Below are 57,671 nucleotides of genomic sequence, written 5' to 3' on the forward strand. Positions count from 1 at the left end.
AGATAGGCAAAAGAAAGCGGCTCAAACCGCTAGTTCTTAAGCGGGTCCCCCGCGCAGTTGCGGTAGTGGTGCATCTGGAATCGGTGTTCCTGCACATTCGGTGTGAGTGACAAGGCAGTCATACTTCCGGCGGCGCTGCGCGCGCCGTAGCGGTTCTTCATCAAACCCCTCTCCCTCTCCGCTCGCTCGATCGGCAGACGCCTCGAACGCCTTGGTGGTGCTATCCTGCCGCCGGCTACGGCTACGGCTACGGCTACGGCTACGGCTACGGCTACGGCTACGGCTACGGCTACGGCTACGGCTACGGCTACGGCTACGGCTACGGCTACCAGTACCGCTCTTCGCTTCCGCTCTCCGCTGGCACCTCTTGGGTGCCGACTTGTTTCGTTGTCTCGATGCTTTTTGGCGCTAGTTGCGCTGTACTCGCATGCCCATGTGCTTTGCCCACGCCGTCGTTGCGGCGGCATGGAAGCTATCTAGCGTCGTGTGTTCCTCTACGCCCATCTCGAGTCCCAAGTGCCTAGCGGCTGCGCCCAGCGTCTCAAGCGGTTTGTCATTGTCGAGCGCGGTCGCACCGTTTTGCTTGCTGAGCTTTTCGCCCTGATCGTTTGTGACCACCGGTACGTGCAAATACGCCGGCGTCGGTACGTCCAGGCAACGCTGCAGGTAGATCTGGCGGGCCGTTGAATCCATCAGGTCCGCGCCTCGCACGATGTGCGTAATGTTCGCGTCCGCATCGTCGACCACCACCGCCAGCTGGTACGCCCACTGGTCGTCGGCGCGCTTCAGGACGAAGTCGCCGACCTCGGTGGCGAGATTTTGTGTCTGCTTGCCCTGCCAGCGGTCTTCGAATGTGATCACCGCCGTATCGCCGTCGGGTACGCGTAGGCGCCATGCGCGCGCCGGTTTACCGTGCAGCCCGTTGCGGCAGGTGCCGGGATAGGCAAGCGTGGTGTTGCGCGCGTGCGTATGCAGCAGCGAGTCGGCAATCTCCTTGCGCGTGCAGCCGCATGGATAAATCAAGCCGGTGGCCTTCAATTGTTCGAGCGCTTCCTGATAGCGCGCAATACGGTGGCTTTGCCAGAGGGGCGGCTCGTCAGCGTGCATGCCGAAATGGTCGAGGGTCGACAGAATCTCCTCGGCCGCGCCAGGGACGGTGCGAGGTCCGTCGATGTCTTCGATGCGCACAAGCCATGCACCGCCATGCGCGCGCGCGTCCAGCCAGCTCGCGAGCGCGCTCACCAATGAGCCGAAATGCAACGGCCCGGTAGGCGACGGCGCGAAGCGTCCACGATAGGTCATGGGTGGGATGGATTGGCGCGAAAAAAAGGGGGCTTCTTGCCTGCCTGCGGAGTGCGACGCGCGGAGTGTGCCCAGCGTGCCTCGCCGCGATCGCGCGAAGGCGCGCTTGCGTTTATCACGCCGCGTGCGCCGCCTTGCTGTTCGGATGGCATTCCGGACACGTCTTGCCTGCCACGTACATTGGCGATTGCTGCGCTTCGGGCGTCACCACCGCGCGGCAGCCGAAGCATTGCACGGTCGCGGTCGGCTCCAGTTGCGGATTGAGCGCGGTGCGGTAGTCGAACACGAAGCAATCGCCGTGATAGTGCGCGCCGCCGACTTCCTCGAAATACTTCAGGATGCCGCCTTCGAGCTGGTACACGTTCTCGATGCCGACTTCCTTCATGTGGATCGCAGCTTTCTCGCAGCGAATCCCACCCGTGCAGAACGAGACCACCGTTTTGCCTTCCAGATCGGCACGGTTCTGCTCGATCACCTCGGGAAACTCGCTGAATTTCGTAATGCGGTAGTCGAGCGCGTCGTCGAACGTGCCGACGTCCACTTCGAACGCATTGCGTGTGTCCAGCATCACGACAGGGCGGCCTTCGTCGTCATGGCCGCGGTCGAGCCAGCTTTTCAGCGTGGGGGCGTCGACGAACGGCGCGCGGCCCAGCTCTGGCCGGATGGCCGGCTTTTTCATTGTGATGATCTCGCGCTTGAGCTTGACCAGCATACGGGTGAACGGCTGCTTGTCCGACAGGCTTTCCTTGAATTGCAGATTCGCGAACTTGCCTTCGAACAGCGCGTCGTGACGGATGTAGTCGATGAACGCGTCCGCGGCTTCGCGCGAGCCCGCGACGAACAGGTTGATGCCTTCAGGCGCCAGCAGGACGGTGCCGCGCAAGCCGAGCGTGTTGCAGCGCTCGGTGACGAGCGGGCGCCATGCGGCGGTGTCTTCGATAGTCGCGAAATGATACGCGGCGAGATTGACGATACTCATGTGTGTCCAGCGGTAAGAAGTGCCCGGCGGCGCGGAAAACGGGGCGCATTGAGACGCCCGCATCTAGACTCCATGCGGCGCGGCCACGTCGAATAGGCGAAACCCGTATTATCCCTCAAGCTGGCGCTTTGGCCGACTCGGCCGGATGGCCAACCCCTTGCGGCAGCGCAAACCGCTAGCAAACTCACATGGCGCTCGCTTCCGCGCTTGCACCGGGGCTTGCGCCGGGCCACGTGCTCTGGCGAGTGACAATACCGCCGAATTTTCTCCGGCAGCTTCGTTCGAGCACATGAAGCGCCTCGTTCGCGCCCGACCAACGAAACCGTCCGCTGCGTGCACAGCGCCGGTGTAAGGTGTTCTCGCGTTTCCGTCCCAGGCCGAACGGCTAACGCGCCGTTTTGGCCTGAAAACTCCGGGAGGGTGGAGTTACAATGTCGCCCATGTCAGATCCCCGCTTCGTTCATCTCCGCGTCCACTCCGAATTCTCGATTGCCGATGGCATCGTGCGTCTTGACGACGTCGTCAAGGCTGCTGCCAAAGACGGTCAAGGTGCGCTCGCCCTTACCGACCTCGGCAACGCGTTCGGCCTCGTCCGTTTCTACAAGGAAGCCCGCGGCAAAGGGGTCAAACCCATTGCCGGCTGCGACGTCTGGATCACCAATCCGGACGACCGTGAGAAGCCCTCGCGTTTGCTGCTGCTGGTCAAAGACCGGCGCGGCTATCTGAATCTGTGCGAACTGCTCAGCAAGGCATCGCTCACCAACCAGTATCGCGGTCGCGCGGAAGTCGAAGCCGGGTGGCTCGAATCCGGTCTGGGTGAAGGCCTGCTCGCGTTGTCTGGTGCGCAACACGGCGACATTGGCCTCGCGCTTGCCGCCGGTAACGAAGAAGCGGCCAAACGCAATGCGTTGCATTGGGCGAAGGTGTTCCCCGGCGGCTTCTATATTGAACTGCAACGGTGCGGTCAGCCGGGCGGTGAGCAATACGTGCAGCAGGCGGTTGCGCTCGCGGCGTCGCTGAAATTGCCGGTGGTGGCCACCCATCCCATGCAGTTCATGACGCCGGACGATTTCACCGCGCACGAAGCGCGCGTGTGTATTTCCGAAGGCGACATTCTGGCGAACCCGCGCCGCTCCAAGCGCTTTACGTCCGAGCAGTATTTCCGCACGCAGGAAGAGATGGTTGGGCTGTTCGCGGATATTCCGTCGGCGCTCGCCAATAGTGTCGAAATCGCCAAGCGTTGCAATTTGACGCTCGAACTCGGCAAGCCGAAGCTGCCGCTCTTCCCAACGCCCGACGGCATGTCGCTCGACGACTACCTCGTGCAACTGTCGAAAGAAGGTCTCGAAAAGCGTCTCGAACAGCTGTATCCGGTTGAGGCCGAGCGCGAGGCGCAGCGCGAAACGTATTACCAGCGTCTCGAATTCGAGTGCGGCACGATCATCAAGATGGGCTTCCCGGGCTACTTCCTGATCGTTGCGGACTTTATCAACTGGGCCAAGAACAATGGCGTGCCGGTCGGGCCAGGCCGGGGTTCGGGTGCGGGTTCGCTGGTGGCGTATGCGCTCGGCGTGACCGACCTCGATCCGCTGCGCTACAACCTGCTGTTCGAACGTTTCCTGAATCCGGAACGGGTCTCGATGCCCGACTTCGACATCGACTTCTGTCAGCACGGCCGCGACCGTGTGATTCAGTACGTGAAGGAGAAGTACGGCGCGGACGCCGTGTCGCAGATCGCCACCTTCGGCACCATGGCGGCGAAAGCGGCGGTGCGCGACATTGGCCGCGTGCTCGATCTCGGCTACATGTTCACTGATGGCATCGCCAAGCTGATTCCGTTCAAGCCCGGCAAGCACGTCACCATTGCCGACGCGATGAAGGAAGAGCCGCTCTTGCAGGAGCGCTTCGACAACGAAGACGAAGTGCACCAGTTGATCGAACTTGCGCAGCGGGTCGAGGGCTTGACGCGTAACGTCGGTATGCACGCCGGTGGCGTGCTGATCGCGCCCGGCAAGCTGACCGATTTCTGCCCGCTCTATACGCAGGGCGACGAAAGCGGCGTTGTGAGCCAGTACGACAAGGACGACGTCGAAGCCGTCGGCCTCGTGAAGTTCGACTTTTTGGGTCTCACCACGCTGACGATTCTCGACTGGGCCGAGCGCTATATCCGCCGTCTCGATCCGTCGAAGCAAGACTGGTCGCTCGCGCAGGTGCCGCTCGACGATGCGGCGTCGTTCTCGATCCTGAAGAAAGCGAACACGGTTGCCGTGTTCCAGCTGGAAAGCCGCGGCATGCAAGGCATGCTGAAAGACGCGCAGCCTGACCGCTTCGAGGACATCATCGCGCTGGTCGCGTTGTACCGTCCGGGGCCAATGGACCTGATCCCGAGCTTCTGTGCACGTAAGCACGGTCGCGAAGTGGTGGAGTATCCGGATCCGCGCGTCGAATCTGTTCTGAAAGAGACCTACGGCATCATGGTCTACCAGGAGCAGGTGATGCAGATGGCGCAGATCATCGGCGGCTACTCGCTCGGCGGCGCCGACTTGCTGCGCCGTGCGATGGGTAAGAAGAAGGCCGAGGAAATGGCCGAGCACCGCGAGTTGTTCCGCCAGGGCGCCGCGAAGAACGGGCTGACCGGCGACAAAGCGGACGAAATCTTCGACTTGATGGAGAAGTTCGCGGGCTACGGCTTCAACAAGTCGCACGCGGCGGCGTATGCACTGCTTGCGTACTACACCGCGTGGCTGAAGGCGCATCATCCGGCCGAATTCATGGCGGCGAATATGTCGCTCGCCATGGACGACACGGACAAGGTCAAAATCCTGTTCGAGGACTGCCTCACGAACAAGATGGCCGTGTTGCCGCCGGACGTCAATCTGTCTGCTTACCGCTTCGAGCCGGTTGCGGAAGCGGACGGCAAGCGTGCCAAAACGATTCGCTACGGCCTCGGTGCGATTAAGGGCAGCGGCCAGAACGCGATTGAAGAAATCATCCGCGCACGCGAAGAAGGTCCGTTCATCGACATTTTCGACTTCTGCAACCGGGTCGATCGCCGGATCGTCAATCGCCGCACGGTGGAAGCTTTGATCCGTGCCGGTGCGTTCGATACGCTGCACGCGAACCGCGCGCAGTTGATCGCCTCGGTCTCGCTGGCGATGGAAGCCGCCGAGCAGGCAAGCGCCAACGCCATGCAGGCGGGGCTGTTCGACATGGGTGACGCGCCGTCGCAAGGTCACGAACTGGTCGACGAGCCGGAATGGCCGGAAAAAAAGAAGCTGCAGGAAGAGAAAGCTGCGCTCGGCTTCTATCTGTCGGGCCATCTGTTCGATGCCTATAAGAACGAAGTGCGCCGTTTCGTGCGTCAGAAGATCGGCGAACTGAAGGAAGGGCGCGACAAGCTGGTTGCGGGCGTGATCGCGTCGCTGCGCACGCAGATGACGCAGCGCGGCAAGATGCTGATCGCGCTGCTTGACGACGGCACCGGCCAATGCGAAGTGACCGTCTTCAATGAGACCTTCGAAGCGCACAAAACGCTGTTCAAGGAAGACGAACTGCTGGTGGTGCAGGGTCAGGCGCGCAACGATGCATTCACGGGCGGCATCCGCTTCACGGTGGATACGGTGATGGATCTCGGCCGCGCGCGCTGTCGTTATGCGGAAGCCGTGAAGGTGCAGATGAACGGCAATGCTGATCCTTTGGCGTTGCGGCGCGTGCTCGAAGCGCATAGCGCGGGTAAGGACGAGCCACAAGCTGCGGCGGCTCCAGCGGCGTCATCGCGTGGTGGCAATGGAGGCGGTGGCGGTGGTGGGCGCAACGGCGGCGGTTATGGCGGCGGTGGCCAGCGCCAGGTGGTGCAGATTCCGAACGGCCTCGCCGTGCAGGTGGTTTATCGTAGCGAAAACGCGCAAGGTGAAATGCGTCTGGGCGACGCGTGGCGCGTAAAGCCGACTGATGAACTGCTCGCGGCATTGCGCGGCGAATTTGCCGGAAGCTCGATCGAAATCGTCTATTGAGGTCTGGTTTGCCCGCGCGGACAGCCTGGGTCGCGCGGGGAAAGCCGATCGACTTTCGTGGTTTCGGCGCTATGGTCGCTCATGCCGCGTCTCCTCCCCCAACCGCGCCAGCTTCAAAAACCGGTAGTACACCGTTTCCGCGTTGAACACTGCGATCATGAAACCCGCGCGGCCGTCGAGAAATCCACGCCGCAGCACGTAGGTCCGCACGAAGGCCCAGGCGCCGCGCCCAAGCGCCTTACCGAAGCTGCCGCGCTTGCCGGCAGCATGACGTTGCTGTGCGCCCGCTGTCGAATACGCGTCGAGCTTGCGCAGTACGCTTTCGAAGTCCTCGTAGGAGTAGTGCATCAGCTTGCCGGTCAGGCGCTGCGACGGCGCGTCGAACACCAGGCGCTCGTGCACCAGGTCGTCGGAGAAACGCGCGGCGCCACGTTTGAACAGGCGCGGAATCCAGTCCGGATACCAGCCGCTGTGGTGAATCCAGTGGCCGCAGAAGCTCGATAGCCTGTCCACCGCGTAGACGTCGGCGGTGGGAGCGGCCAGCGCCGCGCGGATCGCCGCGGCCAGTTCCGGCGAAACGATCTCGTCGGCGTCGATCGAGAGAATCCAACTTGTGCTGAGCGCGTCCACGGCACGGTTTTTTTGCGGGCCGAAGCCCGGCCAGTCGGTTTGCTCGAGCACGCGCGCGCCGTGGGCCCGAGCGATATCAGCGGTACCGTCGGTGCTGCCGCCGTCGATCACGACGATCTGATCGGCGAAGGCCACGGCCTGCAGGCATTCGGCCAGTCGCGCCGCCGCGTTTCTGGTGATGATGGCGACGCCGAGAGTGGTTTCTTGCATACCTGAATTGCGTGGGGGGCCAGATGACGGAACGGGTCGCGCAAGTATACACAGCGTAAGCGGTGGACTGCGTTCCAGCACCGCCGTGACCGGGCAATCGGGCCCTTCCTTAACCGTCGGCCGTTGTCGCCAACCGTTTACAATGCTGTTTTTGATATGCCGCGCGGCAGGCATTCCGCCCGAAGCGTGGCTGCCGTCCCGCATTCCTAGAGGATTCCTTGAGCGCGAAGCCAACGTTAAGCAAACCCATCGGTTCAGGTGAGGCGTCGTCGCCTGCCGTCGTCATGCGGCGCCTGTGGCCGTATATCAAGCCGCTCATGTGGGTGTTGATCGGCGCGATCGTTGCAATGGCCGTGAGCGCGGGCACCGACGCGGCGATCCCCGCCTTGCTCAAACCGCTTCTGGACAAGGGCTTCGGCGTGCATGCCAGCGACAACGCCAAGTGGTTCGTGCCAGGTGCCGTGATCGGTCTCGCGTTGATCCGCGGGGTGTCGCAATACGCGTCCGGCTATCTGCTTGCATACGTGTCGAACCGGATCCTGCTCGAACTGCGCCTGAAGATGTTCGACCGAATGATCCACTCGAGCGTGGCGTTTTTCCAGCGTGAAACCGCGAGCACTGTGATCAACGCGATCGTCTTCGAGGTGAACCAGATTCTCAACGTGCTGTTGAGCGTGCTGGTCACGCTGGTGCGCGATTCGCTGACGGTCCTCTTCCTGCTTGGCTATCTGTTCTATCTGAACTGGCGTCTGACGCTGATCGTCGCGGTGTTGCTGCCGGGGATCGGCTGGCTGGTCAGCAAGATCAATCGCCGCCTGCGACGCCTGAATCGCGAGCATCAGTTGCTGACCAACGAGCTGTCGTACATCGTCGAAGAAACCGTGGGCGGCTACAAGGTCGTCAAGGTGAACAACGGCGAGCAGTACGAGATGAGCCGCTTCACGGCGATGAGCCGGCGCCTGCGCGGCTACGCGATGCGCATGACCGTCTCTGGCGGCCTCGCGCAACCGCTGACGCAGTTCCTCGCGTCGATCGCGCTCGCCGTGGTGATCACGATCGCGGTAGTGCAGTCGTCGTCGGATCAAACCACGGTCGGCGGCTTTGTCGCATTCGTCACGTCGATGTTGCTGATCATCTCGCCGCTTAAGCACCTGATGGACGTGAATCAGCCGCTGCAACGCGGCATGACGGCGTGCGAACTGATTTTCGGCCTGATCGACGAGCCGTCCGAACCGGAGGGCGGCGGCAAGCCGCTCGATCGCGCGTCGGGCGAGGTCGAGTTCCGCGACGTGTCGTTCACGTACGGCGCCAACGCCACGCACAACCGCCACACGCTCGACCATGTGTCGTTCAAGGTGGCGCCGGGCGAAATGGTCGCGCTCGCAGGCCCCTCGGGCAGCGGCAAGACCACGCTGGTGAATCTGCTGCCGCGCTTTTTCGATCCGACCGGCGGCGAGATTCTGGTCGACGGCGTCGCGCTGTCGGAATACGGCCTGCCCGCGTTGCGCAGCCAGATCGCGATGGTCAGCCAGGACGTCGTGCTGTTCAACGACACGGTGGCGAACAACGTCGCCTACGGCAAGACAGCCGACCCGGAGAAGGTCAAGGCGGCGCTACACGCGGCCAATCTGTGGGATACCGTCGAGGCAATGCCGAACGGTATCGAAACGCTGGTCGGCGACAACGGCATGATGTTGTCGGGCGGCCAGCGGCAGCGCCTGGCGATCGCGCGCGCGATCTACAAGGACGCGCCGATCCTGATCCTCGACGAAGCCACCTCGGCGCTGGATTCGGAATCCGAACGCCATGTGCAGGCCGCGCTGGAAACGCTAATGAAGGGCCGCACGACGCTCGTCATCGCGCACCGCCTGTCGACGATCGAGCGCGCCAACCGGATTCTGGTGATGGAAGCAGGGCGTATTGTCGAGAGCGGCAGTCATCGTGAACTGCTCGCGCAAGATGGTCTGTACGCGCATTTGCACCGCATCCAGTTCCAGCAGAGCGCGGCGTGAAGCGCGGCAAGACCTTCAAGGTGTTCTCGCATCTGTCCGTGCCGCGCTGCGGACGGACAGGACCGCAGCGCGCGTGACCTGGTTGTGCCGGTCCGCTTTCCTTATACGTTTGACCGGGCGCTCGCGCGCTGCCGTCTGAATGATGAAAATTGGACTCTCCAGCAATGCGTTGAAACATAGCGGCGGTCTTGAGCGCTATGCGATGGATCTCGTGCGCGGCTTCGCCGCGATGGGCATCGAACCGGCATTTTTTGCGCGTCGCTTCGATATGTCGATGCCGGAAAGCCGCATGGTCGAGCCGCATCGCATCAACGTCTCGCTACTGCCTGGCAAGCTTCGCGACAGCTGGTTTTCATGGCGTTTGCGCCGGGCGCGCCGGGAGGCGCAAGTCGACGTGCTGATCGGTTGCAACCGGGTCGATTCGTCCGAAATCGCGATTTGTGGCGGCACACACCTCGGATTTTTGCGTGCCACGGGGCGAGCGCAACGGCGTTCGGACCGCTGGCAGATCGCGCTCGAGCGCCGTCAGTACGAGCGGGCGAGCATTATCGTCGCGCACTCGAAGCTCATGCATGACGAACTGCGCGAACTGTATGGCGTTGATGAGGCGAAGATTCGCGTGCTTTATCCGCCGGTTGACGGCGCACGTTTCACGCCGGTGGACAGCGCACAGCGCGCTGAGCTGCGGCGCAAGTTCGGCTTCGCCGATCAAGAGATCGTGCTGCTGTTTCCGTCGAGCAGTCACGCGCGCAAGGGATTGCCGCTGATCGAAGCGGCCCTGCGCGATACGGTGCTGCCGGTGGTTCTTGCAGTTGCAGGGCGGCCGCCGGAGCGCACCTCCGAGCGGATCCGTTATGTCGGCTATATAAAGGAAATCGAGGACGCCTATCGTGCCGCCGATTTCACGATTCTCGCTTCGAAGTATGAGCCGTTCGGGCTGGTCGGCGTCGAATCGGTGATGTGCGGCACGCCGGTGATCTTGCCGTCGAGTATCGGTTGCTGTGACGCAATCGCAGAGCACGCGAAGTTCGTGTTCGCGCCGGACGAAGTCGCCGACTTGCAGACGGCTCTCGAACGCGCGGTGCGACAGCGGCTAGCCAACCCGGCGTCACTGTCGTCCGAGTTGGCGCGCGACGCCGTTCTCTACGATGCGCGAGTGGCCGGTCACGTCGATGCGCTGCTGGCGCTGGCAAAGCGCATTTTCGCCAGCAAATGAGGTCGAGCCCGGGTTGCTGCTTGACGGCGGCCTGTGCCGTTTTGCCTGGCTGCGATGGCAGTGACCGGCAAATTGACCGCCACCCGCCCGGAGTGGAAGTTTGTCAGTAAGATATTCTTGGTTTCGAGGGTCCCGTCTTACGCGCTGCGTGTCGGGTCTGGCGTCTGGCTATCGAAGGTACCGTTTTGTTTTGTATCCTTGGGGCGATCCAGCACGTCATCAATGGCCGCTCGCACTTCGTCAATCGAAGCCGGACGTCCCTCGTCACCAACTGACGTTGACAGCCCTGGCACGTCGATGCCGAAGTGCTGCCGCGAGGTCGCAGTGAAAATCATGACGGTGGGCTTTTGCAGAGCGCTCGCGAGATGGACGAACCCCGTGTCCGTGCCAACAATCAGCGCCGCCATGTCGATGTGCTGCGCGACCGCTTCCACGCTCAGACGGGGCAGCACAATTGCGCCAGGAATACCTGCCGCAATCGCGATAGCGTCCTTATGCTCCGACTCCGAACCCCACGGCAGCAAAGGCGTGATACCCAGATTTGTAAGGGACCGGCCGATACTGTGCCAGTGGCCGACAGGCCACTTCTTTTCGTCACTGGATGTGGCGTGGAATAACAGGGCAAACGGCGCGTGCTTCGCTGCCTCGGGCATAACGGCCGGCGTTGGAATGTTCAGGCCGAAACGCGGCGCGTCGTCGATCGAATATCCGAAGATCTGGCTGACAGTGTTTCGCAGTCCGTCCCATACATTGAGATCGCCTTTTGGTGCGAAGCGTTTGTTATAAGCGAACGCAGCTCCGGTCTCGCCGAGATCGGCCTTGGTATAGCCGTAGCGGCGGCGCGAGCGCGCGAGAAAAGCGATGATCGCGCTCTTATAGACTCCGTGTAAGTCGAGAACGGCGTCATATTTTTCTTGCCGCAACTCGCCGATCGATGCCGCAATGGCCTTCAGGCTATCGACGCTACGCTGCTTCTTGAATTTTCGCAGCGGGGCACAGAGGACACGGTCGATACCGGGATTCCAGCGAAGAATGTCTGCGAACGCTGCATCCGCAGCCCAGTCCACTTTGATTCCGGGAAAGGCTCGATGAAGGTCTGATACGACTGGTTGACCGTGAACGATGTCACCTAGCGAAGTGACCTTAACAATTAGGATTCTGTTCATCAGCGCAGTTGTAGGGCATTTCGGCGGAGGCCTGTCCGGTCGGGACATGTGCCAGCCGTTTCGCCGCATCTCGGATAAGACGCTTCGGGGCGGCGTGGGTCGGCATAGGTTGACGCGTCACGACGCGCATTCAGACGATCGGCTTCGAGAGAGAATCAGCGGAACTCGTGCGGACAAAAGTTCGGTCGAAGCGATCTGTTAACGGCGCGATTATACCGGACCCATATTGAGCGATGTATTTCAGCGCGCCGCGCCGCTGGGAGCCCTTGGTCCAGGAACTGCGTGCCCACTCCCGGTGCATCAACGGCTGACTGTAGCGCGTGCCGACCGGACGCTGTCGACGCACGGGAGCGCGTCGTCGAGTAAGGCTGTCGAGATAAGCGGCTGGCTCGCCGCCGAGGGGGCCTGCGTGTCGTACTTTGCGATCAGCCTTTTCGCTTTAACCGCTTGATCCAAAGGGCGGGCGCGTAGAACGCGGGGAAGGTGGTGTAGAGAAACATACGGATCCGCAGTCCCAGCTTCACATTGCGTCTGCCCGTGAGGAGCGCCAGGCGTTCCCCGATGCCGCGCGCGTTGAACATTGAGTGAATGAACTGCTCACGCGCGAGTTTCGGCTCGAGCGCTGCGCGCATCCGGTCTCCGAGGCCGGCAATGTCGGCATCGCGCTGTATCTGTTCAGTTTCCACGAGCGCGAAGCCATTGCCTTGGCGCATGCGCGCAACCAGTTCAGCCGTTGTCCGATACCGGCGCTTGCCCGAAAGACCGCCGCGCCGGTACCGCACGAGTGGCTCGCGCAGGCTCAGCGCGCCGCCCGAGATAATGGCGCGAAACGTCATGACCTGATCTTCGGCCGCTGAGCCGGGCATCATCGGGCCGAAGCGCTCGAACAGCCGGCGCGACCACGTATGCGCTGCGCCGACCAGCCACGGCCGCCTGGCAAGCCAATCGTCGAAATCCCGATAGTTGCCAAGTTCGCTCGGCTCCATGCGCTCATGCACATTGCCGGCTTCGTCCATGTCGGCGAGGTCGGTCGCGATCAGATCGGGGTGCCGATCATGCGCAAGCCAGTACTCGACGACCCGCTCGCAGCGATTCGGTGCCGACATGTCGTCGCCGGCGGCGACGAACAGCAATTCGCCAAGTGCCATGGATGCAAGACGCGACAGATGTGCGCTGATACCTTCGTTGGCCGTATTGCAGCGCGTGGTCACGTGATGTGGGCCGCTGTAATCGCGTACGGCTGCCTCGATCGCGGCGTAGGTGCCGTCTTTGGACGCGTCGTCGGAAATGATGATTTCGAGTGGCGTATACGTTTGCGCGAGTACGCTGTGTACCGCGTCGGCGATGACCTTTTCCTGGTTGTAAGCGATCAGGAGCACCGAAACCAACGGCTTGGCTTGTGCAGGGGAGGAGCTGTTCGGAGCGCTGTTGTTCATGGGGCGGGCGGGATGGCGATGCGGCTAGCAGCCGGCCGAGCTCGACAACTCGCGTTTGCGCGAGTCGATGATCGCTAGAAACGTGGCACTCAGCAGAGCGAGCAAGGCCGTCACCATCACGGGCACCAGCACGTCAATCGTGAGTCCGAAGACGACGGTGCTGAACGACACGGCTAGCCCGGAGTAAGCCGCGGCGCGGATCGCCGGATCGTTTGCGTGGCGATGACGCCAGAAATAAACCGAAAGGCTGAAGTAGAGCAGTATCAGGCACAGCGTGCCGAGTACGCCGGTTTCGGCGATCGTCGAGAAGAAATCGCTGTGCGCGCGCTCGTTGACGATCTCATCTTTTGCTTCGCCGTGTTTCGCCAGGTCGCCGAGCGCGTTGACAAGCTTCCCTTTGCCGACGCCATAGACGGGATGTTCAGTGAATAGCCGCCAGGACGCTTGCCACAACTGAAGACGCAGGCCGACAGACGTGTTGTCGTCGCCGTGCCGCAGCAGCGCGAAGTCAGCTGTTGCCGCTTCAACCCGCGTCGCGACGCGTTCAGTCGAAAGCAATGCTGCGCTGCAAACTACGATCGCAAGTGCGGCTATCAGCAGGCGCTTCTTGTGCGCGAACCAGTGGAACTGACAGCCGAGCAGGATCACGAAGACAGGGATCGCGAGCCAACCGCCACGTGTGCCGGACAGGTACGACGCGTAGCCGCCGCTGAACAGCGCCAGCAGCTTGAGCGTCAGCACCCGCCAGTCACGCGGGCCGTCCCAACCGAGCGTAAAGATCGCCAGAAACGCCAATAGCAGCGCGGTGTCGCCGAACGGAATCGCGTTCGTATAGTAGTTGTTAAGACGGCTCACATCGGTCCAGCCGCCTCGCAGTTGATCGACCAATGCCCAGATGCCGGCGCCGACGGCGCCCGCTGCGCAACCCCAGCCGATCGTGCGAAGGTTGCGTGACGGGAACTGGCGCAGCAGCAAAAACAACGGCAGCGCGAACACGAAGCGCGACAATGGGTCGAATTGGCGGGGCATCCAGTAGCCCAGCAGCAGTTGCTGCAAGACAAGGGCGAGAACAAACGCAAGCATCCCGGCTGTATACCAGGGATAGGCCCGCAGCGCACTGAAATAGCCGGGCGTGCGCCGGTTGGCGGCGGCGGCGCCGAGCGCCAGTGCGACGAGCAAAAAGAAACAGTAGCCAGTGCCGCCACGCCACACGAGGTTCACAGCGGGGGCGAGAAATAGCAGGGCTGTGCTTAACCAGATCAGGCTGGGAGCAAAAATCATAGGCCGAAATTTCGTGTGAACATTACCGTTCCGGCCTGCCGATGCAATGGCCGGAGGTTCAGTGCACTTCTTTCAAGATAGGAGGGCGACCGCGATTATAACCGTGTGACAACTTCGATTGAGCCAATCGGGTGTCCGCGCAGCGCGGCGGTGGAGAATAGGCTTAGGCGGGGGCCTTGCGGCGCGGACGTCACGATAGATCGGTCGGGAACCACGCGGATCTCCCTAGACGCCGCCCGTGACCAGCGGCAGCACCGTCAAATCCGGGTGTGTGCCGTCAACAATACTGCGCCCCACATGTACACCTTCGTAGAACGCTTCATCCTTGCCGACGAAGCTCTCTTCGCCGTCCGCGTGAAACGACACCGCATGCCCGGGAATGGCCGGATCGGCGCCCGGGTGGCAGACGTAACCGACATACGTGTAACGGTTATCAGGCAAGGCTGACGGGTGTGCGTCGCCGGGCGGGGTTTTGGGAAACGGCGCCACGTGAATTTCGAAACCCTCGTACTCCACCATCTGCCAGGGTGCGGTTTCATCGGCCATGGCCGCCTCCGTCTATGTCGCGCGCGTCTTAAAAAGTCTAGGTGATTTGAACGTAAAGCGCGCCCCAAGACTGATGCGGCTAAACCACTATGGTTTGATCGCGCCGAGTTGTTTGAGCAACGTCAGATTGTCTTCGAGGTGCCAGTTTTCGACGATGCGGCCGTCCTTCGCGCGATAGAGATCGAAAGCCTGGAAGTCGACGGTCTGGCCATTGCCTTTGAGGTTCTGGAACTGTCCGGTGAAGTGCCCATAGAAATGCAGATGAACCGAGGCGCGGTCGCCGGCCACCACCAGGTCGTCGATTTCGGCGTGCAGGTCGGGCACGCCGCGCGGAATCCTTTCGATGCCTGCAGCGGGCCGTCGGACCCTTGCGGCCGCCCGTCAGGTAAGGTGCGGTCGACAAACTCCAGCGACAGGGCGAGCTTCGCGTAGGCCTTGTCGCCGCTGTTCCAGAATGCGGCGTAGCGACGCGCGGTCCGCACGATCACAGCGCTCTTTGCCGAAGAGGAGTCGACGGCGACGTGGCGGGGCACCGGTAACGCATCGTCGCTTGCTGCGTGTGTGCTCACGGCGCCTGCAAGGCCGGCTGCTAGCAGCACGTGACCAGCAAGTCTGGAAAAGAAGGTTGGAGACATGACACGTTCCAGAGAAGTTGACCTTGTTGACGCGCATTCTCTGGCTAAAGATTACGTTTGATAATCGGTCTTTCGCTTAAAGGATTTTCTAGTTTTATTTGAAAGTGCTTCGGACGGTGCGACCGCTTCGGCGAAGTGCGTGCGAGTACGTGCCTGACCGTGCCATCTTCGTCATGTCAGATAGAATGACGCGTTTTGCCCGTACAAGACCCTGCCCATGTGGTTCAAAAACCTTCAGTTGCACCGTCTTCCCGCTCCGTGGTCCGTCACCCCTGAACAAATGGAGAAATGGCTCGCGCCGCACGCGTTCGCGCCCGGCAACAGCGTCGAGATGCAAAGCCACGGCTGGGCGTCGCCACGCGATAACGACTCACTGGTGTATTCGCTTAACGGTCAGATGCTGCTGGTGTTTCGCGCCGAAAAGAAGCTGCTGCCGGCTTCGGTCGTCACGCAAGTGACCAAGGCTCGCGCGCTCGAACTCGAAGAGCAGCAGGGTTTCAAACCCGGCCGCAAACAGATGCGCGAACTCAAGGAGCAGGTGACCGACGAACTGCTGCCGCGTGCCTTCAGCATTCGCCGCGACACGCGCGTGTGGATCGACACCAAAAACGGCTGGCTCGTAATCGATGCGGGTTCGCAAGCGGTCGCCGACGAAGTGCGCGGCCTGCTGGTGAAGTCGATCGATCAATTGCCGCTCGGCACCGTGCGCATCACGCAATCGCCGGTTGCAGCGATGACCGAATGGCTGCTTTCCGGAGAGGGTCCCGCCGGCTTTACGCTCGACCAGGACACCGAGTTGCGCTCGCCGACGGAAGGCAACGCGACGGTGCGCTACGTCGGACATACTTTGGATGCCGAAGATATGCGTCGTCATATCGAAGCTGGTAAGCAATGCATGCGTCTCGCGATGACGTGGAACGATCGCGTGTCGTTCGTGCTGACGCCAACGCTCACGATCAAGCGCATCGCGCCGCTCGATGTCCTCAAGGAAGCGAGCGACCCCACCGCGCAGAACGACGACGAGCGCTTCGATTCCGATGTCACGCTGATGACCGCCGAACTCGACCGCATGCTGTGCGATCTGCTCGACGTGTTGGGTGGCGAGCAGGGCGAGGCGATGCCGCAAGCCGCGGCAGCCTGATTCTCGCCTTATCCGCTGTGGGCCGGCGCGTTTGAGAAGCGGCGCTGCATAAAAGCGCCGCAACTCTCGCTTCGCGCGCGGACCGTCGGCGCACACACCGCTGCGCGGCCACACGGCACCTGACACACGGACACACGCCACGCCAGACCACTCCGCTCCGGCACCCCAAATATGGTTAAGATTACGACCGTGTATCAATCACGGAGGACTTGCGATGGTTCGACTGGTCATGATCCTGCTGGGTGTCGATTACCTGCGCACGCGTTGGCGCTCGTTGCAGTTGATCGGCTGGGTGAGCCTGATTCTGGGCATGGTAGTGTTCATCGACGCACTCGATAGCGCACTCTATTTTCCGATCACGCCGTTTGCGTTATTGCTGCTGCTCGAAGGGCTCGCCACACTAGCCGTCGCCTGGACCGGCATGGGCGGGCAACGCACGCTGCGCTATGTGAAGGGCCTCGCATTCTGCCTTGCGGCGGCGCTGATTCTCGTCGGCCATCATCACGGCAACTTCATTCTGTCGATGATCTTCGGCACGCTGTTTCTGGCCGACGGTCTGCTGCAGATCGTTTCCGCGAAGGTCGTCCGCTATCGCACCTGGCGGCTCGCGATGATCGGCGGCAGCATTGAAATCGCGCTGGCGGTTTTCTTCTATCAGCCTTACCCGACGCACTATGTGGGCACCGTGCCGTACTGTCTCGGGCTCGGTCTGATGTTCGGCGGCTGGAACATGATTTTGCTGAGTACGCGCGTGCGGCGTCTCGCGTCGAATCCCGCGGTTGCTTCGGACGATGTAACTGCTGATGCCGCTAACTCCGCCGCGAGTGCGGTGGCTCCCGGCCGGTTGGGCGCGGTGGAATGGGACGGCCCGCCCACTGCCGATGAAGACGCGTTGACTGTCCACGTGTGGACGCCAGTTGGTTCGGCCAAGGGCGAGGCGCGGCGGCAATTGATCGTGGATCGCTATATCGCGGCGGTGGATCGTAACGGCGTGATATCAACCGGACATGCCGCGCTCGAATCGCCTGAGGGCATCTATATCAGCCTGTATCCGGGCGTCGAGATCGATCGTTCGCCCGACGATTTCGCGCGGCTCCTGCGCGCGACGCGCGAGAACGACGTGCCCGGTTTGTTCCAGCCCGATTACCCGACCGAATCGAAGGCGTGGTGTCCGTCGACGGTTCAGGTGCGCATACGCAATTACGACCCGGCGCGCCTGCGCCGCTTCTGGGACGCCTATCGTCAGGAGACGACCTACAACCTGACGCACCGAAATTGCTCGAGCAGCGTATCGCATGCGCTGGAAGCGGCGATCGAAGGCGCGTCGGCGCGCGTGTGGGGCGGCCTCGGCGGCTGGCGGCCGTTTTTGCGGGTGATTGCGACGCCGGAGTTGTGGGTGGCCGCGCAACTTCGCAAACGCGCCGCGACGATGGCGTGGACGCCGGGTCTCACGCTCGACTATGCGCGCGCGCTCAGCATGCTCGCCGATCCACGGCCGTCGGGCTGGGTCAAGATGGCGCGCTTCGCCGTGCGCAGAATGGTGCGTTCGCGGCAGCAATGGCGCGCAGAAGAGCGCGCCGCGCCAGCCACCCGCGAGGCCGGGCAAGGCCAGGCTACGGGCGCGGCGCGCGAATGATACGTACTCGACGCGCGACTCAAGCCGGCGGCTGGCGCGAGAGATTCGCGCCCTGGCCGCAACGCAGGAGCAACTGACGTACAACTCGGCTAGGCTTGGCCCAAGCACAGCACAGCACAGCACAGCACAGCACAGCACAGCACAGCACAGCACAGCACAGCACAGCACAGCACAGGCGCATGGTGCTCTCTGCCCAACTTCGACGTAGCAGTAAAAACAGCAGACGTATCAAGCGCTTGCAGATTTTGCCGGATAGTTATGCACAGATTTGCAAACAGATTCTGTTGATAACTTCCACGTGCGCCGCGCGATGGTCAAATGAGTGATTTCAACCAATATGGCGGGTGTATGCTCAAAGCGAAAGCTGCTCGTTGAGCGCACTCGACCACGCCGAACCTCGGCCGTGGCTCATTCAGGATCAAACCGTGCCGGGCGCCGAGCGCCTGCTGCGGCAGCGGGTTTTACCAGCGTGAACGTGATGCTCAGGACGAACCCAGTTGTATCCATCGGCCTGTCAGATGAATGAGCCGCAGCGTTTCACGGTGCGTCACATCAGCGTCTACCGCTACTCGGAACCCGTGCGGTTCGGCGAACACCGGATGATGTTCCGCCCGCGCGCCAGTCACGATTTGCGTCTCGTCACGAACCAGTTGCTGATAACGCCGACGCCGTCGCGGCTGCACTGGCTGCACGATGTGTTCGACAACTCGGTGGCGGTCGCGAGTTTCGCGGGCAAGGCGAGCGAATTGCGCTTCGATAGCGAAGTGACGCTCGAACACGTCGAAACGCCCCTGCCCGACTACGCGCTTGAGCCGTACGCGGTGAACTGGCCGTTCGCGTACACCAACGAGGAAGCATCCGATCTCGTGAACGCGCGCAGCCGCCAGTATCCGGACAGCGACGTGGACGAATGGGCGCGCCGCTTCGTTCCTGGGCAGGGCAGCGGCGGCGCGCGCGGCAAGAACGGCACTGGCGGCACGATGGCGCTGCTGCGCGCCATGACACTCGACATCAAAAGCACGTTTTTTTATGTACGCCGCACGGAGAAAGGCGTGCACCGTCCCGGCGACACCTTGCGCAACCGCAGCGGCAGTTGCCGCGATTTCGCCGTGTTGATGATGGATGCTGTGCGCTCGCTCGGTCTCGCGGCGCGTTTTGTGAGTGGTTATCTGTTCGTGCCCGAGCACGACACGGCGCAAGGCGGCGGCGCGACCCATGCGTGGCTGCAGATCTATTTGCCGGGCGCCGGCTGGGTCGATTTCGATCCGACCAATAGCATTGTCGGCAATCGCCATCTGATTCGGGTGGCGGTGGCATGGAACTACTACCAGGCGTTGCCGTTGTGGGGCACATGGCATGGCGCGCCGCATTCGTTTCGCGGTCTGCAGGTCGATGTGAGCGTGACCGAAGGTAAGTAAGGAAGTAGGCCAGGTGAGTTGGGCCTGTACAAATCGAACGTGTTAGCTGGGAGCGTGAACGCTGGTTGCTCACCGGGCGCGTCAACTGAATGTTTTAACTGGAAGAGGGCGCCGTAATGAAATTGCGCGTTGGCTACGAGCTGGTCTACGAGTGCGTGCAACCGACGCCGATGATGCTGATGTTGAACACGCACTTTTCGCACGCGAAAGAAGTGCTGAGTGCGGATTTGCTGGCGGTCGACCCGCCGGTGCCGATCAGCCAGTATCGCGACGGCTTCGGCAATCTGTGCAGCCGGATCGTGGCGCCGCAGGGACTGATTGCGTTGTCGACGAGCGCCGTGCTCGAAGTGTCGTCCGAGCCGGAGAGCCGGCCGCCGCTGACCGAGCAGCATTCCGTGGAGGCATTGCCTGACGATACGCTGGTGTTTCTGCTGGGTAGCCGTTATTGCGAAACTGATTTGTTATCCGAATTTGCGTGGCAGACGTTCGACAAGTTGCCGCTTGGGCGCGGACGGGTGGATGCGATTTGCAATTATGTGCACGAGCACATTGTGTTTGGCTACGACTTTGCACGGCCGACCAAGACCGCGTGGCAGGCCTGGCAGGAGCGAAAGGGTGTATGCCGCGATTTTGCGCATCTGGCCGTGACGTTATGCCGGGCGATGAATATCCCGGCGCGGTATTGCACGGGCTATATCAGCGACGTCGGCACACGGCCGCCATACGCGACAATGGATTTTGCCGCGTGGTTCGAAGCGTATGTTGGAGGCTGTTGGCAGACATTCGATCCGCGCAATAATGTACCCCGCACGGGCCGGATTTTGATGGCGCGTGGCAGAGATGCTGCCGACGTTGCGATCAGCAATGCGTTTGGGGCGACGCAGTTAATGAAGTTTGATGTTGTCTGTAAGGCGATCTAGGTTTTTGCGCCGATAAAGACCTAAAGTTTCTTGCGTGAAATGCCGAAAAGATCGGAATCTATACTCTTGCCGCGAGCCGATTCCGGACCACCATGATGTCCCGCAACGTAGCCGCCACGGTAGTGGCAATCCTGCTGGCAGCGCCAGCCTCAAAAGCATTCCCGACGGGGTTGGCCTCGATCCCGGTCAGCCTGACTGTGCAGGAAACCTGCGTTATCCAGTCGGTGGACGCGGCGATTACCGTTGCGAATCAACCGGCGGTTGCCTGCCTGCACGGGGCGCCGTTCCAGGTTTCCCAGGCCGCATTCGATCCCATCGCGCCGGGTGAAACAGGCCGGAGTCAGGCGCAGCCGGTGGAGTTCATCACCGCCCACGACGCCCAGCAAACGGTCTGGATCGTCAATTTCTAGAAATCGCCCCTTACCCGCGCGACACTGCGGCCGCCAGGCGAAAAGCCCAAAGATCAATAACTGATCGTCGCGGTAATCGTGTCGCTGTAGCTGCCGGGCATCGGCGTCGTCTGCGCGGGCACCCGGCCGTACACCGTGATCGACACCGCATTGCCGCTGCCTGTGCCGGTGGCCATGCTCGTGCCCGCCGTTCCGTCACCCCATGCGATCGTGTGGGCGGTATCCGTATAAAGCTGATAGTTCACCGCGCCGCCGCCGCCCGAGCGCTGCATCTGGCGTGCCGCGACATTGCCGCTCGACCCGCTGCTGAGCGCGATCTCGAACGCGTCGCCGTTTGTGCAGCGGGCCGTGATCGCGCCGGTCGCGTTCAATGCCGAACTCAGCACGCCTGTCGAAGTGAACGCTACGTTCGTTGCGCTGATCAGGCAATTGTTCACCACCGTGGCGCTGGCCGTGAAGCCGAAGCTGCCGCCGCTCGTCGTCAGTGCGGCGCAGCCCGGCGCGAGCAGCAGAAAAAAACCGTAGTTAAGCGAAGTCTGGCTCAAGGTCTGCGAATACACGGTGTTGGCATTGCCGGAAGTCGGCACAGTCGGCTGGCTAGCAGTGATCTGGCCGTAGAAATTCACCGATGTTGTCGCGGTATTGCCGGTCAATGGTTTGTTGAGCGTCACCGAGATCGGCGTGGTGCCGAGCGCAGTCGAGCCCCACGCGAGCGAGTGCGCGGCGTCCTGATACAGGTTGTATTGCAACTGGTTGGAGCCGATCGCCAGATAGCGCGGCGTCGTGCCACCCATGTTCAGGCACACCTGCACGCTCGGTGTCAGCGTAACCGCGGGCCACGTGCACGAAATGCTGATAGTGCCGGTCGCGGCCACCGCGCTCAAGCCGATCGGGCTGACGTTGCCGAAGCTCAGCGCCGACGGACTCGCCGAACAGGTTTGCGCACTCGCTCGCTGCGGCAACACGCCGAGCAGCGCGCATAGCATCAGGAGCAGAAGGAGTCGCTTCATCGTGCCGCTCCTGCAGCCGGGACCGTTGGGGCCAGCGCGCTGCTGCCGCAGGTCAACGGTCCGAGCGTCGGCAACGAGCCGTCGGTCGGTCGCTGGTAGGTGAATTCGACGCTGCAATGCAGGGCGCCGTTGTCGACCTCGAGATGGTTGTCGTGCTGGAGGTTCTCGATGAAGGTCAGACCGTCGTAGCCGACGATCGTATCGCCGCCGCCTTCGACGTGATGCACGCGCGTGCCCGGCGGCAGCAGCTTGCCGTCGGCGCCGCGCAGAATCACCGAAGCGGCGCTGTAGCGCGACACGCGGAAGTTCGCCAGCACGCCTGCGCGCGACTCCGGCACGAGATCCATCGAGGTCGTGGCGATACGCGCATCCGCGGGCAGATTCATGCTGTTGATCGCGACCTGGTTGTGCTGGTACGCGTTCAGATCGGGTATCAGCAAATGGCCGTTGCGGTCGGTCGTGCCGATCACGCGGTTTTCGTGCAGTACCGGCACACCCGCGACGCCGTCGGTGGACACCAGCGCGAAGCCGTCGTCGATACGCCGCGCTGGCTGGATGCTGTTGTCCATCAGCACGATCGCGCCGGTCACATCGAGTGAGGCGTTCGCATGCCGGTCGATGTCCTGCGCGAGTGCCGTCACCTCGCCGTCATTGCCGAGATATTGCGCCTGTGCCTGGCGATACGGCACCGCGCCCGAGCTGCCCGCCTGCACCCCCCAACCCCAGCCGCCTGCATAATCGGGCGGCCGCTGCGCATTGAGGTTGTAGGTGGACTGGCCGTTCTGACGGCCGACACTCGCGTTGATCGCGGTGTTGTTGCCGAGGCCGAAGCTCGCGGTCAGAAACACCCCTTGCGAGTTGTGCTGCAGAAAGTCCTTGTATGTGCTGAGCGTGAACGAGGCCAGATTGCCGAAGTTCAGCGTGTACGACAGCGAACCGATCCGTGAGGCGGGAATGCCGGGAAAGCGATAGCCGATGTAACTCAGTGACACGGTCTGGCGGCTGAAGAAGGGTAGCGCCAGCGTCACGCGGTCGGTGGCGGTGGGCACCGGCGTGCCGTCGCGCGCGGCGAGGTCGCCATAGTTGCCGTAGGCGCGCAGCGTCTGCGCGTCGATCGAGAAGTTCGGTTCGATCAGCTGATAGCCAAGACCGACCTGCGTGCCGTTCAGCTTGCCCGCGCTCGCGGACAATGAGCCGTTGATCACGCCCGCCATGCCCATGCGCACGAGTGCACCGGCACCCGCATTGACGAGGCCGCCGGTGGCTTCCGCATGTCCTTCGAGTGTCAGCGTGTCGCTCATGCCGCGCCGCGCGGTGGCGCTGACCGCGGGACGCGGATCGTAGGAAAACGAATCGATGCCATACGCGCGGCGCAGAAAACCCGCTTCGAACGAATAGCTCGACAGGCCCGCCGCCAGCATGCGCGTATCGACGTAGAGCGGCAGCGTAGTCGAGATGGTGCGGCCGAGCGCGTCATGCGTGATCACGGTCGCTTCGCCCGCGCCGGTGATGCCCGGCACGTTGTTGACGATGAATGGCCCGCTCGGCACGTTGCCGCTGAACTGGCGCACGTTGTTGATATAGAGATCCACCGCCGAAGGCACGACCGCGGAGCCCGCGAATGCCTGCACGGGGAACGTTACAAGGTCGGGCCGCAGTGCGAAGTTGCTGCGCCACTGGAAGCCGCCGATGCGGATCGAACGGCTCCAGTCGAGCGATGATGAAATGGTGTCGCCGAACTGCGTGGTACTGAGCGTGGCCGGGTTCGACGTACTCCACGAGGTGTCGTAGCGCACATAGCGATGCAGGTCGCGGTATAGATAGGCAATGCCGGTATTGCTCAATACGCCGGCCGGGTCGAAGTAGCGCTCTTCGCTCCAGAGTGCGAACTGCGCGTTGGTGTCGGTTTGCGCGAACGCGTCGTAGTTGATCAGAAAGCCGCGCGACGCAGCGGCATTCGGCGTTCGCGTCAGGTCCCGCGTGTCGAACGTGTACGGCTTGCGGATAGCGTTGGGCACCTGCAGGTCGATGGTCTGGCGCGAGGCGTCGTATTGGTAGTGCAGGCCTGGGATCTGGTCGAGTTCGATCGAAGCGGTGTCCGCGGCGCCGAGCTTGTCGGTAGCGATGCCAACTTCGCTCAGGTCCTTCCCTGTGGCGCTGAGGCGCCCATCGGCTTCGCGAAAGTGCGCGATCAACGAAGTGCGCTGGCCGTTGAGCATGACTTCCAGATATAGATCACGGCCTGCTGTGGTGTCCGGCGCGGGCTTCGCCGCCGCGCGTTGGCTGGACTCCGGCGCGGCGCTCGAACCGGTGCCCGAATCTGCACCCATGTTGACGCCTGGGCTGACACTCTTGTCGGCGGGCGCATCGGCAGGCGCATCGGCAGGCGCACGCGTATCGACGCCCGTATCGGCGAACCGCAGCGGCGCCTGCGCGCCGGCCTGAGTCACGCTCTGCATGGCCAGCGTTGCCGCGAGCGCAATGATCTGCGGCCTCCATCCATGACGTTTTCGCCGTCGTGTCATTCTCATCGATTGCTTGGCGGTCCATCGTGTTCGTTCCCATTGACCCCGGCGCGATCACGGCTGGCCTTGCGTGCCAAAGGTCTGCACGTGTGTTGGCCCTTGTGCCCTCGTATGTTCAATCGACATTCACGGTGGCTTCGGCCGGCAGTGAATTGATCGCGGCGCGCACCTTCAGCGGGCCGTTCTGGGCGGCGTTGGCCGGCAACGTCACCGGCCACTGCCGTTCGCGCCCGGCCAACGCGTAGCCAAGTAGCCCTTTGTTGACCTCGTAGGCGTTGCCTGCGTTGTCGATCAATTGCACAGCCGCAATTTGCGCGCGCTTTTTGCCCGCGTTGTCGACGCGCAGCAGCCAGCTTTGCGGGCCGCGTGACAGATGCCAGGACAGTTTCGGCTGGCCGATGTCGACGGGCGGCTCGACGAACACCGGCACCGAGTAGCGCAGACGGATTGTCACCCCGCTAGTCGGCGCGGCGTCGGGCTCGGGCAACTCGTCGATCAGCACGCGATAGCCCTGCTCGGCGGCCGACGGCTGCGCAATCGTGCGCACCAGCCGCACCAGCTGATCGGCATGCGCGGCGATCTGGATCAGCGGCGGGCTTGCCACCAGATCCTGAGTGGGCGTGAGCGTGTCTTCGCCGTTTGCCTGATCCCAGCGGAACACACGCACCTGGCCGAATAGCGGCTTCTCGCCAGGGTTCTTCAGCGTGATGCCGGTCGCATTGGCGTCCGCGGACATATCGACCATCACCGGCGAAATTTGCAGCGTCGCGGCTTGCGCGAGCGGCGCCGTTAGACACCATGCAAATACGGTTGCCGTCAGTAGCCGGCGAGGCGTGCCGATGGCGCTCACGCCGCGCGTGATGGCAGACCGTGCGCTTGCACGCCGCGTCCTTGCGGACCCTCTCAAAAGTAGACCGTGGCGGTGACGGTGGTCTGATAGGTATCAGGTTTCGGGGTAGTCTGCGCCGGCACCTGGCCGTACACGACAATCGATTGCGCCGAGCCGGTACCCGTGCCGCTGGCCGTGTTGGTGCCCTGCGTGTTGCCCCACGGAGTAGCGTGGCCGGCGTCCTGATACAGCTGGAATCCGACTGTGGTGGCGGTATTGCCGGTGGCCGTGCCGGCCATCAAGCGGCTCGTCACGGTGGAGCCGGTGACCGTGCCGGCGTCGAGCCCGACGTTGTACGGTGTGGTGTTGGTGCAGGTTACGGCGACCGTGGTCTGCTGGTTGATGGCCGTGGCCAGCACGCCGTTGCTGCCGAAGTTCAGCGGGGTCGCGCTGATTGAGCAGTTGGCGTTCAGCGTAAGCGTGACGGTGAACGTGGTGGTGGCAGTGCCGTTCGAATAGGTGGCAGCGCTCGCGAGCTGTAGAGGCAAGCCGAACATCAAGGCGACGATGAGGCTGGACGACAGCAGTTTTTGTTTCATCATGAGACCTCGCAAGCCGACGGGACGCGGATTTTTCAATTGCGTAGGCAGTTTGAAATTGTACCGGCCAGATCGTGAATCAATTCACTGGATATTCCAGGGCGGCGTGATTACGTTATGTAAAGGCGTTCGCAATTGATGAAATTTAGTCTACACCACACTTTCTTCGTAATACAAATTCTTGCGTTGAGAAATTTATTTGGAATAAGTGGCGCAGGCGGTATGACATGGTGCGAGAAAACGGAGAGATTAGGAAATTATTTCAATCCATGGATTCGGGAAAGTACCTAATTCAGGTAGTTTTTTCTAATAAAGATGATTATTTTTTTATTTTTATTGAAATGTGACGTGTGCATGATTATGCATGCCAGCTAATTGAAAAATGCCAGTTGGTCTGTTTGAAATCCGCGTGTTTGAGTGTCAGGCCAATGCGGCTGTTGCAACCGCGCAATGCTAATCACGGCTCGCCGGCGGGGGGCGAAGCGTCATTCCCCAAGCGCAAACGGGCGCTTGCGCCGCAACAGCGCCGAGCCGAGCGACACCGCTGCGCCGATGCAGCCCATCGCCAGCGAGAGAACCACGATCAGCAAGCCGGTTTGTGTTCGTGCCGAAAACACGCCGACCAGCAACCCAGCGAGTGGTTGCGTCATGTTGTTCAACAGGATCACCACGCCGGTCGTCTTGCCGTAGTCCTCGGGCGGGATGATTTTCTGCCGAGCACTGCGGATGTAGACATTGAACATCTTGTCGAAGCCCACAATCAGCAGAAAGCCGACCGCATAGCTCCAGGGCGCCGCGCTCACACCCGCGATCACGCCCCCGGCACAGATCGAGATGAACGCGGCCCGGCCGAGTGTCTGCGCAGGCCAGGCGTTGCGTGCGATCGTCAAAAGAATCAGCACCGTGGCCACGGCGCCGGCAGTCTGGAGGCCCGCGTAGTACCGGTCCGATTGCGCGTGGAAGCCGGTCACCATCGCAGCGGATGTCGCAAGGGTCACGCCGATCACGAGATTTTCGGCGGCGGCGAGCAGTACGACTTTTTTCAGGCCGGGTAGCACCAGCACATGGCGCAGCGCGATACGCAGGGGCATTGTCCAGTGACCTGGCGCAGCGGGCGGTGGATCGCCAGCGCGAAAGCCGCTGGTGCGTTGCCACAGCAGCAGCGCTGCATCGGCAAGCAGAAACAGCGCGCCGGTTGCGCCGACCACCCACTCCCAGCGCCACACGCCGAGCAGCAGTGCGGCCAGCATTGGGCCCAGCACGAAGCCCAACTGGTCGGCCAACTGAGAGTAGGCGAGCACACGCTGGAACTGCTGCGTGCTGAAGATCTGCGGCAGCATCACTTCGCGCGCGACCAGGCCCTGGCTCGTGAGCACACCGCACAATGCCGATAGCGCGATGAGCCAGCCGATGCCGCCGAACAGCGCATACGCCAAAACGCCGCCGAAACACACGAGTGCCCGCACAGCCTGGCTCACCCGCATCAGCCTGAGCGGCGAGATGCGGTCGCACAAGGCGCCGAAGAAAGGAAAGGCCAGGTAGCGTGGCAGCGTTTCGATAAAGAACGCGAGACCTGACCACGATACCTGGTGTGTCGTCTGAAACACCACGAGCGGCACGAGGAACAGCAGGATCTGATCGGCGAGACGCGCGACAAACAGCGAGCAGAAGAAAGCCTGATGGTTGACGCGCACCGTTCATGTCCCGCCGTTTATGGGTCGAGACCGATCCTATCAAAGATTGCGTTAGCCGCCCCGATAGGCCTGTTCGAGCAACGCGATATCGAGCTTGACCATTTTTATCATCATGGCTTGCATCACGCGGCTTATTTCTGGCCGCACTCCGCACCTTGCATCCCTTGCATTCCTTGTTGAATCTCTTCAGGGCTCAGGTCGCGCTTGTGCGTGGCGAGCGACCAGCTGTGGCCGAACGGGTCCTTCAACTGGCCGTAGCGGTCGCCCCAGAACATGTCGGCAAGCGGCATGACGACGGTCGCGCCGGCCTCGACAGCCTGCTTGAAACTGGCGTCGACGTCTTCCACGTAGTGGTGAATCGTGACCGGTGTGCCTTTCAGCGCGTTCGGGCCCAGCGCGTTGTGATCCGGCCATTCGTCGGTCAGCATCAGCATGGAGTCGCCAATCTTCAGGCAAGCGTGCATCACTTTCCCCCCGGGGCCGGGCATGCGGAATTGCTCAACGGCGTTGAAAGCCCTGGCGTAGAACGTGATGGCGTCTGCGGCGTTGGCGCAAATCAGATACGGGGTCAGCGAGTGCATCCCGTCCGGGATCGGTTTGACAGCGGGGCTGGACATGACGGCGACTCCTTGAAGTAACAGGTTCGTGAGTTAAAAGACCCACTGCGTGAGCCAGGCCTTCAACGTTACGACGAGTGCAGCGCCTTTGAATCGACACTCCGGAAAAAATATTTTTAAGCACGGCCGTGCGGCGCGGTGCGAGTTCGAGCAGGCGCAGGCATGTGTGTGGCGCGTTCTCGCCGCGCGGATTCAACCGGGCGGGTGGTCTTCTTTCGCCGGTATGTCAACCGGCCGGATTGTCGTCGTCCGGTGGCGTGGAGGGTGCCGATGGCGGGGAAGGCCTCGCCGCGTCACCGCCCGGTGCACCGAGGATGCTGATCTGGAAAGTCGGGGTCGCCGCGAGCGACTGCAACGTCGCGTCTTCCGGAATGTGTTCGAACAGTGGCAGGATCACCGAGCCGCCGATCACCGCGCGCCGGCTATTGTCGGCCGGCCGCAACCCCCACACGTCCTGGTAGACCACCGGCACCGCGATGCCGTTGCGGGTCGTGTTGCCGATGTACAGCATCACATGACCGCCGATGTAGATCAGCGTGCGTAACGGTTCACCATGCTGGGCGAGGTAGTCGAGCCGTTGCGCCGGCGTCGACGCGGACAGATCGATCATGCGTCCCGCGCTCATCTGCGTCGACGAATGGCGCGGCAGCCACACGCCGAATGCCGCGAAGATGCTTTGCAGTTCCGACGAACAGTCGTTGTAGAGGCCGCTATTACCCCAGCCGTACGGCCGGCCGATCAGCGTCTTCATCAGCATTGCCAGATGCCGCGGGGTAGCCGCGAGCGGCATCGGGGCGATCTGCGTATCGCTCAGTTGCGCGCTGCGAATGAGCGCCCGGCCATCCACATCGCGGGCCGGGACGAAGAGTTTGCGCGAGGCGGGTGTATCCGCTTCGGCAGTGCCACTTGCTTCGCGTGCTGTTCTGTTTGCTCGTGTTGCGGGCCGCGTGGCGTTGTCCGGGGCGAGCGGCAATAGCGTGCCGGCGGGCGCGTCGAAGCGGAACACGCCGCGGCTGTCGCGCACGGGCGCCGAGGCCACCGTCACCGCGCCCAGCGACTTCGCGGTGGCCGCGCGCCATGTGTCGACGAAGGTGTCGTCAGTCAGGCCGACGCCATCGCTGCGCACCCAGCCTTGTACGTCGGGCGTCTGCACGTAGCGCCACGCGCCATCGACGCTGCTGCCCAGCACATACAGCGGCGTGCCAGGGCGCACGGCTGAAATCTGCAGGTTGTCGAACGGATAGCCTTCGCCGGCCAGGTGGTGATCGTAGAACGACGGGTCCGTGGTCGGCAGTTCGCGCACCATCAGATTGCTGGTGGCGATCGCGCGACGTTCGGGCTGGTAGACGGCCTCCTGCGTGAACTGGCCGACGTCCATGTTTTGCGCGATGGCGTCGATCCACGCCTTGTCGTGCGGCCGGAAATTCTCGCCGTAACCGACCGCCGAGCCGCTCTTGCCGGTGTTATCAAATTTGCCGATGCGGCGCTGCTGCAGCGCGACAATGTCCGCGCCTTGCTGGCGATAGACGCGCATCGTCACGTAAGCGGAATTCCACGGCGACGGCGCGGCCGTGCCGGTGCCGAAATAGCGTGCGTAGAGGGCGCTGAAGTGCGCCTGCTGATCCGCAGGGCTCAGGAACGGCTGATCGTAGGCGGGGCTGTCCGGTTCGAGCCAGTGATCGACGTTCTGGTCGTAATTGGCGATCGGGAACAGCGTGACCGTGTCGACGCTCGCGTGGCCATCGTGTGAGGGCGGCGGATTGCTGCAGGCGGCGAAGGTCGCGGCCGCTGCGAGGGCGACGCATAACGCGGTGGCGCGGCGGCCCTGCGGCAATCGGGCGACGAAGCGTGTGGCAAAACGCGTGGCAAAACGGGGCAGCACGGCGACGGGCATGGAATTCGACGGTGATGGTCCAAGGGCACGATGATACGGTGTCGCGCGACGTGCAGGGCGGCGGATGCATGTCGTACTTACGCGGAACGAACGAGCGGGGCTTTCTCGCGCTTACAGCGCCCCTCGCGGGCATAAGCACCATGTTTCACGACATGGCGGCGACATGAAGCCAACTGCCTGTGTTTTGCTTTCACAGCGTTATGAGTGTATTTACACAGCGCTTATGTGTTTTCATGGGAGTTCGAATCGTCAATAGCGGCTGCGCCATACTGCGCTTCAGGCGCAAACCACCGCGCACGAATAGCGTTTCGATACACTCGTCACATCGCCTCGAATCGTCTTTCGCGAGGCTCAACAACCAGGAGAACAACATGCAAACCAGCGCACGCAATCAATTCGCCGGCGAAGTCGCCGAAGTCAAACACGGTGCCGTGAACGACGAAGTCACGTTGCGCACTCAGGACGGTCTCGAGATCGTTGCGATCATTACGCACGGCAGTGCGACGTCGCTCGGCCTCGCTGCCGGTAAGAAGGCGTTCGCGCTGGTCAAGGCGTCGTCGGTGATCGTCATGGTCGACGTGGCGAAGAGCCAGGTGTCGGCGCGCAATTGCATCGCCGGTACGGTGTCGGCCGTCACCAAGGGCGCGGTGAATTCGGAAGTGACGATCAACGCGGGTGGCGCACAGATCGCCGCGATCATCACCAACGAAAGCGTCGATCGTCTCGGCCTCGCGAGCGGCAAAGCGGCGACGGCGATCTTCAAGGCATCGAGCGTGATCATCGGCGTCGAATAACCATTTACGCATGGCGTTGTCCGCAGGCTTAACGTCTGGATAAAGCCATCAGGCCGTACGCAGATCGGCCGGAAAGAGGGCGGCACGCTCAGGCGGGCGTGCCGTGAAGGAAACAACGGCTTGCTTTACACTGCACACCTCGCTGTTCTCTTTCCGCTTTCATCACGGACGCCGTCATGTTCGAAGTCTCCTCCGCCTCGCATCTCCCCAAAGCCGCGCACTACGAAGAACTGGTCGCCCAGGCCCGTTCGCTGCTCACCGGCGAAACCGACTGGATCGCCAACGCCGCGAATTTCTCCGCATTCGTGTTCCATTCGCTGAGCGATCTGAACTGGGCCGGTTTCTACTTCCACGACGGCCGCGAACTGGTGGTCGGACCGTTCCAGGGCAAGCCCGCTTGCGTGCGCATTGCGCTCGGCAAGGGTGTGTGCGGCACCGCTGCGCAAACCCGTCAAACGCAAGTCGTGCGCGACGTGCATGAATTCCCTGGTCATATCGCCTGCGATTCGGCATCGCAATCGGAAATCGTCGTGCCGCTTGTCGCACCGGACGGCACGCTGATCGGCGTGTGGGATGTCGATAGCCCGATCGTCGCGCGCTTTGATGAAGAGGACGCGAAGGGCATGGAAGCGCTGTGCGCGGTATTTATCGAAGCCGCGCTGCCGCGCGCCTCGTAGGCGTTTCAAGAAGCGCTGATCCAGCGGTGCGGTGGCACGCTATGCTTTTTCGTACATAGACTAGATGCACTTCAGGGGATGGGTCGGCGGACCTCATCCCGCTATCGTTCTCTCCACGCGCTCAAGATGTCCCGAAGGAAGTCCTCTTTGGGAGCAGGACAAGAGCGCGACGAACCCCCATCAGGTTTTGGAGACATGCATGAGTTCCGCCACTGCTACTGCTACCGCTACCCCGCTGACATTCCAACGCTCCCCCGCTTTACCCCGCAATTGCACTTTCGATAGCCACGACTGGGACATTCTCAGCCGCTACTGGCATCCGGTGGCATTCGCCCCTGACGTGACCGACAAACCCATCAGCGTGACGCTGCTTGACGAGCCGCTGGTCGTGTTCCGCTCGAACGGTCAACTGGTGAGCGCGCGCGATGTCTGTCCGCATCGCGGTGCGCCGCTCAGCCAGGGATGGGTCGATAACGGCAACATTGTGTGCCCGTATCACGGCCTCGCGTACGGTAGCGACGGCAAGTGCAAGCATATTCCCTCGCAAGCGGATGGCCCGATTCCCGATCGCCTGCATCTCGTCACGTATGCGACGCAGGAAGCCTACGGCCTCGTATGGGTTTCGCTGGGTGGCGGCACTGAAGCGTTGCCTGCCTTTCCCGGCTGGGACGATCCCGACTTCCAGCAGATCCTGCCGCCCTCGATCGATATCAACGCTTCGGCGGGACGTCAGACCGAAGGCTTCATCGACGTCGCGCATTTCGCGTGGATTCATCACGACAGCTTCGCCGACCGGCATAACCCGGTGGTGCCGCAGTATTCAGTCGAGCGGCGCGAACGCGGCATGCACGCGGAGTATGTGAGCACGGTCAGCAACTTCCCGAAGTCGATGCAGCATCGCGCGCCGGAGGGTTATCTGTGGCGCCGCTTCTTCGACGTGGACGTGCCGTTCTTTGCGCGTCTGACCGTGCAATTTCCCGACAACGGCCGCCTGTCGATTCTGAATGCCGCGAGCCCGGTGTCCGCGCGTAAGACGCGTCTGTTCGTGCCGATCGTGCGCAACTTCGATAAGGATTTGCCGCTCGAGGACGTCTACGCGTTCAACCGTCAGGTGTTCGAAGAAGATCGCGCGATCGTCGAACTGCAGTGCCCGGAAGATTTGCCGATCGACCGCGCGGCGGAAGCGCCGATCCTCGCCGACCGTTCGTCGGGTGCCTATCGTCGAGCGTTAGCCGAGATCGGTCTCGGCCAGGCGTATGTGCGCTAGTTCGCTGTGCGACGTGACGCGATGCGTGATTCGTGATTCGGGAGAGAAGCCATGAAAGTATGGGAATGCGTGATCTGCGGCTTTCGCTATGACGAAGCACTGGGTCTGCCGGAAGCAGGCATCGCGCCGGGCACGCGCTGGGAAGACGTGCCGGACGACTGGCTGTGCCCGGACTGCGCAACCGGCAAACACGACTTTGAAATGCAGGTGATCGCATGACGGCCGCTCAGCATGAGGACAAGGGACAGCCGGTGGTGATTGTCGGCACCGGCATGGCGGGCTATACGGTCGCGCGTGAATTGCGCAAGCTCGATAGCACGGTGCCGATCGTCATGATCAGTCGCGACGACGGCACCTTCTATTCGAAGCCGATGTTGTCGAATGCACTGGCGATGAAGAAAGAGCCGCAGACGCTGGCGAGTTTCGACGCAATAGCAATGGCGGCTCAATTGGGCGCGTGGATACGCGTGCATCAGCATGTGGAGCGTATTTTGCCGGCCGAACGCACGCTCGTTGTCGACAACGCCTTACTCGGCTACAGCAAGCTGGTGCTGGCCACGGGCGCGGACCCACGCCGCCTGAACGTAGCGGGCGACGGCGCGGCCGACGTGATGTCGATCAACGATCTCGGCGACTACGCGCGTTTCAGGTTGGCGCTCACGCGTTGCCGTTCAGTGGCGATTCTGGGCGCGGGTCTGATCGGCTGCGAGTTCGCCAACGATCTGGCGGCCGCCGGTTATGCCGTCAGTCTGATCGATCCCGCTTCGACACCGCTGGCTCGCTTGCTTCCGCGAGACGTGGGCGAGATTTTCGCTCGCGCGCTGGACGATGGCGGCATCCGTTTTCATCCTGGCCGCAGTGTGGATCGTATCGACCGCTTGTCGGATGGTTATCGGTTAACCTTCACCGAAGGCGAGCCGATCGATGCGGATCTGGTCGTGTCGGCGGTCGGCCTCGCGCCGCGCACGGCGCTTGCCGCGGCAGCTGGCCTTGAAATCGATCAGGGCATTCGAACCGACGCGTGGTGCCGCACAAGCGCGCCGGATATCTATGCACTTGGCGACTGTGCCGCGATCGACGGCAAAGTCCAGCCGTATGTCCTGCCGATCATGCACGCCGCGCGGGCGCTCGCGCGCACCCTGGCCGGTCAGCCGACGCGTGTTGCTTTCCCGGTGATGCCAATTACCGTGAAGACGCCCGCGAGTCCCGCCGTCGTCGTGACGCCGGATGGCGACGGCGCATGGTCGATCGAAACCGCCGCCGATGCGGCGAAACACGCGGTGCGCGCCGTGTGCCGGCATGCCACTAGTGAACGTCCGTTGGGCTTCGCACTGCTCGGCGCGGCGATCGAGGGTAAGGCCGCGCTGATCAAGGCCATGACAGAGGGGGCCATTAGCTAACCCTAAGCCATAACAATCTTCCGACTGACCGACCTCACTTTGTGATCGCTCGGTGTTTTAAAGGGCCTGTCACCTGGAACACATCCGATGATCGCATTCGCGCCGCAAGCTCTGCTTGCGGCGTTTTTTTATCCGCTTGAAGGATGTGCGCGCGGATGAAAAAGCGCTTAGGAAACCAGATCTTTGGCGACGCTGGCGATCAACCGCCGCAGCCATACCGCCGCAACGCTGCGATGCGTGCGATCGTGCCAGAGTTGATAGTAGGTGAGTGCTTGCGGCTCGCCGGGCACCGGTTCGATGCGCAACGGCAGCATCCTGGTGTAGTGCGTGGCGAGTGCGCGGGTGGTGGTGAACAGCAGATTGGAGCGCGCCAGAACGTAGGGCGCCATGCCGAAGTAGGGCAGTGTCGTGGTAACGGTGCGCGATAGGCCGTTGCGGGCGAGTTCGACATCGACGGTGCCCCATGCCGTCGTGTTATAGGTCATTACGGCCAGATGTTCCGCTTCTTCGTAGACGGGCTTGCTAAGCCGCCCCGGTTTGATCGGATGGCCGTTGCGCATCAGGCACACCAGTTCGTCCTTGCACAGCGGCTGCAAATGCAGATGCTCCGGCGGTGTGCGCCAGTTGCCGATCACCAGATCGAGAAAGCCGCTTTCCAGACCGTGTTCATAACCACCGTCCACCATCATCAGATGCCTGAACTCGAGCTTCGCACCGGGCGCTTCGCGATGAAACGCATCGACCACGGCGGGGACGAAGAACGCATCGAGATAATCCGGCGAGCCGATACGAAAGGTCTGGCTAGTAGTGGCCGGATTGAATGAGGTGGTGGGGTGCAGAATGGCCGCGATATTGTTCAGCGCTTGCGCCGCAGGTTCGATCAGCGTGAGAGCATGCGCCGTGAGAACCATCCGGCTGCCGCTGCGCACCAGCAGCGGATCGCCGGTCATGTCGCGCAGTTTGCGCAGCGCCACGCTCACGGTCGGCTGCGATTGTCCGAGCAAGGTTGCCGTGCGCGACACGCTCGATTCGGTCAGAAGCGTGTGTAGCACCTTGAGAAGGTGCGAATCGATAATTTCCTTGGACATGAAAAGCGGGACCCTGTTTCGTGCGGATCCATGCTGTGGAGCGGTGTTTTTTAATGAAGGATCGCGAGCAAAATATATCCACGGATATAACGGTCGTCAATCCGTCGAAGCCCTGTACGACGGCGTCAAAAGCCGGTGTGGGTTGAGTCATGGGGCGCGGAGCATGCCGGCAATAGCGAGCGCTCTATGATGTGTGCGATGACGGGCGCGCCGCCACCGGAATTCGGGAATACACCGAGGGAAACGATTGCGACGAAGAATGCGCGGCTGGGGCGATGGATTCAGCCAGGAAAGCCGCTATCATACGCACGGTTACCCAGCGGATCGGACCCAATCTGCCGGCTGCGCCATACGCGCCAGGAAAAATGCTCACCCGCTTTCCTCATTCGCTTCCAGTACCCAGGAAATTCAAAGGCCGGCGCGATGCAAGATCACCACTTTGCCGAAGCGCGTCCACGTGACGCCGCGCTTGCGGCGGCGCCATACGGCATGTTCATCTGCACAGTCGACGGCACGTTCGACTCCGTCAACGTTGCTTTCGAAAAGCTGACCGGTTTTACCGCCGAAGAATTGATCGGCCGGCGCACCTTTGAGTCCTTGCACGACCCGGCCGAACTCGCGAGGCGCCGCGCCGAATTGCCGGCGCTGTCGGCGATAAGCTCGCGCTATGAAGGCGAATGGACCTATGTGCGGCGCAACAGTACCCCGATTCGCGTGGTGTTCGCGCTCGCGCCGCTCGCCGCCGAGCCGGCGTATCCCGGTGGGGTAGCCACGGGGCCCGTTCGCTACGTCGGTATTGCCATCGACATGACGCGCTACGCGCAATCCGAGGCGCGCTTGTGGTACGTCGCGCATCACGACGGCGTGACCCGCCTGCCCAATCAGACGCTTTTCACCGAACGCCTCGAGCTCACGATCGCGCGCTGCCAGCGAAACGGCAGTGGTTTTACCGTGCTGATTGCCGAGCTCGATCATTTGCGCAAACTGCGCGATGCGCTCGGTTTGCATGCGGCCGAGCTGGTGTTGCAGATCGTCGGCGAGCGTTTGCGCGGTCTGTTCCCCAACGACGGTACGATCGCCTCGATCGGCGGCACGCAATTCGCGCTGCTGATCAAGGAAACCGGCACGGCGGCCGATGCTTTCGCGGCTGAAGCACTGAGCCGTATCGCCGAATCGATCGACTACGCAGGCACTGCGCTGAACATCACGGCGAGTATCGGCATCGTCGCCTATCCCACCGACGGTGCCGATGCGCCGACGCTGATGCGCCGCGCGGGCGTGGCGTTGTCGGCGGCTTCGGCGGTGAGCGGCAATGCGGTGCGGCGCTTTTCCACCGCGCTCGAAGGCCTGGCGGCGCGCCGCTTCGAACTGGAGACCATGCTGCGCGAAGCGCTCGAGCGTCAGCAACTGCATCTCGTGTATCAGCCACAGGTGACGCTTTCCAATGGCCGTATCGCGCAAGTGGAGACGCTGTTGCGCTGGAATCATCCGCAGCGTGGTCTGATCAGTCCGGTCGAGTTCGTGCCGGTCGCGGAAGAGTCGGGCCTGATCGAGCAGATCGGTGAGTGGGTGATCCGTACCGCGTGCCGCGACGCCGGAAAATTGCTGCGTCTCGTCGGCACGTTGCCGCGGATCGCGGTGAACGTGTCCCCGCAGCAGTTCCAGCGACACAATCTGTTCGAGACGATCCGGGGGGCACTAGAGGATGCCGCGCTCGACCCTTCCTACCTTGAAATCGAAATCACCGAGGGCGTGCTGCTCGGCGACACCGAACTGGCATTGCAGACGCTGCATGCATTGCGCGAATTAGGCGTTGAAGTCGCGGTGGATGATTTCGGTACCGGCTATTCGAGTCTCGCGTATCTCACACGTTTCCCGCTGAACCGCCTGAAAATCGATCGCTCGTTTGTGATGCGCATGAGTACCGATCCGCAATGCGCGGCGCTAGTCGGCGCCATTATCGCCATGGCCCATGCACTGAAACTGCGCGTGACGGCCGAAGGCGTAGAGACGGCCGAACAGGCCGCGCAACTGGAAGCACTCGGCTGCGACGAGGCGCAAGGATTCTGGTTCTCGCGACCCATCACCATCGCGGCGTTGCGCAATTTGCTGAAACCGTTGGGCACCGGTTGACGCCGGGATTCCGCTGCCAACTTGAAGTCGCAGTCCTTCAGCCGTCGTGGCGCGTCGCCGCCATGAACGGCATGCTTGATGCTTTTCTCGCGTTCCACCGCGAGCAGATGTCAAACGGTTGTTCCAATCGATTTTTTTTACGGTTGGGAGAAGGCTGCTAGCTATAGGTTTTAGCAAGCTATATGCCTCGGCTCCGGCGGTGCAAAACGCGGGAACGTATCCTGCTTCCTTGCGTCAAGAGAACATATACGCAACGGAGCGCAGGCAAACAATGAACGATCTCCTGACTCGGCTATTGCATTTCCAGCCGTCGCTGCTTGTCACCTTAACGCACGACGTTCTTCAAATCGTGCTGGCCGCGCTGATCCTGATTGTCGGCTGGTGGCTCTCGAACCGGGTCGGCTCGGTGTTCGAAAGAGCGCTCGCGCGCACGCGTGCTGATCCCACGCTCGCGCCAATGTTAGCGGCAATGGGCACCTGGGCTGTGCGCGTGCTCGTCTTCATCGCGGCGCTTGGTGAAATCGGCATCGCCACGGCGAGTGTGCTGGCCGTGCTGGGCGCAGCCGGTCTCGCGATCGGCCTCGCCTTGCAAGGCACATTGCAGAACATTGCGGCCGGCATGATGCTGCTGATGTTGAGGCCGTTTCGCGTCGGTGACGTGATCGAGGGCAGCGGGGCGGCTGCGGGCATCGTGCGCGAAGTGGGGCTGTTCACGACGCGCATCGAACGTGGCGACGGCAACGCGGTGTTTGTGCCGAACAGCCAGATCTGGAGCAATCCGGTGATCAACTACAGCAGCGGGGGCACGCAACGCATCGAGGTCGAAGTTGGACTCGCACAGCGTAAGGACGTGGATGCGGCGATCGGCGAGCTGAAGAAACTGGTCGCCGACGAACCGCGCGTCTTGAGCGGCTCGACGCTCGCACCGGTCATCACCGTAGCAGACTATCCCGAGGACGGCGGCGCGACACTGCGCATCGCTGCATGGGTGCGCTCGCCGGACGCGTCGCTCACTACCGGCGATCTGCATGACCATGCTCAGACAGCGCTCGAACAGGCCGGCTGTCCGGTGGCGGCGTAGGGTCGGCTTGTCGTGCGCAGGGTGGGACAGCGTTGAAGGGGTTTGTGGCGGGCGGTGATGCGCGATACGCGCGGCAGTCGGGCCGAGGTGGATGCATCCGTGCAAGACGCGTGTCGCCGCAATACACGGAAAAGAAAAAAGGGGCCGATTGGCCCCTTTCCGTCTGATCCCGTTACTACGCGGGACTCAGTGTGCTGCGTCGTCCGCGGCAGTGATCGCCGTGCCGGCCATGACACCGGATGCACGCTTGATGCTGTCCTGCATCACGTTGCCCGAATGAATCATCGAGGCCATCACGGATTGCATTGCGCCAAACGCGCTATCCGAACTGAACGGCGTGGTCTGGCCGAAGCCCGAACCGAACTGCGCCACGCTGGCGCCGAACTCTTCGCGCAGCGATTCGCCTGCCTTGGTCAACGCCGCGGTGAATTGCGCGTCAATTTCCTTGACGTGCTGCGCATACGACAAAGTACGTTGAACCAGTTGCTGCTGCGCGTCGGATGCGCCGGCGAACGGCGCGGCGGTGAACTGGCCGCCCGACAATGCGTTCTTGCTTTCGGTGACCGTTGCCTTCATTGCCGCGAGATTGAGCTCGCCGAGCTTTTGCAGGCACGCCAGCCCATCGAGTTGCAAGGCGGTGAAGATGTTGAAAGTACGTTGGCCGAAGGCGGCGTTATGTTCGATCGCGGGGCTGTGCATGTGATCTCCAAGGTGACCTGGCGCAGGCGCCCAAAGGATTTCGGAGGCCAGGTCTCACGCGAGACGGCAGGTCGACGCGGCGCAGTGATTTTGCTGCGCTGCAACATGAGCCACTCTATACCTTTACGGCAGGATGTACAGCGTTTTCGTCAAAACGATTCTTCAGTCGAAAGGCGCTCAGTGTGTGGCTGAAGTTCGCGGATGGGCGAGGAAAAAGTGCAGTATTTGGGCAGTCGCGTCGGGGCCGGATGGGTCCGTGTACGAGCCGCGCTGACTACCGCCCGCCCATGCGTGGCCCGCGCCATGAATCGACCAGGATTCCGCTTCGACGCCATTCGGCGCGACAAGCCGTTGCACTGTGCAACCGCGTTGGCCGCTTGCCGTGCCTGCCGTGTGTGACGGCGCGCTGACGGTTGTGACGCCGGCGTCGAAGCCTGCCAGGAGTGCTGTGGCGTTCGAGGGATGTACCGTCTTGTCCGCATCGCCATGAAACACAATGAGCGGGCGTTGCGGTTCGACGCGTGCGCGGTTGCGATGCACTTTGCCCCCCTTCATCGCGGCGAGTGCCGAGGGCAGATCCTTCGCACTTTCGTAAGCAAGACCGGAATGCACGCAGGCCGCCGCGTACAGGTCGGGCGAAGTCTTCAGCATGATGTCCGCCATTGCGCCGCCCGCCGACAGACCCGCGACGTACACCCGCGCCGGGTCGACGCGGTAGCGCGCCATTACCTCACGGGTGATACCTGCGATCAACGACGGTTCGCCCTGATCGCGCTGCTGGTCGGCAGGCTTGAACCAGTTCCAGCATGTCGAATGATTGGCCGCCTGCGACTGATTCGGATACACGACGATGAAGCCGTAACGCTCGGCCATTTCGTTCATGCGCGTGCCGGCCGCGAAGTCGTCGGCGTTTTGCGTGCAGCCGTGCAGCATCACGATTAGCGGCAACGGTTCGCTGTTGTAGACGGTGGGTACGTAGAGTTTGTATTGGCGTTGACCCGCGCTGTTGCTGAAGGTGTGGGTGCTGAATGTGCCGGGCGTGCCGGCGTCGAAAGTGTGCTCGGCAGGTGCGCGCGGCGTGGCGTCGGCGTGTGGCTGCGCCTGACTTTGTGCTTGAGTTTGCACCTGCGTCCACGCTTGCGCCCATTCGTTGACGCTCTGCGGCATGTGCGGTGTTTGCGCATGACCTGCTTCGGCCGCGCTGCCCGCGAGCGCACGCTGAACCGCCGCGGTCGCTTCCTTCGGCCCCTTGGTGCGCAGCAGGTCGAAGGCTTCTTTCATCGACTTCAGGAAATCTTCATTTATTTTCATGACGGTAAGCGGTTACGTTGACTTGCATAGGGCTTGACTGAATCAGGCGATGAGCTTCACGGATTCAGGCACGTGTTCAAGCATCGGATCAGTCGAGCCCGGCGGGCTTACCTGATGCGACCGGCGAGCGCGGCCTTGACCGCGGGCGACGCGTGAAATGCGCCGAGCACCGCCACCGATGCGATCGTGGCCGCCGCAAGTTCCGGCGGTACATCGGCTGCGATGCTGGCGAGGCCGAGCACATGAATGTCCAGTCTTTCGTTCGCGGCCTGAATGGCTTCGAGGTCCCGCCTCGAGAAGTGCTGCAAGCCGAGCACCATCGCGCGCCGGGTCACTGTTTCAGTGACGACCTGCGCGTGTACCGTGAGCTGGTTGCGGATCGCCGTACGGATCAGATCGGTGCGGTTCGAGTAAAAACCTTCTTCGACGAGTAAATCGATCTGACCGAGGTCGATTGGGCCGAGATTGATGGTGATTTTTTCGGTCTCACCGCCTTTGGGGCGGGAGGTGTCGATAAGTTTGAGGTTGGCCATTTCTATTCCATGCGATACCTGGCGGGAATCCACATACCATCCAAATAACATCCAGTGGGATGGTTATACGCGCCCGGCTCGAATGGCGTCAATGACAAAAATGAGGGCCGGTAGCCGCGATGTCGCTTCGCGTCAGTGAAATCCCTTAACGACACGTTCAGATGGTATCGCTACCATCAGCGGCAATGAAGCAGTCGGCGGCGTGCATTCGTCGAATGCGATGGTAGCGCTACCATGGAGATATCAGTGTCATCGAACCGCAAAACATCTGAACAGCTTCGCAGCTATCGCTGGTATGGCGTGAACGACCTGCGCTCGTTCGGCCACCGTTCGCGCACGGCGCAAATGGGTTACCACCCGTCGGATTACATGGGTAAGCCGGTGATCGCCGTGGTCAACACGTGGAGTGAGATCAACTCGTGCCATACGCATTTCAAGCAGCGCGTGGAAGAAGTGAAGCGCGGCATCTGGCAGGCGGGTGGGTTCCCCGTCGAAATGCCGGTGATGACGCTCGCCGAGCCGTTCCAGAAGCCGACGACGATGCTGTATCGAAACTTCCTCGCGATGGAAACCGAGGAGTTGCTGAAGTCCTATCCGTTCGACGGCTGCGTGCTGATGGGCGGTTGCGACAAGACCACGCCCGGCCTGTTGATGGGCGCGATCAGCATGGACCTGCCGGCCATCTATCTGCCGGCGGGTCCGATGTTGCGCGGCAACTGGAACGGCCGCACGCTCGGCAGCGGCTCGGACACGTGGAAGTACTGGGCTGAGTTGCGCGCCGGCAAGATCACGGAAGAGGAGTGGAAGGGCATCGAGAGCGGCATCGCGCGCTCGCCGGGCCATTGCATGACGATGGGCACCGCGTCGACGATGACCAGCGCCACCGAAGCGCTCGGTCTGACGCTGTCTGGCTTCTCGTCGATTCCCGCTGTCGACTCACGACACGCGCAGTTCGCCTCATTGACAGGGCAACGCATCGTCGAGATGGTGTGGATCGATCAGAAACCGTCAGACATTCTGACCGCCCAATCTTTCGACAACGCGGTGACCACCGTGCTGGCGATGTCCGGTTCGACGAACGCGATCGTCCACCTCGTTGCCGTGGCGCGCCGCGCCGGCATCGATCTGACGACGGCACGCTTTGACGAACTGGCGCGTATTACGCCGGGACTCGGCAATTTGCGCCCGGCGGGTCAGTACCTGATGGAAGACTTTTTCTACGCAGGTGGCCTGCGTGCGCTGCTGGTCGAGTTGGGCGAACTGATCGACGGCTCGCAGATGACGGTCAATGGCACGACGCTCGGCGAGAACATTGCCGGTGCGGAAATTTTCAACGACGACGTGATCCGCAAACGCAGCAATCCGCTCGTCGCCAGCGACGGCCTCGCGGTGCTCACCGGCAATCTCGCGCCGGATGGGGCGGTGATCAAACCCGCGGCGATGGAAGCGCATCTGCAAAAGCACCGCGGTCCGGCGGTGGTGTTCAAGGACTACGCCGACATGGCCGCGCGGATCGACTCGGAAGAGCTGGACGTTACCGCCGACTCAGTGATCGTGCTGCAGCACGCGGGGCCAGTGGGCGCGCCCGGTATGCCCGAGTGGGGCCAGTTGCCGATTCCACAAAAGCTGCTGAAGCAGGGTGTGCGCGACATGCTGCGCATTTCCGACGCACGGATGAGCGGCACCAGTTACGGCGCGTGCGTGCTGCACGTCGCGCCTGAATCGTTCGTCGGCGGTCCGCTCGCGTTGGTAAAGGACGGCGACATGATCGAAATGGATGTTCATAGCCGCCGTTTGCATCTCGAAGTGAGTGATGCCGAACTCGTCGCCCGCAAGGCCGCTTGGCAACCGCCCAAGCGTCCGTTCGAGCGCGGCTTCGGCGTGATGCATCAACTGCACGTGACGCAGGCCAACAAGGGCTGTGACTTCGATTTCCTTGAAGAACCGGTAGGCGCGGGCGCGGAGCAGGCCCCGGCGCCCGTCACGCAGACGGAGCAAACCGTGCTGTCCACATCGTCCACGACGCGCACCGAGCCCGACATTCACTAACGCTATCCAGGCCTCTCATGACCGCATCCAACATCACCATCAGCGACGCGACACTCGAGCAGCTGCGACACGTCAGCACCGCAACGCTGACCACGCAACTTTTCAAGCGCGGCTTGCGCAACGTATTCCTGCAAGGCGTCGCGCCGCTCGTCAAACCGGCGCCCGGCGCACCGAACCTCGTCGGCCCGGCGTTCACGCTGCGCAACATCCCGGCGCGTGAGGATCTCGACCACGTCGGCGTATTTCAGGACCCGGATCATCCGCAGCGCAAGGCCGTTGAAACAGCACCGCCTGGCAGCGTGCTGGTGCAGGACTGCCGCGGTGAACGCGCGGTTGCGTCGGTCGGTTCGATTCTCGCGCTGCGTCTCGCGAAGCGCGGTGTGGCCGGCATGGTCTCGGATGGTCCCGTGCGCGATAGCGGCACGATCGCGGAACTGGGCTTGCCGCTCTGGTGTGCCGGCGCGAGCGCACCGCTGAATCTCGCAAAACATCATGCGGTCGACATGAACGTACCGATCGCCTGCGGCGGTGTGCCGGTCTATCCGGGCGATATCGTTGTCGCCGATGCGGACGGCGTGGTCATCGTGCCGCGCGAAATGGCGACCGAAGTCGCGCGCGACGCCACCGAGCAGGAACAGATCGAAGTGTTCATCACGCAGCGTATCGAAGAAGGCCGGCCGCTGCGCGGCACGTATCCCCCGGACGAGGAAACGCTCGCTGCTTACGCACAATGGCGCGCCCAAAAACAATAATGCGTTGAGGCTGTTTCGATCCATCGCCTGGCCATTGTTCGCGCGGACGGCGCGAGCGCAGGAGACACAGTGAATATCACGACACCGGCGATCGATGAATCGCGTCTGATCAATCGCCTGGCATTCCGTTTGATGCCGCTGCTCGGCTTGCTCTATCTTGTTGCCTACATCGATCGCTCCAATATCAGTTTTGCCAAGCTGCAGATGCTCGGCAGCCTTGGGCTTTCTGAGGTCGCGTACGGACTCGGTGCGTCGTTGTTCTTTATCGGCTATCTGTTGTTCGAAGTGCCGAGCAACGTGTTGCTGCACAAGTACGGCGCACCACGCTGGATGGCGCGCATCATGTTCACCTGGGGCGTCGTCACGATACTTCTCGCGTTCACTCAGAATGCAACGATGTTTTACGCACTGCGTTTTCTGCTCGGTGCTTCGGAAGCGGGCTTGTATCCGGGCGTGATCTACTACCTGACTTTGTGGTTTCCGTCACGGCATCGCGTACGGATGCTCGGCTACTTCACCGTCGGCAGCAGTCTGGGCAACATGGTGGGTGCGCCGATCTGCGGCTGGTTGCTCGACAAGGGCGGTGTCGCGGGATTACACGGCTGGCAGCTCGTGTTCATCGTCACCGGCTTGCCGTCGATTCTGTTGACCTTCGTCGTATTGTTCCTGCTGCCGGCGTCACCGGCGCAAGCAAAGTTTCTCTCCGCCGACGAAAAACAATGGCTCACCGACACGCTCGACGCGGAACGCGATCAGATGAAAAGAAATTACGCCGGTCGTTCCTCGCTGCTGAGCGTGCTGACGGAGCCGCGCGTGATCGGCATGGCGCTGTACTACATGATGCTGTCGATATCCGTCTACGGTGTGAGCTACTGGTTGCCAACGCTGGTGAAGGGCTTCGGCGTCAGCAATACGACCAACGGCCTGCTGAACATCATTCCGTGGTTGATGGCGACGATCGTGCTCGCATGGCTGCCATCGAAGCTGCGCGGCGGCAATCGCGCAATCGTCGCGATGCTGGTAGCCGCGCTGCTCGGTGTCGCGTGCTTCCTGAGCGCCGTGTTTCTGCCGACCAACACGCTGCGGTTTGCCGCGCTTTGTTTCGGCGCTCCCTGCATGTATTTGCTGATCCCGTGTTTCTGGACGCTGCCGCCGAAGTTCCTGTTCGGCGCGCGCGCCGCAGCCGGGATTGCGGCGATCAATTCGCTCGGCAATATCGGCGGCTTCATTGCGCAGAATCTGGTGCCGTGGGTACGTCAGACCACGGGCAGCGTGAAGGCGCCGATGCTGATTCCGGCGACCTGCCTGCTGGTATTTGCCGTCGTCACGTTGCTGATTCTGCGCCGCAATCGAAACGCTCACATCGTGCAGAGCCATGTACCCGTGGCCGAGTGAATTTCCTCTTTCTTTAGATGGATCCGGGCCACTTGAATCACGGGTCGTCCACCCGCGGCGGGCGGCTGGCCGCAGTCTACAATAGCCGCGATACATCACTCCAGTCACCGAGCCATGCCGAATCACAAGCCGACCGCCGCTGCCAGCCCTGACGTTCCGGAAGGGGCGACGGCGCCAGCGAAACGCTTGCGAGGCGGCCCCAAGGGCCTGCGCATCACGGACGTCGCCGCGCAGGCGGGCGTCGCGCCGATTACGGTGTCGCGGGTCTTTAATAGTCCCGAGACGGTCGCGCCTGAAACGCTCGAACGGGTGCGGCAGGTGGTGCAAAAGCTCGGCTATGTGCCCAATCGTCTCGCGGGCGGTTTGTCGTCGTCACGTTCGCGCCTGATCGCCGCGATCGTGCCCACCATCGCGCACTCACTGTTTTCCGAAACGATCCAGGTGTTTAGCGAGACGATGTCGCGTGCCGGTTATCAGGTGCTGCTGGCCCTGAGCGGCTACAGCGATTCGAGCGAAGAGGCGTTGCTCGACGCGGTCCTGAGCCGGCGTCCGGAAGGTGTGCTGCTGACCGGTGTCGCGCACGCCGATTCGTTGCGCGAGCGCTTGCTCAACGTGGGCATGCCGATCGTCGAAACGTGGGACATGACCGGGACGCCGATCGACATGCTGGTGGGTTTTTCGCACTATCAGGTCGGCGTGGCGGTGGCTGAGCATTTTCTGGCGCGTAACGTGCGGGCACCGGGCCTGGTCTCAGCGAACGACGACCGCGCGCTCGCGCGCCGGGACGGTTTTCGCGAGCGTCTTGCGCAAGCGGGTATCAACGGGATTGCCGAGGTGCTGGTGTCGCCCCCGAGCTCGGTTGCCGCCGGCAAGGCTGCATTGCCGGCGCTGATCGAACAGGCGCCGAATCTCGACGCAGTGTTCTGCGGCTCGGATCTGCTCGCTATCGGCGTGCTCGGCGCGGCCAAACGCATGAGTATGAACGTGCCGTCGCAACTTTCTATTTGCGGTTTCGGCGACCTCGAATTCGCGACTGAAACCACGCCGCAATTGACCACCGTGCGAGTCGACGGCACGCGCATCGGCCTCACCGCCGCACGATGTCTGCTGGACCGGTTGGCCGGCGTCGACAAGACCAGGGTAACCGACGTCGGGTTTCATATCGTCGAACGCGAGACGACCTGACGCTCCTGCCGTTGCTGGATAAACCGGATCTGGCGCGCGGAAGAGGGTAAGGATTCTGCCGATTACATCAACACAATATCGTACTGCTCCTGACTCAAATTCGACTCCACCTGCAACGACACTGGCTTGCCGATGAAATCCATCAGCATCGCCAGATGCTGCGACTCTTCTTCAAGAAACAGATCGATCACCTGCTGCGACGCCACCACGCGGAACTCTCGCGGGTTGAATTGCCGCGACTCGCGCAGAATCTCGCGCAGCACGTCGTAGCACACCGTGCGCGACGTCTTGACCTGCCCCTTGCCCTGGCAAACCGGGCAGGGCTCGCACAGCACATGCGCCAGCGATTCGCGCGTGCGCTTGCGCGTCATCTCCACCAGGCCCAGCTGCGAGAACCCATTCACCGTCACGCGCGTGCGATCGCGCGACAACGCCTTCTTCAACTCGCCGAGCACCTGATCGCGATGCTCGACGTTTTCCATATCGATGAAGTCGATGATGATCACGCCGCCCAGATTGCGCAGCCGCAATTGCCGCGCGATCGTGTGCGCGGCTTCGAGGTTGGTCTTGAAGATCGTATCGTCGAAGTTGCGCGCGCCGACGTAACCGCCGGTGTTGACGTCGATGGTGGTCATCGCTTCGGTCTGGTCGATCACCAGATAGCCGCCCGACTTCAGATCGACCCGGCGTGATAATGCGCGCTGGATTTCCGCTTCGATGTTGTACAGATCGAAGAGCGGCCGTTCGCCCGTGTAGTGATGCAGCTTCGACGACACCGCCGGCGTGAACTCCGCCGCGAAGTCGGCAAGCATTTGATAGGTCTCGCGTGAGTCGACCTGGATACGCGAGGTCTCGTCATTGACGAAATCGCGCAGCACGCGTTGCGCGAGATTCAGATCCTGATACAGCAGGCTGGTCGGCGGCATGCGCTGACCTTGCGAGATAATCGTCGCCCACGTCTTGCGCAGGTACGCGACGTCTCCGGCCAATTCTTCGCTGCTCGCATCTTCAGCGATCGTGCGTACGATGTAGCCGCCTTTTTCGTCGGCAGGCAGCACGGCGGTCAAGCGCGCGCGCACGGCCTCGCGCTCGGCTTCGCTCTCGATCTTCTGCGAGATGCCGATGTGCGGCTCCTGCGGCAGATACACGAGCGTGCGCCCGGCGATACTCACTTGCGTGGACAGCCTGGCACCCTTGGTGCCGATCGGATCCTTCACGACCTGAACCATCAGCGTCTGGCCTTCGAAGACGATCTTTTCAATCGGCTGATGCGGCGTCTGATGCTGCGGCTCGCCCGCAATGCGCGGATGCCAGATATCCGCTACGTGCAGGAACGCGGCGCGCTCCAGACCGATATCGATGAAGGCGGATTGCATGCCCGGCAACACGCGGACGACTTTGCCGAGATAGACATTGCCGACGCGTCCTCGCGACAGCGTTCGTTCGACGTGAAGTTCCTGGACGGCGCCTTGCTGGACTAGCGCGACTCGCGTTTCCTGCGGCGTGACATTGATCAGGATTTCTTCATTCATGGTGTTATTTTAGAAGTCGATGCTCGCTGCACGCAGGAGGGCAGCGGTTTCAAAAAGCGGCAAACCCATGATACCTGAATAGGACCCGTCGATATGTTCGACAAACTCGGCGGCGCGTCCCTGCACACCATACGCGCCCGCCTTGCCGAGCGGCTCGCCGCTTGCGGCGTAGCGGCGCACGGCGTCCGCGTGCAGTGCAGCAAAACGCACCTTCGATACCGATAGCGCTGCAGGCAGCAACGCGCCTTCTGCATCGACCACCGCGACGGCTGTCAGCACTTCGTGATCGCGGCCCGCGAGGCGCGTGAGCATCGCGACGGCATCGTTGGCGTCGATGGGTTTGCCGAGGATCGCGTCGTCGATCGTGACGGTTGTGTCGGCAACCAGGATGGGCCGTGCGACGTGTCCGCCTGCTACGAGACGCGCGCGGGCAGCGTGCGCCTTGGCGATGCACACGCGCTGCACGTAGTCGCGAGCGCGCTCGCCGGGTAGCTCGACTTCGAGCGCTTCGGCATCTTCATCGGGACGCGGCAGCAGCAATTCGAAACGCACGCCGAGCTGTTGCAACAGCTCCTGACGGCGTGGACTCTGGGAAGCGAGATAGACGAATGGATGGCGCGAAGCGGCGGGCGTTGGCATGAACAGGTCTCGATGAGGCGGATTGCGTCTATGCGTGACGAGCGCGCGATGAGCTTGTCAGTCGGGCGTCGATCAGCGTGGCAAAGAACACGAGGATAAGCGCGTCGAGAAGCGTATCGAAAACGCGCCTATAAATGCACCTGTAGGCGCATCAATCAGCGCAGGTAACGAGGCCAGAAACGCGCGATCCGTCAGCAGTCTCGTTCGCTCACGCGCGGTGATAGGGGTGATTTTGCGTGATGGTCCACGCGCGGTAAAGCTGTTCGGCGAGCAGCACGCGCACCATTGCGTGCGGCAGCGTCAGGCTGGAGACACGCAGCAGCATATCGGCGCGCGCTTTCAGATCGGGGTCGAGCCCGTCGGCGCCGCCGATCAGAAACGCCACGTCGCGGCCGTCCTGTTGCCAGTCGGGCAGAGCGCCGGCGAGCTGCATCGTGGTCCAATCCTTGCCGCGTTCATCGAGCGCGACAATGCGCGCGTTCTTCGGCAACGCGGCTTCGATTTTCTGCCGCTCGGCTGCCATCACGCTTTCGGCCGGCCGCCCCGACGAACGCTGCTCGGGCTTGATCTCGCGCAGCTCGATGCGCAGCTCCGGCGGCATGCGTTTCGCGTATTCATCGAAGCCGGTGGCGATCCAGTCCGGCATCTTGTGGCCGACAGCGAGGATGTGCAGTTTCATGAGTGGCGTAATCGAGGAGGCAATCGCTGCAATCGCGGACGCAAGCGCAGACTACGCGTTCGCAGAAGTAAGCGGTTTGCCAGCCCGTTGCTTACTTGCGGCGTGCCGGCGTCTTGCGTGCCGGCTTCTTGGCAGCCGGCGCTTCGTCCTCTTCTTCCTCGTCGTCCGGTTCGCTCGCGCTGGCGCCACCGAACGGATTCGGCGTGGACAGTTTGATGCGCACGGGCTTGTCGCCCCAGATTTCTTCGAGGTTGTAGTACTGGCGCAGCGCGGGTTGCAGGATGTGCACGATCGCGTCGCCGCAATCGACCAGCACCCATTCGCCGACGTCCTCGCCTTCGGTGCTGATCACATCGCCGCCGTTTTCCTTGACGCTCTCGCGCACGCTCGAAGCGAGCGCCTTGGTCTGGCGGTTCGAGGTGCCGGAGGCGACGATCACGCGATCGAACAGGGCGGTCAGGTGGCTGGTGTTGAACACCTTGATGTCTTGCGCTTTGACGTCTTCGAGAGCGTCGACGATCACGCGTTGCAGTTTGCGAATATCCATGGGGTTACCGGTGGTACAGATGATGTTGAAGAATATAGTCCCACACCGCAGTGGGGACATGGCTCGCGGCCTGGTCTTGCTGTTCCTCGCCCACGTGGGCGAGTCGCTGGCTTACCTGTTCGCGCAGATACGTGCGAATGTCGGTGGCCGAGACGTTGAACGCAAGCGTCGTATCGATCAGCAAGTGGCCGCAGGGCGTGGCTTGCAGAACGTCGGCGCGGGCACGGCGCGCGTCGATTTCTCGGGCGACCACGGACGGAATCGACGTAAGGTCGAAACCGGGGCGCGTGGCCGCGCAAATATGAGCGAAGTCGAACAGGCGCCGCCAGTCGCGCCATGTGTCGAGATGCACCAGTTGATCCGCGCCGATCAGAAGCGCAATCGACGCATCCTGACCTTCGCGTTCACGCCACAATTGCAGCGTGTTGATGGTGTACGTCGGACCATCGTGTTCAATTTCGTCGGTCGCAACCCGCACCGTCACGCCCGGCAGCACTAATGCGCCGGCGGCGGCCCGGGTCATGGCCAGCCGGTGTTTGGCGGCCGACACGTCGGTTTTCTGCCACGGCTGGCCGGCCGGCAGCAGCACCAGTTCGGTCAGGTTCAGCACCTCGGCGAAACGCCGCGCAAGCGCGAGATGGCCGTCGTGGATCGGATCGAAAGTGCCGCCGAGCAGTCCGATCCGGCGAGGCAGGGCGACAGGATGTGCGTTCGGCTTCAGGTGAGGATCCTTTGTCGTGGTCACGTGCAGTGCGGTGCGGGCCTAAGGCCTCACACCCACTCGCGCGGCACGAGAAAATCGCTGTAAAGACGCGCTTCAGGCGTGCCCGGTTCGGGCTGCCAGTTGTAGCGCCAGTTCACCACAGGCGGCATCGACATCAGAATCGATTCGGTGCGTCCGCCGCTCTGCAGCCCAAATAGTGTGCCACGGTCGAAGACCAGATTGAACTCGACGTAGCGGCCGCGCCGGTATGCCTGGAACTCCCGCTCGGCTTCGCCGTACGGAATGTTGCGGCGCTTCTCGATGATCGGCATATACGCTTTGAGGAATCCCTCACCGACGCTTTTCAGCATCGCGAACGATTGATCGAAGCCCGGCGCCGAGAAATCGTCGAAGAAAATCCCGCCGATGCCACGTGGTTCATTGCGGTGCTTGAGGAAGAAATACTCGTCGCACCAGTGCTTGAAACTCGGGTAGAGGTCTGCGCCATAAGGCTGCAGCGCGTCGCGGCAGACACGATGGAAATGCTGCGCGTCTTCCTCGTAGCCATAGTACGGCGTCAGATCCATGCCGCCGCCGAACCAGAACACCGGTTCTTCGCCGGGCTTGGTCGCGATCAGCAGACGCACATTCATATGCACGGTCGGGCAGTGCGGATTGTGCGGGTGCAGCACGAGCGAGACGCCCATGGCTTCGAAGCCGCGGCCGGCCAGTTGCGGGCGCGCGGCACTCGCCGAACCGGGCAACGCGTCGCCCGCTACGTCCGAGAAGCCGATGCCGGCCCGTTCGAAGAAGTTGCCGCCTTCCAGAATCCGCGTGCAGCCGCCGCCGCGCAGCTTTTCGCCGGGGGCGCGCTGCCATGCGTCGGTCGCGAACGGCTTACCGTCGAACGCGCCGAGCGTGTCCGCGATATGCGTTTGCAGGCCTTGCAGCCAGCTGCGCACGGCCTGTGCGTCGTAGCTCGAATCGGTCATGAGTGCAGATGCTGAGGGCGGCACGCTCGTCGTGCCGCGGGTTCTTCGTGAAGGGCGAGGGCCGGGCCTTCTTCAGGGTGTTCCTGCGAAGGCGCGGCGCTACAGTCATTCGCGTCGGGTGAAATGCCAATCAACCGGGGCAAGCCCACATGGTGCGGTGGGCGCCGCAACGGCCGCGAAAACCCGCAGTGTAGCGCCGTTGGCGCCGCACGCGGACAAGTGGGGGTACGGCTTACTGCTTGCCTTCGCTCCTGGCGTCGTGCTTGCGGTTCAATGCACGGTAGCCGATGTCGCGGCGATATTGCATGCCGTCGAATGAGATCTGGTTGATCGTTTCGTACGCGACCGATTGCGCGCTGCGTACCGAATCCGCCAGCCCGACCACGCACAATACGCGGCCGCCCGAGGTGGTCAGCTTGCCGTCCGACAGCGTAGTACCCGCGTGGAACGTGACTGAATCCACGGTTTCAGCCGGGATATCGCTGATCCGGTCACCCTTGCGCGGCGTGTCTGGGTAGTTGTGCGCGGCGAGCACTACGCCAAGCGCGGTACGGCGATCCCATTCGAGTTCGATCGTATTGAGCGTGCCGGCGATTGCCTGCTCGACCACCTTCGAAAAGTCGCCCTTCAGACGCGCCATGATCGGTTGCGTCTCCGGGTCGCCCATCCGGCAGTTGAATTCGAGCGTCTTCGGGTTGCCTTGCGCGTCGATCATCAGACCGGCGTACAAAAAGCCCGTGAAGCGGATGCCTTCTTTCTCCATGCCACGCACGGTCGGCTGGATGATTTCGCGCATCACCCGTGCGTGCAGTTGCGGCGTCACGATCGGCGCGGGCGAGTAGGCGCCCATGCCGCCGGTGTTCGGACCCTGGTCGGCGTCGAGCAGACGCTTGTGGTCCTGACTCGAGGCGAGCGCCAGCACATGCTTGCCGTCCACCATGACGATGAAGCTGGCTTCTTCGCCGGCGAGGAATTCCTCGATCACGACGCGCGCACCGGCATCGCCCAGCTTGTTGTCCGACAGCATCATGTCGACTGCGGCGTGCGCTTCTTCCAGCGTTTGCGCAACGACGACGCCCTTGCCGGCGGCGAGGCCATCAGCCTTGATTACGATCGGCGCGCCCTTGGCGTCGAGATAGGCGTGCGCGGCGACGACGTCGGCGAAGGTTTCGTATTCGGCAGTCGGGATCGCGTGGCGCTTCATGAACGCCTTGGCAAAATCTTTCGAGCTTTCGAGCTGCGCGGCTTCCTTGCTCGGCCCGAAAATCTTCAGGCCGCGCGAGCGGAACAGGTTGACGATACCCGCGGCGAGCGGCCCTTCCGGGCCGACCAGCGTGAAGGCGATCTGTTCTTTCTCGACGAAATCGGCGAGCTCAGCCGGATCGGTGATGTCGATGTTGCGCAGACGCTCGTCCTGGGCGGTGCCGCCATTGCCGGGAGCAACGTAGACGAGCTGGACCCGTGGCGATTGCGCGAGCTTCCATGCGAGCGCATGTTCGCGACCGCCGGAACCGACGACGAGTAACTTCATGTGAATCCCCGAGACTTAAAAACCATAAACGGCTGAAGCATCGCGCTCAGCCGTGGAATAACAATGAGGTTTGCAATGGGCCCGCAGCCAGCTAGCGGCGCAGGGCACATAGCGAACCCGAGTGGAGTTCGTGTGGAAGGGCACCAACCAACGCCCGCTCAACAGCAACGCGAGGGCCAACCGGCGGCGCGGGCGTGGTTCGATAACTCCACGCGCGAGGCGCCGCCGGGGCACGCTCATTCGTCGGCGATCGCGGCGTTTGTATAGACTTCCTGCACGTCGTCCAGATTTTCCAGCGCGTCGAGCAGCTTCTGCATTTTCACGGCGTCGTCGCCCGTGAATTCGACTTCCGTCTGAGGTTTCATCGTTACCTCGGCCAGTTCAGCCTTGAAGCCCGCGGCTTCCAGTGCGGTCTTCACCTTCGGGAAGTCGTTCGCCGGGCACAGCACTTCAATGCTGCCGTCTTCGTTCGTGACGACGTCGTCGGCGCCGGCTTCGAGCGCAGCTTCCATCAGCTTGTCTTCCGGCGTGCCGGGCGCGAACAGGAACTGGCCGACGTGATCGAACATGAACGACACCGAGCCGTCCGTGCCCATGTTGCCGCCGTTCTTCGAGAACGCGTGACGCACGTCCGCCACCGTACGGGTGCGGTTGTCGGTCATCGTGTCCACGATCACCGCTGCGCCGCCGATGCCGTAGCCTTCGTAGCGAATTTCTTCGTAGCTTGCGCCGTCGACGCCGCCCACGCCACGCTGGATCGCGCGGTTGACGTTATCTTTCGGCATGTTGGCGTCGTACGACTTTTCGACGGCGAGCCGCAGACGCGGATTCGAGTCGATGTCGCCGCCGCCCATGCGGGCCGCCACCTGAATTTCCTTGATGAGCCGCGTCCAGACCTTGCCGCGCTTGGCGTCGGCCGCTGCTTTCTTATGCTTGATGTTGGCCCATTTCGAATGACCCGCCATACATTTCTCCGTCGCGCGCGCCAGTGGGGCGCACGCATAGTGCAATTGTCGTTGCGATGTCGGGCGCGCGGCGCTGCTGATTGCGACCTTGCGCCCGATGTCAAAGCGCTCAGACCGCCTGATGTCAGACCTTCCTCAGCTTGATCGCGCCCAGCGAGGCCCTGCCGGGGATCGAAAGTCGCCAGCGCGGGGCTAGGCAGTGAGGTCAGCGGGCGGCGCAGTGGCGCCCCAAACCGCACCGGTTCCGGCAAACCCCGCGTAAAGGCGCGATGCGCCGGCGGCGGTGCAAGTTGAGCGGCTCTTTGAGCGGATTCGAATTTTATCACGCCGCGAGAGTGCGGCAGAGCAGAGCGTCGCCGGAAACTGCGTGGAAATTAAGCAGTGGCGGCGTTTTGCGCGAGCCGCCCCCGTTTTTTTCAGCCCGCTGTCAGTTTTTCGTGCCGAACAGGCGGTCGCCGGCGTCGCCGAGACCCGGCACGATGTACGCGTGCTCGTTCAGGTGCGAATCGAGCGACGCCACGTACAGTTTGACGTCCGGATGCGCGTCCTGGAACACCTGCACGCCTTCCGGGGCCGCCACCAGCGCGAGAAACATGATGTTCTCGCCGCTCACGTTGCGGCGCTTGAGCACGTCCACCGCGTGCACGGCGGAATAACCGGTCGCCACCATCGGATCGCACAGAATGAACACGCGGTCTTCCAGATCCGGCAGGCGCACCAGATATTCGACCGGGCGATGGTCCTCGGCGCGATACACGCCGATGTGGCCCACGCGCGCCGACGGCACGAGCTCCAGCAGGCCGTCCGACATGCCGATGCCGGCACGCAGCACCGGCACGATCGCCAGTTTCTTGCCGGCGATCACCGGCGCATCGATTTCGACCAGCGGCGTGGTGAGGCGGCGCGTGGTCATCGGCAGATTGCGGGTGATTTCGTAGCCCATCAGTAGCGTGATCTCACGCAGCAGTTCGCGAAACGTGCGGGTCGAGGTGTCCCGGTCGCGCATATGCGACAGCTTGTGCTGGATCAGCGGGTGATCGAGGATGAAAAGATTGGGAAAACGGCTGTCCTGGGTCATGGCGGGGGCGCAAGCGGCGGCTAGAGGGATCGGTTTGGCGGTCCGCATGGCCTGAAACCGGCGGGCGGACACGCCACGGCGCAAGTTTACCGAAAGAGTGGCGCCGGAAGATACCGGAGATTGCAGTAGCCCGGCGCAGTCCGGCACCGATTCTTCTAGAATCGGGGGAAACTTCGCAACGATTGGGCAACAGCGGGGTCCCCCCGCACCACGACTACGCCAGAGGATACACACATGGACATGGGAATCGCAGGACGCACCGCGCTGGTTTGCGCGGCCAGCAAGGGTCTGGGGCGCGGCTGCGCGGAAGCGCTCGCCGCCGAAGGCGTCAACCTGACGATCGTCGCGCGCACGGCCGAGACGCTGGAGGCGACTGCCGCCGAGATTCGCAAGCATAGCGGCGTCGAAGTGAAAACGGTGGCGTGCGACATCACCACGCCCGAAGGGCGCGCCGCGGCGCTCGCCGCCTGTCCGCAGCCGGACATTCTGGTCAATAACGCGGGCGGCCCGCCGCCGGGCGATTTTCGCAACTTCACGCACGAAGACTGGATCCGTGCGCTGGAGAGCAACATGCTCACGCCGATCGAGCTGATCCGCGCGACCATCGACGGGATGAGCGAGCGCGGCTATGGGCGCATCGTCAATATCACGAGCTCGGCGGTCAAGGCGCCGATTGACGTGCTCGGCCTGTCTAACGGGGCGCGTTCGGGGCTGACCGGCTTCGTGGCGGGCCTGGCGCGCAGCAAGGTCGCTTCCTCGGGCGTGACGATCAACAATCTGCTGCCGGGCCTGTTCGACACCGACCGCATCGCAACCACCTTCGCGGCGCAAGCCAAGGCGCAAAACATTTCCGTCGACGACGCGCGCAAGCAGCGCATGAAGACGATCCCCGCCGGCCGTTTCGGCAATCGCGATGAATTCGGCCGCGCCTGTGCGTTCCTGTGCAGTGTGCATGCCGGCTACATCACCGGCCAGAACTGGCTGATCGACGGCGGCGCTCACCCCGGTACATTCTGACCGCCCAGCTATTGAAGTACCGGCGAAGCACCGGCATCACCATCACTACAACAACGACATTCACAACGGTTTCAGGAGTCTTACGTCATGAGCACCCGCATTGCGCTGATCGCGCACGATCACAAGAAAGACGACATCGTCAAACTGGCCGGCGAATACGTCGATACGCTCAGGCGCTGCGAGATCGTCGCAACCGGCACGACCGGCACGCGCATTGGCGATGCGCACGGCCTCACGGTCGAACGTATGTTGTCCGGCCCGCATGGCGGCGACTTGCAGATCGGCGCGCAACTCGCGGAAGGGCGGGTGGACATGGTGATTTTCCTGCGCGACCCGATGACGCCGCAGCCGCACGAACCGGATATCAACGCGCTGGTGCGTGCCTGCGACGTTCACAACATTCCGTGCGCCACCAATATTTCGACCGCGCGAATGATTCTCGACGTGCTGACCTTGCGCCTTACGCAGCAGGTTTGAACGCGCGCATGCAGTGCGGCCGATCGACATCACAAACCAAGGAGACATGATGGTCAAAGCAATCCGATTCGATAAAACCGGCGGCCCTGAGGTGATGAAATGGGTGGACGTCGAAGTGGGCGAGCCGGGTGCGGGCGAGATTCGCATCAGGCAGACCGCGGTGGGCCTGAACTATATCGACGTGTATTTCCGCACGGGCTTGTATCCGCTGCCGTTGCCGGGTGGCCTCGGAATGGAAGCGGCGGGTGAAGTCACCGCGGTCGGCGCAGGCGTGACCGGTCTCAAAGCCGGTGATCGCGTGGCATACGTGGCGCGTCCGCCAGGCGCATACACCCAGGAGCGTGTGCTGCCGGCGGCGCAAGCCGTCAAGGTGCCGGACGCGGTGAGCGACGAGCAGGCGGCCTCCGTCATGCTGCAAGGCTTGACCGCGCAATACCTGCTGCGCCGTACCTATCCGGTGAAGGCCGGCGACACGATCCTCATTCAGGCCGCGGCCGGCGGCGTCGGCCTGCTGGTTTGCCAATGGGCGAAAGCGTTGGGCGCGACGGTGATCGGCACGGTCGGTTCCGACGAGAAAGCGGAGATCGCCAAGGCGCACGGCTGTGATCACGCCATCGTCTACACGCGCGAAAACTTTACCAGGCGCGTGCGCGAGATCACCAATGGCGCGGGTGTGCCGGTGGTGTACGACTCGATCGGCAAAGATACGTTTACGGGTTCGCTCGACTGCCTCGCGCCGCTCGGCATGTTTGTGAGCTTCGGCAATGCGTCGGGAGCGCTGCCGCCGATCGATTCATCGGAATTCGCCGGACGCGGTTCGCTGTTCTTTACGCGTCCCACGCTCTTTACCTATATCGCCAAACGCAGCGACTACGAGGCGATGTCCGCAGAACTGTTCGACGTGCTGGTGTCGGGCAAGGTGAAGGCGAGCATCAATCAACGCTACGCGCTGGCTGATGTCGGCAAGGCGCACGCTGATCTCGAAGGGCGTCGCACCACGGGCTCGACGATTCTGCTGCCGTAAGGCA

50 protein-coding genes and 1 pseudogene are annotated in these 57,671 nt (G+C 62.4%); 22 read left to right on the plus strand and 29 right to left on the minus strand.

Features of this window, described 5'->3' with window-relative positions:
- Window positions 1-29: 29 nt before the first annotated feature.
- From PQR40_RS39115 to PQR40_RS24010, 3 genes are all read right to left on the minus strand, one after another.
- Window positions 30-467, minus strand: a complete 438-nt coding sequence (locus tag PQR40_RS39115; protein WP_494478199.1) for a sporulation delaying protein family toxin — start codon at window positions 465-467, stop codon at window positions 30-32.
- A complete protein-coding gene (gene gluQRS, locus PQR40_RS24005) occupies window positions 409-1,302 on the minus strand; it encodes a tRNA glutamyl-Q(34) synthetase GluQRS (RefSeq protein ID WP_408234554.1) in 894 nt (297 codons plus the stop codon). The genes PQR40_RS39115 and gluQRS overlap by 59 nt, the downstream gene beginning before the upstream one ends.
- A gap of 115 nt (window positions 1,303-1,417) precedes the next feature.
- Window positions 1,418-2,281, minus strand: a complete 864-nt coding sequence (locus PQR40_RS24010; RefSeq protein ID WP_408509983.1) for a sulfurtransferase — start codon at window positions 2,279-2,281, stop codon at window positions 1,418-1,420.
- 431 nt (window positions 2,282-2,712) lie between these two features.
- Between PQR40_RS24010 and dnaE the strand changes: the two genes are divergently transcribed.
- Complete coding sequence (gene dnaE / locus PQR40_RS24015) at window positions 2,713-6,294, plus strand: DNA polymerase III subunit alpha (protein WP_408509984.1); 3,582 nt, start codon at window positions 2,713-2,715, stop codon at window positions 6,292-6,294.
- A 69-nt stretch (window positions 6,295-6,363) separates the two neighbouring features.
- On the opposite strand, the gene PQR40_RS24020 is transcribed toward dnaE, so the two are convergent.
- The gene (locus tag PQR40_RS24020) at window positions 6,364-7,134 is read right to left on the minus strand and encodes a glycosyltransferase family 2 protein (RefSeq protein WP_408509985.1); all 771 of its coding nucleotides are present in this window, start codon (window positions 7,132-7,134) and stop codon (window positions 6,364-6,366) included.
- Between the two features lie 218 nt (window positions 7,135-7,352).
- On the opposite strand from PQR40_RS24020, the gene msbA reads away from it, so the two are divergent.
- Together msbA and PQR40_RS24030 are read left to right on the plus strand one after the other, a co-directional pair.
- On the plus strand, window positions 7,353-9,146 hold the full coding sequence (gene msbA, locus PQR40_RS24025; RefSeq protein ID WP_408509986.1) for a lipid A export permease/ATP-binding protein MsbA: 1,794 nt from the start codon (window positions 7,353-7,355) through the stop codon (window positions 9,144-9,146).
- Window positions 9,147-9,288: 142 nt separating this feature from the next.
- Window positions 9,289-10,362: a glycosyltransferase family 4 protein gene (locus tag PQR40_RS24030; RefSeq protein WP_408510018.1), complete on the plus strand. Its 1,074-nt coding sequence runs from the start codon at window positions 9,289-9,291 to the stop codon at window positions 10,360-10,362.
- A 137-nt stretch (window positions 10,363-10,499) separates the two neighbouring features.
- Here the strand turns inward: PQR40_RS24030 and waaC are convergent, their stop codons facing one another.
- The 5 genes and pseudogenes from waaC to PQR40_RS24055 form a co-directional block, all read right to left on the minus strand.
- The gene (gene waaC, locus PQR40_RS24035) at window positions 10,500-11,528 is read right to left on the minus strand and encodes a lipopolysaccharide heptosyltransferase I (protein WP_408510019.1); all 1,029 of its coding nucleotides are present in this window, start codon (window positions 11,526-11,528) and stop codon (window positions 10,500-10,502) included.
- Between the two features lie 425 nt (window positions 11,529-11,953).
- Window positions 11,954-12,964, minus strand: coding sequence for a glycosyltransferase family 2 protein (locus PQR40_RS24040; protein ID WP_408390007.1), 1,011 nt, complete (start codon window positions 12,962-12,964; stop codon window positions 11,954-11,956).
- Between the two features lie 24 nt (window positions 12,965-12,988).
- Window positions 12,989-14,245 carry an O-antigen ligase family protein gene (locus PQR40_RS24045; RefSeq protein ID WP_408234572.1) on the minus strand — a complete coding sequence of 419 codons (1,257 nt, stop codon included), beginning with the start codon at window positions 14,243-14,245 and terminating at the stop codon, window positions 12,989-12,991.
- 225 nt (window positions 14,246-14,470) lie between these two features.
- Window positions 14,471-14,791, minus strand: coding sequence for a hypothetical protein (locus PQR40_RS24050; protein WP_408234575.1), 321 nt, complete (start codon window positions 14,789-14,791; stop codon window positions 14,471-14,473).
- Between the two features lie 87 nt (window positions 14,792-14,878).
- Window positions 14,879-15,426 (minus strand): annotated as a pseudogene (locus PQR40_RS24055) (ester cyclase).
- Between the two features lie 217 nt (window positions 15,427-15,643).
- On the opposite strand from PQR40_RS24055, the gene PQR40_RS24060 reads away from it, so the two are divergent.
- The 5 genes from PQR40_RS24060 to PQR40_RS24080 all read left to right on the plus strand — a co-directional run bounded on the left by PQR40_RS24060 (window position 15,644) and on the right by PQR40_RS24080 (window position 20,951).
- The gene (locus PQR40_RS24060) at window positions 15,644-16,567 is read left to right on the plus strand and encodes a recombination-associated protein RdgC (protein ID WP_408390011.1); all 924 of its coding nucleotides are present in this window, start codon (window positions 15,644-15,646) and stop codon (window positions 16,565-16,567) included.
- Between the two features lie 214 nt (window positions 16,568-16,781).
- Window positions 16,782-18,203 carry an HdeD family acid-resistance protein gene (locus PQR40_RS24065; RefSeq protein ID WP_408509987.1) on the plus strand — a complete coding sequence of 474 codons (1,422 nt, stop codon included), beginning with the start codon at window positions 16,782-16,784 and terminating at the stop codon, window positions 18,201-18,203.
- A gap of 518 nt (window positions 18,204-18,721) precedes the next feature.
- Complete coding sequence (locus PQR40_RS24070; RefSeq protein ID WP_408509988.1) at window positions 18,722-19,621, plus strand: transglutaminase family protein; 900 nt, start codon at window positions 18,722-18,724, stop codon at window positions 19,619-19,621.
- A 116-nt stretch (window positions 19,622-19,737) separates the two neighbouring features.
- Window positions 19,738-20,541, plus strand: coding sequence for a transglutaminase-like domain-containing protein (locus PQR40_RS24075; RefSeq protein ID WP_408234586.1), 804 nt, complete (start codon window positions 19,738-19,740; stop codon window positions 20,539-20,541).
- 92 nt (window positions 20,542-20,633) lie between these two features.
- On the plus strand, window positions 20,634-20,951 hold the full coding sequence (locus tag PQR40_RS24080) for a hypothetical protein (RefSeq protein ID WP_408234589.1): 318 nt from the start codon (window positions 20,634-20,636) through the stop codon (window positions 20,949-20,951).
- A gap of 53 nt (window positions 20,952-21,004) precedes the next feature.
- Here the strand turns inward: PQR40_RS24080 and PQR40_RS24085 are convergent, their stop codons facing one another.
- From PQR40_RS24085 to PQR40_RS24115, 7 genes are all read right to left on the minus strand, one after another.
- Window positions 21,005-21,961, minus strand: a complete 957-nt coding sequence (locus tag PQR40_RS24085) for a Csu type fimbrial protein (protein WP_408509989.1) — start codon at window positions 21,959-21,961, stop codon at window positions 21,005-21,007.
- Window positions 21,958-24,420 (minus strand): fimbria/pilus outer membrane usher protein, encoded by a 2,463-nt coding sequence (locus tag PQR40_RS24090; RefSeq protein WP_408509990.1) that lies wholly within the window; start codon window positions 24,418-24,420, stop codon window positions 21,958-21,960. The genes PQR40_RS24085 and PQR40_RS24090 overlap by 4 nt, the downstream gene beginning before the upstream one ends.
- A 181-nt stretch (window positions 24,421-24,601) precedes the next feature.
- Window positions 24,602-25,306: a fimbrial biogenesis chaperone gene (locus PQR40_RS24095; RefSeq protein WP_408234864.1), complete on the minus strand. Its 705-nt coding sequence runs from the start codon at window positions 25,304-25,306 to the stop codon at window positions 24,602-24,604.
- 83 nt (window positions 25,307-25,389) lie between these two features.
- Window positions 25,390-25,872, minus strand: coding sequence for a Csu type fimbrial protein (locus PQR40_RS24100; RefSeq protein WP_408234867.1), 483 nt, complete (start codon window positions 25,870-25,872; stop codon window positions 25,390-25,392).
- A 527-nt stretch (window positions 25,873-26,399) separates the two neighbouring features.
- A complete protein-coding gene (locus PQR40_RS24105) occupies window positions 26,400-27,608 on the minus strand; it encodes an MFS transporter (RefSeq protein WP_408234598.1) in 1,209 nt (402 codons plus the stop codon).
- Between the two features lie 131 nt (window positions 27,609-27,739).
- The gene (locus PQR40_RS24110; protein ID WP_408234601.1) at window positions 27,740-28,225 is read right to left on the minus strand and encodes a VOC family protein; all 486 of its coding nucleotides are present in this window, start codon (window positions 28,223-28,225) and stop codon (window positions 27,740-27,742) included.
- A gap of 226 nt (window positions 28,226-28,451) precedes the next feature.
- The gene (locus tag PQR40_RS24115; protein WP_408509991.1) at window positions 28,452-30,119 is read right to left on the minus strand and encodes an SH3 domain-containing protein; all 1,668 of its coding nucleotides are present in this window, start codon (window positions 30,117-30,119) and stop codon (window positions 28,452-28,454) included.
- A 371-nt stretch (window positions 30,120-30,490) separates the two neighbouring features.
- Between PQR40_RS24115 and PQR40_RS24120 the strand changes: the two genes are divergently transcribed.
- The 5 genes from PQR40_RS24120 (at window position 30,491) to PQR40_RS24140 (ending at window position 34,257) form a co-directional block, all read left to right on the plus strand.
- Window positions 30,491-30,913 carry a TOBE domain-containing protein gene (locus tag PQR40_RS24120; RefSeq protein WP_408234611.1) on the plus strand — a complete coding sequence of 141 codons (423 nt, stop codon included), beginning with the start codon at window positions 30,491-30,493 and terminating at the stop codon, window positions 30,911-30,913.
- Window positions 30,914-31,089: 176 nt separating this feature from the next.
- Window positions 31,090-31,590: a free L-methionine (R)-S-oxide reductase MsrC gene (gene msrC, locus PQR40_RS24125; RefSeq protein ID WP_408234614.1), complete on the plus strand. Its 501-nt coding sequence runs from the start codon at window positions 31,090-31,092 to the stop codon at window positions 31,588-31,590.
- 199 nt (window positions 31,591-31,789) lie between these two features.
- Window positions 31,790-32,857, plus strand: coding sequence for a Rieske 2Fe-2S domain-containing protein (locus PQR40_RS24130; RefSeq protein ID WP_408509992.1), 1,068 nt, complete (start codon window positions 31,790-31,792; stop codon window positions 32,855-32,857).
- Window positions 32,858-32,908: 51 nt separating this feature from the next.
- Window positions 32,909-33,076 carry a rubredoxin gene (locus tag PQR40_RS24135; RefSeq protein ID WP_093639504.1) on the plus strand — a complete coding sequence of 56 codons (168 nt, stop codon included), beginning with the start codon at window positions 32,909-32,911 and terminating at the stop codon, window positions 33,074-33,076.
- Window positions 33,073-34,257, plus strand: coding sequence for an NAD(P)/FAD-dependent oxidoreductase (locus tag PQR40_RS24140; protein WP_408509993.1), 1,185 nt, complete (start codon window positions 33,073-33,075; stop codon window positions 34,255-34,257). Before PQR40_RS24135 ends, PQR40_RS24140 begins: the two co-directional genes overlap by 4 nt.
- 167 nt (window positions 34,258-34,424) lie before the next feature.
- Here PQR40_RS24140 and PQR40_RS24145 read toward each other — a convergent pair whose 3' ends face one another.
- Entirely contained in the window at window positions 34,425-35,345 is a 921-nt protein-coding gene (locus tag PQR40_RS24145; RefSeq protein ID WP_408234624.1) for a LysR family transcriptional regulator, read from the minus strand.
- Between the two features lie 423 nt (window positions 35,346-35,768).
- On the opposite strand from PQR40_RS24145, the gene PQR40_RS24150 reads away from it, so the two are divergent.
- Window positions 35,769-37,478: a putative bifunctional diguanylate cyclase/phosphodiesterase gene (locus PQR40_RS24150; protein WP_408390026.1), complete on the plus strand. Its 1,710-nt coding sequence runs from the start codon at window positions 35,769-35,771 to the stop codon at window positions 37,476-37,478.
- 271 nt (window positions 37,479-37,749) lie between these two features.
- Window positions 37,750-38,559, plus strand: coding sequence for a mechanosensitive ion channel family protein (locus PQR40_RS24155; RefSeq protein WP_408234630.1), 810 nt, complete (start codon window positions 37,750-37,752; stop codon window positions 38,557-38,559).
- Window positions 38,560-38,745: 186 nt separating this feature from the next.
- On the opposite strand, the gene PQR40_RS24160 is transcribed toward PQR40_RS24155, so the two are convergent.
- From PQR40_RS24160 to PQR40_RS24170, 3 genes are all read right to left on the minus strand, one after another.
- Window positions 38,746-39,258 carry a phasin family protein gene (locus tag PQR40_RS24160; RefSeq protein WP_408234633.1) on the minus strand — a complete coding sequence of 171 codons (513 nt, stop codon included), beginning with the start codon at window positions 39,256-39,258 and terminating at the stop codon, window positions 38,746-38,748.
- A gap of 177 nt (window positions 39,259-39,435) precedes the next feature.
- Entirely contained in the window at window positions 39,436-40,569 is a 1,134-nt protein-coding gene (locus PQR40_RS24165) for an extracellular catalytic domain type 1 short-chain-length polyhydroxyalkanoate depolymerase (protein WP_408509994.1), read from the minus strand.
- Between the two features lie 107 nt (window positions 40,570-40,676).
- Complete coding sequence (locus PQR40_RS24170; RefSeq protein ID WP_408390032.1) at window positions 40,677-41,102, minus strand: ribbon-helix-helix domain-containing protein; 426 nt, start codon at window positions 41,100-41,102, stop codon at window positions 40,677-40,679.
- Between the two features lie 234 nt (window positions 41,103-41,336).
- Here PQR40_RS24170 and araD point away from each other — a divergent pair, with 234 nt between their 5' ends.
- From araD to PQR40_RS24190, 4 genes are all read left to right on the plus strand, one after another.
- Window positions 41,337-43,151 carry an L-arabinonate dehydratase gene (gene araD / locus PQR40_RS24175; RefSeq protein ID WP_408509995.1) on the plus strand — a complete coding sequence of 605 codons (1,815 nt, stop codon included), beginning with the start codon at window positions 41,337-41,339 and terminating at the stop codon, window positions 43,149-43,151.
- A gap of 17 nt (window positions 43,152-43,168) precedes the next feature.
- On the plus strand, window positions 43,169-43,903 hold the full coding sequence (locus PQR40_RS24180; RefSeq protein WP_408509996.1) for a ribonuclease activity regulator RraA: 735 nt from the start codon (window positions 43,169-43,171) through the stop codon (window positions 43,901-43,903).
- Window positions 43,904-43,972: 69 nt separating this feature from the next.
- Window positions 43,973-45,298 carry an MFS transporter gene (locus PQR40_RS24185; protein ID WP_408390037.1) on the plus strand — a complete coding sequence of 442 codons (1,326 nt, stop codon included), beginning with the start codon at window positions 43,973-43,975 and terminating at the stop codon, window positions 45,296-45,298.
- Window positions 45,299-45,412: 114 nt separating this feature from the next.
- Window positions 45,413-46,483 (plus strand): LacI family DNA-binding transcriptional regulator, encoded by a 1,071-nt coding sequence (locus PQR40_RS24190; RefSeq protein ID WP_408509997.1) that lies wholly within the window; start codon window positions 45,413-45,415, stop codon window positions 46,481-46,483.
- Between the two features lie 62 nt (window positions 46,484-46,545).
- Here the strand turns inward: PQR40_RS24190 and rng are convergent, their stop codons facing one another.
- The 9 genes from rng to upp all read right to left on the minus strand — a co-directional run bounded on the left by rng (window position 46,546) and on the right by upp (window position 55,149).
- Window positions 46,546-48,015, minus strand: coding sequence for a ribonuclease G (gene rng, locus PQR40_RS24195; protein ID WP_325044899.1), 1,470 nt, complete (start codon window positions 48,013-48,015; stop codon window positions 46,546-46,548).
- Window positions 48,016-48,024: 9 nt separating this feature from the next.
- Window positions 48,025-48,654, minus strand: coding sequence for a Maf family protein (locus tag PQR40_RS24200; RefSeq protein WP_408234653.1), 630 nt, complete (start codon window positions 48,652-48,654; stop codon window positions 48,025-48,027).
- Between the two features lie 208 nt (window positions 48,655-48,862).
- Window positions 48,863-49,333 carry a 23S rRNA (pseudouridine(1915)-N(3))-methyltransferase RlmH gene (rlmH, locus tag PQR40_RS24205; protein WP_408234656.1) on the minus strand — a complete coding sequence of 157 codons (471 nt, stop codon included), beginning with the start codon at window positions 49,331-49,333 and terminating at the stop codon, window positions 48,863-48,865.
- 91 nt (window positions 49,334-49,424) lie between these two features.
- A complete protein-coding gene (gene rsfS, locus PQR40_RS24210; protein ID WP_408213599.1) occupies window positions 49,425-49,880 on the minus strand; it encodes a ribosome silencing factor in 456 nt (151 codons plus the stop codon).
- 4 nt (window positions 49,881-49,884) lie between these two features.
- Entirely contained in the window at window positions 49,885-50,625 is a 741-nt protein-coding gene (locus PQR40_RS24215) for a nicotinate-nucleotide adenylyltransferase (protein WP_408390041.1), read from the minus strand.
- 26 nt (window positions 50,626-50,651) lie between these two features.
- Window positions 50,652-51,575, minus strand: coding sequence for an oxygen-dependent coproporphyrinogen oxidase (hemF, locus tag PQR40_RS24220; protein WP_408234662.1), 924 nt, complete (start codon window positions 51,573-51,575; stop codon window positions 50,652-50,654).
- Between the two features lie 232 nt (window positions 51,576-51,807).
- Complete coding sequence (gene purD, locus PQR40_RS24225) at window positions 51,808-53,106, minus strand: phosphoribosylamine--glycine ligase (RefSeq protein WP_408234665.1); 1,299 nt, start codon at window positions 53,104-53,106, stop codon at window positions 51,808-51,810.
- Window positions 53,107-53,342: 236 nt separating this feature from the next.
- Window positions 53,343-54,071, minus strand: a complete 729-nt coding sequence (locus PQR40_RS24230) for a YebC/PmpR family DNA-binding transcriptional regulator (protein ID WP_408234668.1) — start codon at window positions 54,069-54,071, stop codon at window positions 53,343-53,345.
- Window positions 54,072-54,498: 427 nt separating this feature from the next.
- Window positions 54,499-55,149 (minus strand): uracil phosphoribosyltransferase, encoded by a 651-nt coding sequence (gene upp / locus PQR40_RS24235; protein WP_175052835.1) that lies wholly within the window; start codon window positions 55,147-55,149, stop codon window positions 54,499-54,501.
- Between the two features lie 234 nt (window positions 55,150-55,383).
- On the opposite strand from upp, the gene PQR40_RS24240 reads away from it, so the two are divergent.
- From PQR40_RS24240 to PQR40_RS24250, 3 genes are all read left to right on the plus strand, one after another.
- A complete protein-coding gene (locus PQR40_RS24240) occupies window positions 55,384-56,166 on the plus strand; it encodes an SDR family oxidoreductase (RefSeq protein WP_408509998.1) in 783 nt (260 codons plus the stop codon).
- Window positions 56,167-56,253: 87 nt separating this feature from the next.
- Entirely contained in the window at window positions 56,254-56,643 is a 390-nt protein-coding gene (locus tag PQR40_RS24245; protein WP_074284944.1) for a methylglyoxal synthase, read from the plus strand.
- A gap of 49 nt (window positions 56,644-56,692) precedes the next feature.
- Window positions 56,693-57,667 (plus strand): quinone oxidoreductase family protein, encoded by a 975-nt coding sequence (locus PQR40_RS24250; protein WP_408234870.1) that lies wholly within the window; start codon window positions 56,693-56,695, stop codon window positions 57,665-57,667.
- The last annotated feature ends 4 nt before the right edge of the window (window positions 57,668-57,671 follow it).

Origin of the sequence: Paraburkholderia sediminicola (genome assembly GCF_046026855.1) — a bacterium.
Taxonomy (GTDB): Bacteria; Pseudomonadota; Gammaproteobacteria; order Burkholderiales; family Burkholderiaceae; genus Paraburkholderia; species Paraburkholderia sediminicola_A.

Coding starts and splice junctions, on each gene's coding strand:
- PQR40_RS39115 (WP_494478199.1), bottom strand. CDS start 467: ATGCCGCCGCAACGACGGCGTGGGCAAAGCACATGGGCATGCGAGTAC.
- gluQRS (WP_408234554.1), bottom strand. CDS start 1,302: ATGACCTATCGTGGACGCTTCGCGCCGTCGCCTACCGGGCCGTTGCAT.
- PQR40_RS24010 (WP_408509983.1), bottom strand. CDS start 2,281: ATGAGTATCGTCAATCTCGCCGCGTATCATTTCGCGACTATCGAAGAC.
- dnaE (WP_408509984.1), top strand. CDS start 2,713: ATGTCGCCCATGTCAGATCCCCGCTTCGTTCATCTCCGCGTCCACTCC.
- PQR40_RS24020 (WP_408509985.1), bottom strand. CDS start 7,134: ATGCAAGAAACCACTCTCGGCGTCGCCATCATCACCAGAAACGCGGCG.
- PQR40_RS24030 (WP_408510018.1), top strand. CDS start 9,289: ATGAAAATTGGACTCTCCAGCAATGCGTTGAAACATAGCGGCGGTCTT.
- waaC (WP_408510019.1), bottom strand. CDS start 11,528: ATGAACAGAATCCTAATTGTTAAGGTCACTTCGCTAGGTGACATCGTT.
- PQR40_RS24040 (WP_408390007.1), bottom strand. CDS start 12,964: ATGAACAACAGCGCTCCGAACAGCTCCTCCCCTGCACAAGCCAAGCCG.
- PQR40_RS24045 (WP_408234572.1), bottom strand. CDS start 14,245: ATGATTTTTGCTCCCAGCCTGATCTGGTTAAGCACAGCCCTGCTATTT.
- PQR40_RS24050 (WP_408234575.1), bottom strand. CDS start 14,791: ATGGCCGATGAAACCGCACCCTGGCAGATGGTGGAGTACGAGGGTTTC.
- PQR40_RS24060 (WP_408390011.1), top strand. CDS start 15,644: ATGTGGTTCAAAAACCTTCAGTTGCACCGTCTTCCCGCTCCGTGGTCC.
- PQR40_RS24065 (WP_408509987.1), top strand. CDS start 16,782: ATGGTTCGACTGGTCATGATCCTGCTGGGTGTCGATTACCTGCGCACG.
- PQR40_RS24070 (WP_408509988.1), top strand. CDS start 18,722: ATGAATGAGCCGCAGCGTTTCACGGTGCGTCACATCAGCGTCTACCGC.
- PQR40_RS24075 (WP_408234586.1), top strand. CDS start 19,738: ATGAAATTGCGCGTTGGCTACGAGCTGGTCTACGAGTGCGTGCAACCG.
- PQR40_RS24080 (WP_408234589.1), top strand. CDS start 20,634: ATGATGTCCCGCAACGTAGCCGCCACGGTAGTGGCAATCCTGCTGGCA.
- PQR40_RS24085 (WP_408509989.1), bottom strand. CDS start 21,961: ATGAAGCGACTCCTTCTGCTCCTGATGCTATGCGCGCTGCTCGGCGTG.
- PQR40_RS24090 (WP_408509990.1), bottom strand. CDS start 24,420: ATGCAGAGCGTGACTCAGGCCGGCGCGCAGGCGCCGCTGCGGTTCGCC.
- PQR40_RS24100 (WP_408234867.1), bottom strand. CDS start 25,872: ATGTTCGGCTTGCCTCTACAGCTCGCGAGCGCTGCCACCTATTCGAAC.
- PQR40_RS24110 (WP_408234601.1), bottom strand. CDS start 28,225: ATGTCCAGCCCCGCTGTCAAACCGATCCCGGACGGGATGCACTCGCTG.
- PQR40_RS24115 (WP_408509991.1), bottom strand. CDS start 30,119: ATGCCCGTCGCCGTGCTGCCCCGTTTTGCCACGCGTTTTGCCACACGC.
- PQR40_RS24120 (WP_408234611.1), top strand. CDS start 30,491: ATGCAAACCAGCGCACGCAATCAATTCGCCGGCGAAGTCGCCGAAGTC.
- msrC (WP_408234614.1), top strand. CDS start 31,090: ATGTTCGAAGTCTCCTCCGCCTCGCATCTCCCCAAAGCCGCGCACTAC.
- PQR40_RS24130 (WP_408509992.1), top strand. CDS start 31,790: ATGAGTTCCGCCACTGCTACTGCTACCGCTACCCCGCTGACATTCCAA.
- PQR40_RS24135 (WP_093639504.1), top strand. CDS start 32,909: ATGAAAGTATGGGAATGCGTGATCTGCGGCTTTCGCTATGACGAAGCA.
- PQR40_RS24140 (WP_408509993.1), top strand. CDS start 33,073: ATGACGGCCGCTCAGCATGAGGACAAGGGACAGCCGGTGGTGATTGTC.
- PQR40_RS24145 (WP_408234624.1), bottom strand. CDS start 35,345: ATGTCCAAGGAAATTATCGATTCGCACCTTCTCAAGGTGCTACACACG.
- PQR40_RS24150 (WP_408390026.1), top strand. CDS start 35,769: ATGCAAGATCACCACTTTGCCGAAGCGCGTCCACGTGACGCCGCGCTT.
- PQR40_RS24155 (WP_408234630.1), top strand. CDS start 37,750: ATGAACGATCTCCTGACTCGGCTATTGCATTTCCAGCCGTCGCTGCTT.
- PQR40_RS24160 (WP_408234633.1), bottom strand. CDS start 39,258: ATGCACAGCCCCGCGATCGAACATAACGCCGCCTTCGGCCAACGTACT.
- PQR40_RS24165 (WP_408509994.1), bottom strand. CDS start 40,569: ATGAAAATAAATGAAGATTTCCTGAAGTCGATGAAAGAAGCCTTCGAC.
- PQR40_RS24170 (WP_408390032.1), bottom strand. CDS start 41,102: ATGGCCAACCTCAAACTTATCGACACCTCCCGCCCCAAAGGCGGTGAG.
- araD (WP_408509995.1), top strand. CDS start 41,337: ATGGAGATATCAGTGTCATCGAACCGCAAAACATCTGAACAGCTTCGC.
- PQR40_RS24180 (WP_408509996.1), top strand. CDS start 43,169: ATGACCGCATCCAACATCACCATCAGCGACGCGACACTCGAGCAGCTG.
- PQR40_RS24190 (WP_408509997.1), top strand. CDS start 45,413: ATGCCGAATCACAAGCCGACCGCCGCTGCCAGCCCTGACGTTCCGGAA.
- rng (WP_325044899.1), bottom strand. CDS start 48,015: ATGAATGAAGAAATCCTGATCAATGTCACGCCGCAGGAAACGCGAGTC.
- PQR40_RS24200 (WP_408234653.1), bottom strand. CDS start 48,654: ATGCCAACGCCCGCCGCTTCGCGCCATCCATTCGTCTATCTCGCTTCC.
- rlmH (WP_408234656.1), bottom strand. CDS start 49,333: ATGAAACTGCACATCCTCGCTGTCGGCCACAAGATGCCGGACTGGATC.
- rsfS (WP_408213599.1), bottom strand. CDS start 49,880: ATGGATATTCGCAAACTGCAACGCGTGATCGTCGACGCTCTCGAAGAC.
- hemF (WP_408234662.1), bottom strand. CDS start 51,575: ATGACCGATTCGAGCTACGACGCACAGGCCGTGCGCAGCTGGCTGCAA.
- purD (WP_408234665.1), bottom strand. CDS start 53,106: ATGAAGTTACTCGTCGTCGGTTCCGGCGGTCGCGAACATGCGCTCGCA.
- PQR40_RS24230 (WP_408234668.1), bottom strand. CDS start 54,071: ATGGCGGGTCATTCGAAATGGGCCAACATCAAGCATAAGAAAGCAGCG.
- upp (WP_175052835.1), bottom strand. CDS start 55,149: ATGACCCAGGACAGCCGTTTTCCCAATCTTTTCATCCTCGATCACCCG.
- PQR40_RS24240 (WP_408509998.1), top strand. CDS start 55,384: ATGGACATGGGAATCGCAGGACGCACCGCGCTGGTTTGCGCGGCCAGC.
- PQR40_RS24245 (WP_074284944.1), top strand. CDS start 56,254: ATGAGCACCCGCATTGCGCTGATCGCGCACGATCACAAGAAAGACGAC.
- PQR40_RS24250 (WP_408234870.1), top strand. CDS start 56,693: ATGGTCAAAGCAATCCGATTCGATAAAACCGGCGGCCCTGAGGTGATG.